This is a genomic window from Streptomyces sp. NPDC031554, from assembly GCF_055580685.1.
In genome coordinates, this window is the sequence record NZ_JBVIKX010000003.1 from 212,076 (window position 1) to 268,047 (window position 55,972).

Consider the following 55,972-nt stretch of genomic DNA (forward strand, 5'->3'; position numbering starts at 1 on the left):
GGAGGGACTCGCCTCGGAACCGCCGGACCCGGAGACGTGCAGCAGGGCGGGGACGGCGGTGCCGACGAAGAGGGCCGCGGCGGCCATCCCCACGGCGGCCTGGCGCTTGCGGGCCCGGCGGACGGGGACGGCCCGCCGGAGGTGCTCCAGCGTCCCGTCGCTCGGCGCCATCTCCTGGACCGCCTGGTGCAGCATGCGGCGCAGTGCCAGCTCGTCCGAGTCGAGCCCGTCGGGACCCTGGTCGTCGAGGTGGTGGTTCACGGTTCCGTTCCCAGCGTGCGATTGCTTCGGCTCTTGCTTGTGCGGCGGTGCCATCGGCCCGTGCCACGCGTACGGCTCGCGCCGTTCGTGCGCGTCCCCGCCGCCGGGTTCCCCGCCGTCGGGTTTCTCGCCCCGCGCGCTCACGCCGCCGCCCCCATGGCGACGCGCAGGGCGGCGATGCCGCGCGAGCCGTAGGCCTTGACCGAGCCGAGCGAGATGCCGAGGGTCTCGGCGACCTGGGCCTCGGTCATGTCGGCGAAGTAGCGCAGGACGAGGACCTCGCGCTGGCGGCGCTGGAGGCCCTTCATCGCCTTGATGAGGGAGTCGCGCTCCAGCTGGTCGTAGGCGCCCTCCTCCGCGCTGGCCATGTCCGGCATCGGCTTGGAGAGCAGCTTCAGGCCGAGGATGCGGCGGCGCAGGGCGGAGCGGGAGAGGTTGACGACCGTCTGGCGCAGGTAGGCGAGGGTCTTCTCCGGGTCGCGGACGCGTTTGCGCGCGGAGTGGACGCGGATGAAGGCCTCCTGGACGACGTCCTCGCAGGAGGCGGTGTCGTCGAGGAGGAGGGCTGCGAGACCGAGCAGCGAGCGGTAGTGGGCCCGGTAGGTCTCGGTGAGGTGGTCGACGGTGGTGCCGGCGGCCACCTCGTCGGTGTCACGCTGGCTGGGTACGCGGGCGGGCCGCGCTGCGGGCATGGGCGCGATCACCGGCATGCCGCCGGGCGCGCCGGGCATGCGGGGTCGGAGGGCGCCACGGGGCGGCCGCAGGGCCGTGCCACGGGTCGCCGGGAAGTCGAGAACCTCTGCCACGCCTGTTGGACACGTTTCCCCCCGCCGGGGTTGTACGGGCCGGACGCGAGTTTCGCGCCGGACGCCGCCGCACCCGCGCGCGCCCCTGCCCCGGATGCCCCGCGCGCATCCGCCGGCAGCCGCACGGGCGGTGCCTGCCATGCCCTCATCTGCCCCGCTCTTCTCCTGTATGCCATGTGTACGGGCGTCCCCACGCCCCGATCCCGGCGTCCCCATGCGCCGGGATCACCTCTGCGCGCACCCCACAGGGCGAGCGCAAAGACGCTCCCCGCGCTCCGCGTGGTTGCGGAGGGCGGGGAGGAAAATCTTCGAACGCCACAGGTGTCCGATACAAGTGGTGCCGGTCGTCGACCGGCTCACATCGCCGTGCGACAGATCCTACAAAGGTCGAGGCCGCCGACCAGGGAATTTCCGGACAGCCTCCCCCGTCCCCTCAAGCGTTGCGGCCGCCGCGAACGTCACCCGTGTGCTCCGCCGCCACCAGTTCGGCGATCTGCGCGGTGTTCAGGGCGGCCCCCTTGCGCAGGTTGTCCCCGCACACGAAGAGTTCGAGCGCCGTGGGGTCGTCGAGCGCCCGGCGCACCCGGCCGACCCAGGTGGGGTCGGTGCCGACGACGTCGGCGGGCGTGGGGAACTCCCCGGCGGCCGGGTTGTCGAAGAGGACGACGCCGGGTGCGGTGGCGAGGATCTCGCGGGCGCCGCCGACGGTGACCTCGTCCTGGAAGCGGGCGTGGACGGTGAGGGAGTGCACGGTGATCACCGGCACGCGCACGCAGGTCACGGCGACGGGCAGCTTCGGCAGTCCGAGGATCTTGCGGGACTCGTCCCGCACCTTCATCTCCTCCGACGACCAGCCGTCCTCGCGCGGCGACCCGGCCCACGGCACGACGTTCAGCGCGACCGGCTCCGGGAAGGGGCCCGTCCGGTCGCCGACGGCCCGCCGTACGTCACCGGGGCTGGTCCCCAGTTCCGTGCCGGCGACCATGGACAGTTGCCGGCGCAGCGTCTCCACGCCGGCCCGGCCCGCCCCGCTGACCGCCTGGTACGACGACACCACCAGCTCGCGCAGGCCGTACTCGGCGTGCAGCGCGCCCAGCGCGACGATCATCGACAGGGTGGTGCAGTTCGGGTTGGCGACGATGCCTCGCGGCCTGTTGCGCACGGCGTGGGCGTTGACCTCGGGGACGACCAGGGGCACGTCGGGGTCCATCCGGAAGGCGCCCGAGTTGTCCACGACCACCGCGCCCCTGGCGGCGGCGAGCGGCGCCCACCGCTCGGCGACCTCGTCCGGCACGTCGAACATCGCGATGTCGACGCCGTCGAAGGCCTCCTCGGTGAGCGCCACCACCTCGACCTCCTCGCCGCGCACGGCCAGCTTGCGGCCGGCCGAGCGCGGCGAGGCGATCAGTCGGATCTCGCCCCAGACGTCGGCGCGCTGGGACAGGATCTTCAGCATGACCGTGCCGACCGCTCCGGTCGCTCCCACGACCGCGAGCGTCGGTCGTCGGGTCATCGCCCGGTGCCCCCGTAGACGACGGCCTCGTCGCTGTCGGAGTCGAGGCCGAAGGCGGTGTGCACGGCCCGCACGGCCTCCGGCACGTCGTCGGCGCGGGTGACGACCGAGATGCGGATCTCGGAGGTCGAGATCAGCTCGATGTTGACGCCCGCGTCGGAGAGCGCCTTGAAGAAGTCGGCGGTGACGCCCGGGTTGGTCTTCATGCCGGCGCCGACGAGGGAGATCTTGCCGATCTGGTCGTCGTAGCGCAGCGAGTCGAAGCCGATGCCGCTCTTGTTCTTCTCCAGGGCGTCGATCGCCTTGCGGCCCTCGGACTTCGGCAGCGTGAAGGAGATGTCCGTGAGGCCGGTGGAGGCCGCGGACACGTTCTGCACGATCATGTCGAGGTTGATCTGCGCGTCGGCGACCGTGCGGAAGATCGTGGCCGCCTCACCCGGCTTGTCCGGCACGCCGACGACCGTGATCTTGGCCTCGGAGGTGTCGTGCGCGACACCGGAGATGATGGCCTGCTCCACCTGCTTGTCCCCTTGCTCGATCGGCTCGCTGCTGACCCAGGTGCCCGGAAGTCCGCTGAAGGACGAACGGACGTGGATCGGGATGTTGTACCGGCGGGCGTACTCCACGCAGCGGTGGAGCAGCACCTTCGACCCGGAGGAGGCCAGTTCGAGCATGTCCTCGAAGGAGATCCAGTCGATCTTCCGGGCCTTCTTCACCACGCGCGGGTCGGCGGTGAACACGCCGTCGACGTCGGTGTAGATCTCGCACACCTCGGCGTCGAGGGCGGCCGCGAGGGCCACGGCGGTGGTGTCGGACCCGCCGCGCCCCAGTGTGGTGATGTCCTTGGTGTCCTGGCTGACGCCCTGGAACCCGGCGACGATGGCGATGTTGCCCTCGTCGAGCGAGTCACGGATCCGGCCCGGCGTGACATCGATGATCCGGGCTTTGTTGTGGACCGAGTCGGTGATGACACCTGCCTGGCTGCCGGTGAAGCTCTGGGCGGAGTGGCCCAGGTTCTTGATCGCCATCGCCAGCAGGGCCATGGAGATCCGCTCTCCGGCGGTCAGCAGCATGTCGAGCTCGCGCCCGGCAGGGATCGGGGAAACCTGCTCCGCGAGATCGATCAGCTCGTCCGTCGTGTCGCCCATCGCGGAAACCACGGCGACCACCTGGTGGCCGTCCTTCTTGGCTTCCACGATCCGCTTGGCGACGCGCTTGATGCCCTCGGCATCGGCTACGGAGGAGCCTCCGTACTTCTGCACGACAAGGCCCACGTGCGCTCCTCGCTCAGTTTGTCTTTTTCCGCACATACGCCCTTGTACTGCGGGTCGGCTCAGTCTAACGAGCGCCCGGGGACGGCCCCCGGGATACCGCATGGTGAGACTCCCGGGAGGCGTCCGGGCGGGTCGTCCAGGACAGTCCCTGCCCACTGGCACCGAAGTGATAGCTGTGCATTAAGTTTCAAGCACCATCGGAGCACCGTGACGGGCACCGTCGGAGCATCACGGCGGGCACGGCCGGAGCGGGGAGCGGCCGGTGGCTACCTGAGCGCTCCCGGTCCCAGCGGGCCGCCGATCTCCTGGGCCATCACCCGGCCCGCCTCGAACTCCAGGGTCTCGTCGCCGTCGCCCTGGTCGGTGTCCAGGCCGTCCAGCTCCTGCAGGGGCTGGTCGAGGCGGACGTGGGCCAGGACCGAGTGGAGGGCGCGCAGGGTCGCCGAGGCCGTGGCGCCCCAGTTGGAGAAGTAGGAGAACTGCCACCACCACAGGGCCTCCGTGGTGCGGCCGGCCCGGTAGTGGACCATGCCGTGCCGGAGGTCGGCGATGACGTCGGCGAGGTCGTCGGAGATACGGGCGGGGACGGGCGCCTTGCGGGGCTCGTAGGGGTCGAAGACCTCGGAGTAGACGTCGACCGGGTCCAGGAGACGGGCGAGGTTCTCGCGCAGTTCGTCCACGTCGGGCTCGAATCCGGGATCGGGCTCGTAGCGCTCGTCGGGGACGATGTCCTCGTGGGCGCCGAGGCGGCCGCCGGCCAGCAGGAGCTGGGAGACCTCCAGCAGGAGGAAGGGCACGGCCGAGTCCGGCTCGTCACCCTTGGCGACCTCGGAGACCGCGACCAGGAAACTCTCGATCTGATCGGCGACCTGGACGACGAAATCGTCCGGGTTCCGGCCGGTCGCGTGCAGCGTGGCGTCAGACATCTAGCAGTCGTCTCCCCTCGAAGGCGCGGCCGAGCGTGACCTCGTCCGCGTACTCCAGGTCGCCACCCACCGGGAGGCCGCTGGCCAGGCGGGTGACCTTCAGGCCCATGGGCTTGATCATGCGGGCGAGGTACGTGGCCGTCGCCTCGCCCTCGAGATTCGGGTCGGTGGCGAGGATCAGCTCGGTGACGGCGCCGTCGGCGAGGCGGGCCAGCAGTTCCCTGATGCGCAGGTCGTCGGGGCCGACGCCCTCGATCGGGCTGATCGCCCCGCCCAGCACGTGGTACTTGCCCCGGAACTCGCGGGTGCGCTCGACGGCGACCACGTCCTTCGGCTCCTCGACCACGCAGATGACGGAGAGGTCGCGGCGGGGGTCGCGGCAGATGTTGCACAGCTCTTCCTGCGCCACGTTGCCGCAGGTCGCGCAGAAGCGGACCTTCGCCTTGACCTCCATCAGGCACTGCGCGAGACGCCGTACGTCCGTCGGTTCCGCCTGGAGGATGTGGAAGGCGATCCGCTGCGCGCTCTTGGGACCGACGCCGGGGAGCCGCCCCAGTTCGTCGATGAGGTCCTGGACCACGCCTTCGTACAACGGACTGCCGTCCTTCCTGGGTTCCTTGCAGTACGTACGGTAGTTGGCCGCCGCCCGTCCTAGGAAGGCGGTGTGGGCGTCGCGTGGGCGACGGACATCGCGACGGCCGGCCCCGGGGAGACGGGGAGAGGGGTCAGAAGGGCAGGCCGGGGATGCCGCCGCCGCCGAGCCCCTGGGCCAGCGGGCCGAGCTTCTGCTGCTGGAGGTTCTGCGCGTTCTCGTTGGCCGCCTGGACGGCCGCGACGACGAGGTCGGCGAGGGTCTCGGTGTCCTCGGGGTCCACCGCCCCGGGGTCGATCTTCAGGGCGCGCAGCTCACCGGCGCCCGTCACGGTGGCCCGCACCAGGCCGCCGCCGGACTGGCCGTCGACCTCCGTGTTCGCCAGCTCCTCCTGGGCGCGGGCCAGGTCCTGCTGCATCTTCTGGGCCTGCTGGAGCAGCTGCTGCATGTTGGGCTGGCCACCACCGGGAATCACGATCAGCTCCTCTTCCGGGCCTCGGTCGGTACGGGATTTTCCCGCTGGGCACGAGCCTACGTGGTCTGTGCGGGTGCCGCCCCAGCACTCTTTCGAGTGAGTCTCGCGTGTGGCCCATACCTGATCAAGGCCCACTTGCGGGCGGAAAAGAGGTGAAACCTTCCTCTTCGCCACCCATTGGGAGGTAGGAAGGGGTCCGGCGCATCGGCCCCGGGAGTCCCGGTGGCATCGGGTGGCGCCGGGCGTCGCGCAAGCGGTATCGGTCGGACAGTAGGGAGTGCCGGGTGGGGCAGCAGCCGGAGAGGCAGCCCGAGGGTCCGTCCCAGGACGGGCGGGGCGGGGGCGCGGCGGGGCTGCGGCCGGGCGACCTGACCGGGCGGGCCTTTCCGCTCGGGGACTGGGGCGAGCCGGCCGAGCGGCTCGACGAGCTGTACCGGTGGGTCGAGCGGGGCGCCCTGGACACGGCCGCCTGGTACCTCGCCGACCGGGTGTGGAAGCGGCGGGTGGCGCGGGTCCTGCGGGGCGGGGCCGCGGCGGGGGCGGTGACGGGGGCGGTGCTGCCGCTGCTCGATGTCGCCGGGGCGACGGGCGGGGTGGCGCCCTGGGGGTATCTGGCGCTGCTGGGGGCGGCGGCGTGCCTGGCCTTCGACCGGTTCTTCGGGATGACGGCCGGGTGGATGAGGGACATGGCCACGGCGCAGGCGGTACAGCGGAGGCTGCAGGTGCTGCAGTTCGAGTGGGCGTCGGAGAGCGTGCGGGAGGTGCTGGGGCCGGCGGAGGGGACGGCCGGCGAGGCCGCCGAGCGGTGCCTGGGGGTGCTGCGGCGGTTCTCGGAGGACGTGACCGAGCTGGTGCGGGTGGAGACGGCGGACTGGATGGTGTCGTTCCGTACGGGGGCGGCGCCGATGGGGTTGCAGGGGACGGGTGTCTCCGGAGGCGGGGTGCGGGACGCCGGTGCGGCCCCCGGGCGGATCCCGCTGCCGCCCGGCGGCGCGGGGCGGCCCCACATGCCCCGGCAGCGTCCGCCCGAGCCGCGGTGACCTGCCGGGGGGCGGGCCGGTGGCGGGCCGGACCCACGGCGGCCGGGCCGGTGGTTTCCTGGCCCCCGCCGCCCCTTCCCGTCCCGGTCCCGGCAGCTGTGTCCCCGGACCCCCTCGTGCGGCCTGAACCGGCCTCAGCCTCGGTCGCCGGACGGGCCGGCACGCCCCGCGCGTCGCCGCGCCCCACACGTCGCCTCTCAGCCGCGTCAGCTCCGGTCGTACGTCAGCTTTTCGCCGGTCGTGGGGTTGAGCCGCTCCAGGCGGCCGTCCGACAGGAGCGTCACCTCCGTGGCCGCGCCCGGGGAGCAGGAGGAGAGGGGCTCGCCCGTGGTGACGTCGGAAGGCCCCAGGGACAGGGGCGACCGCGCGGTCGGGGGCCGGCTCAGGCCGGCCGCGAACTCGCAGTGGTAGGACGCGCCGTCGGCCACCAGGCGCAGGACCGTGTCGCCCACCTCGCCCTGGGCGAGGGTCAGGCGGCGGGTGTCGGTGCCGTTGATCGTGGTGGTCCAGGTGCCCAGGTAGTCCTCGGGGATCCCGCCCTCCCGCGGTGAGGGCGACGGGGAGGAGGAGCCCGACGGGGACGGGGACGGGGTCACGGGTCCGGTCGGCATCGCGGGGGCCGACGTCGTGGGGGCCGGGAGCGCGCCGGACGTGCCGTCGTCGCCGTTCATGACGGCGTACACCGTGCCGCCGGCGGCCAGCGCGACCACGGCGGCGACCGCCCCGAGCAGCACCGTGGAGCGGCCGCGGCGGCGGGGCGGGTCCTGGAGGTCGTCGGGGTGGTCGGGGTGGCCGAAGTGGTCGGCGCGGGAGGCGCCGTACGCCGTCGTGTCGGCCGCGTAGGGGTTGTGCGGGACCGGCGCCTGCGCCGGCATCGGCATCGGTGTCCGCGCCGGCATCGGCTGCGGGGCCGGGTACGGCTGGGGGTGGCCGTACGCCGGGTGGGGCGCGGCCGGGGTGGGGACGTGGTCGGGCGGGCCCGCGAGGGTGCCGCGGGGGCCGGAGCGGTGCGAAGCGGCCTCCGTGAGGGCCCCCTGGGGGTCCTCCGTCTCCAGGAGCCGCACGGCGTGCCGGCCCAGCTGGGCGACGAGGGCGCCGGGCAGCCACGGGTCGCGGGAGCGGCCGTCGGCGACGGTGTCCCCGGCGCCGCTGCGTTCCAGGATCCACTCCAGCGTGGGCCGGGTCGCCGGGTCCTTGCGCAGGCAGGCGCGGACCAGGTCGGCGACGCCCTCGGGGACGTGCGTGAGGTCGGGTTCCTCCTCGGCTATGCGGAACAGCAGCGCGTGGACGCCCTGCCGGTCGGCGGAGCCGAAGGGGAGGACGCCGGTGGCGGCGTAGGCGAGGACGGAGCCCAGGCAGAAGACGTCGCAGGCGGGCGTGATCCGGTCGCCGCGCACCTGCTCGGGGGCCATGAAGCCGGGCGAGCCGATCACCGCGCCGGTCCGGGTGAGGCCGCCGTCGCCGAGCTGGGTCGGAACGCCGTCGCCGGACACCGTCTCCAGGGCCCGCGCGACGCCGAAGTCGATGACGCGGGGACCCTCGATGGTGACCATCACGTTGGACGGCTTCAGGTCGCGGTGGACGATCCCGGCGGCGTGGATGTTGGTGAGGGCGTGCGCGAGGCCGGCGGCCAGGATGCGCACCGACCGCTCGGGCAGCGGGCCGTGGTCGTGGTCCACCACCTGCTGGAGGCTGGGTCCGGCGACGTAGCCGGTGGCGACCCAGGGCACGGCGGCCTCGGTGTCGGCGTCGAGGACGGGAGCGGTCCAGAACCCGCCGACGCGCTGGGCGTTGCGCACCTCCTGGCGGAACCGCGCCCGGAACTCCTCGCGCTCGGCCAGTTCCGGCCGGACCAGCTTCACGGCGACGGTCCGCCCGCGGTCCGAGCGGGCCAGGAAGACCTGCCCCATCCCGCCCGACCCCAGCCGCCCGAGCAGCCGGTAGCCGCCGATCCGCTGCGGATCCCCCGGTCCCAGCTTCTCCATGGCAGCTCCGCCTTTCCCCCACAGATGTGATCCCGCCGAGAATAAACCGGCCGTTCGGGGAGTCGAGCGGTGTGGTGTCTACGGTTCCATAACGGGCGCTCCGGGCCGCGGTCTCCCGGCCGCCGTCACGGGCCGGCTCATGACGGGACCTCGCCGCGGGCGCCCCGGCGGGGCTCGGAGCGGGACTCAGGACCGGGCTCAAGGCCGGGCTCAGGACCGGGCGGGTCCAGTTCCTCCAGCACCCGGGAGAGCCGTTCCAGCACGCGGACGGCCTCGGCCAGCTCCGCCTCGCCGTACGCCTCGGCCAGCCGGTCGGCGAAGGCCGCGTGGCCGGGGTCGACGCGGGCGATCGCGGCGCGCCCGCGCGCGGTGGGCGCCAGCAGTTTGGCGCGCCGGTGCGCCGGGTTGGGCCGGTACTCCGCGAGCCCCCTGCCGACCAGCAGGTCGGACACGCGCTGCACGCTCTGCCGCGTGATGCCCATGGCGCGGGCGATGCCGGACACCGGGAGGGGCTCGGCGAGGACCGCGCCGAGCACCTGCCACCACGCGGCGGTGAGGCCCGAGGGGCGGGCCAGTTCCTCCGCGACGCCGAGGAACCGGCCGTTGAGCCGGAAGACACCGAGCGCGCTCCGGCTGAGCAGGTCCTGCCGCTCGCGGCTCACCGCGCGTCCGCCTTCTGCAGGACGGCGTAGGCCTCCGGGTCGGAGTCGTGGAACAGCCGGTACCAGGCGTCCAGCGCCTCGCCGTCGTACACGCCGAGGAGGCGCAGGACCTCGCGGGCGAAGGCGACGGGCTCGGTGGGTCCGGCGGTGATCAGTCCCCCGTCGGTGACGGCGTCGGCGTCGACGTAGCGGCCGCCGCCCGCGTATCCGGTGGCGGCGAGGTAGAAGGAGACGGCACTGGTGTGGGCACGGTCGTCGAGCAGGCCGGCGCGGGCGAGGCCGGCGGTGGCGCCGCAGATCGCGGCGACGGGGGTGCCCGCGGCCAGGAACTCCCCCGCCGCACGGGCGAAGGGCGCGAGGTCGTCGGAGGTGTCCCACAGGTCGGCGCCCGGCAGGATCAGCAGCGCGCCGTCCTCGGGGCGTACGTCCGCCAGCGCGAGGTCGGGCCGGACGCGGAGTCCGCCGAGGCTGGTCACGGGGTGCGTCGAGGGGCCGACCGTGCGGATCCCGTACCCGCCCCGGGCGAGGTGGGCGGTCGCGTGGCCGGTCTCCCAGTCAGCGAAGGTGTCGTAGACGGCCAGGTACACGGGCTTGCGGGGGGCGGAGCTGGTGCTCATGGCTTCTCCTCTGCCGGTTCTGCCGGTCGAGCCTTATGACAGCATGCTGCCTTTTCTGCAGCATGCTGTCAATGAAGGTGTGCCGACGTGGCCCGGTCCGGCCGTTCACGCCCGACAACCTGTCGCGGAATCCGCTCGCCCACGGAACAGGACGCCGATACCGCTTCCGCATCGCGGACATTTACGCTCGCCCGCATGACCCCTCAGACCGACCCCCGGGCCGGCGCCGCCGTGAAGGCCGCCGACCGCGCGCACGTCTTCCACTCCTGGTCCGCGCAGGAACTCATCGACCCGCTCGCCGTGGCCGGCGCCGAGGGGTCGTACTTCTGGGACTACGACGGCAAGCGCTACCTCGACCTCACCAGCGGGCTCGTCTACACGAACATCGGCTACCAGCACCCCAAGGTCGTCGCCGCGATCCAGGAGCAGGCCGCGCACCTGACCACCTTCGCGCCCGCCTTCGCCGTCGAGGCCCGCTCGGAGGCGGCCCGGCTGATCGCCGAGCGCACCCCCGGCGACCTCGACAAGATCTTCTTCACCAACGGCGGCGCCGACGCCGTGGAGCACGCCGTGCGCATGGCACGCCTGCACACCGGGCGGACCAAGGTGCTGTCGGCGTACCGCTCCTACCACGGCGGCACCCAGCAGGCCGTGAACATCACCGGTGACCCGCGCCGCTGGGCCTCCGACTCGGCCGCGGCCGGGGTCGTGCACTTCTGGGCGCCGTTCCTGTACCGCTCCCGCTTCTACGCGGAGACGGAGGAGCAGGAGTGCGCGCGGGCGCTGGAGCACCTGGAGACGACGATCGCCTTCGAGGGGCCCGCGACGATCGCCGCGATCGTCCTGGAGACCGTCCCCGGCACCGCCGGGATCATGGTGCCGCCGCCCGGTTACCTGGCCGGGGTCCGCGAGCTGTGCGACACGTACGGGATCGTCTTCGTCCTGGACGAGGTCATGGCCGGGTTCGGGCGCACCGGCGAGTGGTTCGCTGCCGACCTGTCGGGGGTCGTGCCCGACCTGATGACCTTCGCCAAGGGCGTGAACAGCGGGTACGTGCCGCTGGGCGGCGTCGCCCTCTCCGGGGCGATCGCGGACACCTTCGGCAAGCGGCCCTACCCCGGTGGCCTCACCTACTCCGGGCACCCGCTGGCCTGTGCCGCCGCCGTCGCCACGATCAACGTGATGGCGGAGGAGGGCGTCGTGGAGAACGCGAGGAACCTCGGCGCCTCCGTCGTCGGGCCGGGGCTGCGGGAGCTGGCCGAGCGCCACCCCAGCGTCGGCGAGGTGCGCGGTGTCGGCATGTTCTGGGCGCTGGAGCTGGTGAGGGACCGCGAGACGCGCGAGCCGCTGGTGCCGTACAACGCCACCGGTGAGGCGAACGCGCCGATGGCCGCGTTCGGGGCCGCCGCGAAGAAGGCCGGGGTGTGGCCCTTCGTCAACATGAACCGCACCCACTTCGTGCCGCCGTGCAACGCGAGCGAGGCGGAGCTGAAGGAGGGGCTCGCGGCGCTGGACACGGCGCTGTCGGTGGCCGACGAGTACACCGTCTGACCCTCGGACGGACCGCCGTCCGGCCACCGGACCGGCCGGACGGTGACCGGACCGGCCGGACGGTGACCGGACCGGCCGGACGGTGACCGGACCGGCCGGACGGTGACCGGACCGGCCGGACGGTGACCGGACCGGCCGCCACCGGGCGTACCGGCCGGCCGTCGGGCGCGCCGGACGACCGTCGGGCGCGCCGGACGACCGTCGGGCGCGCCGGACGACCGTCGGGCGCGCCGGACGACCGTCGGGCGTGCGGACGAGCCGCGGAGAAGGTCCTGAATTCGTCGAACGCGTAAGGTGGCGTGCTCGTACATACCGGTGAGCACGCCATCGGCCGATGGCGCTCACGCCGTCGAGCGGCGTACGCGACGAGCCCGAGGGAGACGCCCCGACCATGCCCGGCAGCAGCGGCAAGGGCGCCGTGACCCGCAGCACACTGCGGCAGCAGATCGTCGACGCCCTTCGCGACGAGGTGCTGGCGGGACGGCTCCAGCCGGGCCAGGAGTTCACGGTGAAGGAGATCGCCGACCAGTACGGCGTCTCCGCGACCCCCGTCCGCGAGGCACTGGTCGACCTGTCGGCGCAGGGGCTCCTGGACGCCGACCACCACCGGGGCTTCCGGGTGCACGAGTACTCCCTGGCCGACTTCCGGAGCATGATCGAGGCGCGCGGCCTGGTCATCGAGGGCATGTTCCTCGCCCTGGAGGAGGGCGGACAGCTCTTCCAGGACCTGGACGACCCGCGGATCACGGCGGCCGCCGCGGGGGTGCGCCGGCGCGGCGAGGAGGCGCAGCGGGCCGCGGCGGCCGGCGACCTGACCGTGCTCATCGGCTACGACCTGCGGTTCTGGCGCGAGTTGAGCGCCCTGTTCGGCAATCCCTACCTCGCCGACTTCCTGAACCGGCTGCGCCTGCAGACCTGGGTGTGCCTGGTGCAGCACCTGCGCCGGCTGACCGACCTGCGCGGCCACCTGTGGTCCGGCCACACCGAGCTGGTCGACGCCCTCCAGCACCGCGACACCGCGACGGCCCGCACGATCGTCGAGGCGTACCACACGCACTCCCTCGCGCTGATCGAGCGGCTGGCGGCCGGGTGAGCGGGACGGACACCGCCGAGGAGTCCCCCGGCACCCCGGAGTCCCGAGAAGCCCCCGGCCCCGGCCCCGGCCCCGCACCCCACCGGGTCGTCCCCGGCCCCCACGACGACCCCGCGTCCCGTCGGCCGCCCGCCCTCTCCGTCGTGATCCCCGCCTACAACGAGGAGCACCGGCTGGGTCCCACCCTCGACGCGCTCACCCGGCAGCTCGCCGCCGCCGGGGACCGGTGGGGAAGCTGGGAGGTCGTGGTCGCCGACGACGGCTCCACCGACGCCACCCGCGAGCTCGTCACCCGGCGCCGCGACCCCCGGCTGCGGCTGGTCACCAGCCCCCGCAACCGCGGCAAGGGCCACGCCCTGCGGCTCGGCGTGGGCGCCAGCCGGGGGCGCCGGGTGCTGATCACCGACGCCGATCTCGCCGTCTCCGCGGGCGAGTTGGAGCGGCTCGACGAGGCGCTCGCCGAGGGCGGCGCGGCGGTCGGCTCCCGTGCCGTGCCCGGGGCGACGCTCGGCGCGCGCCGGCACCCGGTGCGCCGGTTGCTCGGCAGCGCGGGCAACCTGATCGTCCGCGGGACGGCCGTGCGCGGGATACGCGACACCCAGTGCGGGTTCAAGCTGTTCGACGGCGAGAGGGCCCGTGCCGCGTTCGCGGCGTCCCGGCTGGACGGCTGGGCCATCGACGTGGAGGTGCTGCGCCACTTCCAGCGGGCGGGCTGGCCGGTCGCCGAGGTCCCCGTGCACTGGTCGCACCGGACCGGTTCCAAGATCCGCCCGCTGGACTACCCGCGCTTCCTGCGCGACCTGCTCCGCCTGTGCCTGCCGGTCCCCCGGGGCGCCGACGTCCTCGCCGGCGCCCTGTTCCTCGTCATGGCCGTCGTGCTCCACTCCGGCCGGTTCCTCGACCCCTCCCACCGCTACCTCACCGACTCCCTCCAGGACCAGAACCAGTGGGAGTGGTTCTTCGCGGTGACCGCCGACAGCGTCGCGCACCTGCGGAACCCCCTGTTCAGCGACCTCCAGGGGTTCCCCGACGGCGTGAACCTGATGGCGAACACCACCATGCCCGGCCTCTCGGTCCCGCTCGCCCCGGTCACGCTCCTGTGGGGTCCGGCCGTCGCCCTCAGCCTGGCGATGACGCTGGGGCTCGCGGCCACCGCCGCGGCCTGGTACCGGCTGATCCTGCGCCGGCTCGTGCGGCGGCGCGCGGCGGCCTTCACCGGGGCCGCGCTGGCCGCCTTCGCGCCGCCGATGGTCAGCCACGCCAACGCCCACCCCAACTTCGTCGTCCTGTTCATGATCCCGCTGATCGTCGAACGGGCCCTGCGGCTGTGCGCGGGCACCCGCGTCACCCGCGACGCGGTGGCCCTCGGCCTGATGACGGCCTATCAGGTGTTCCTCGGCGAGGAGGCCCTGCTGCTGGCCGCGCTGGGCATGCTCCTGTTCGCCGCCGGCCACGCGGCCGCTCGCCCCGCCGCGGCCCGCGCCGCCGCGCGTCCCCTGCTGCGCGGTCTGGCGATCGCCGCGGCGGTCTGCCTGACCCTGGTCGTCTATCCGCTGGCCTGGCAGTTCTCCGGCCCGCAGAGCTACACCCACCTCGACCACGGGCCCGGCGCCGCCAACCCGGTGCGCGCCCTGTTCACCTTCGCCGAGCGGTCCCTCCTCGCCGGCGACGCCGAACGGTCGGACGCCCTCTCCCTCAACCGGACCGAGCAGAACGCCTTCTACGGCTGGCCCCTGCTCCTCCTCACCCTCGCGGTCACCACCGCCCTGTGGCGCCGGCCCGTCGTCAGGGCGCTGGCGTTCACCGCGGCCGGCGCGGCCCTGCTCTCCCTGGGCCCGCGCGTCCGCGTCCCGCCGACCGGCACCGAGGTCCCCGGCCCCTGGGCGCCGCTGGCACACCTGCCGCTGCTGGAATCGGTCATCGTCGGCCGCGTGGCGCTGATCTGCGCGCCCGTCCTCGGCATGCTGCTCGCCCTCGCCCTCGACCGGTCGGCGGACTCCCGCTCCCCGGCCCCGCGCCACGCCGTCCCGCTGGCCGTCTGCCTGGCCCTGCTCCCCCTGGTCCCGGCGCCGCTGCGGTCCGAGCCGCGCGCCGCGGTGCCCGTCTTCTTCACCGGCGGCGCCTGGAAGGGGTACGTCCGCCCCGGCGAGTCCCTCGTGCCGGTGCCGCTGCCCGACCCCACCGCCGCCGAGGCCCTGCACTGGCAGACCGCCACCGGCCTCGGCTTCCGGATGCCGGGCGGCTACTTCAACCGGCCCTACGGCGACGGCGACCGCAGCGGCGTCTACGGCGTGCCGCTGAACTGGACGGCGGCCCTGCTGCGGGACGTGCGGGAGACGGGCGTCGCCCAGCTGATCGACGACCGGGCGCGGGAGCGGGCCCGGGCGGACCTCTCGTACTGGAGGGCGGGCGCGCTGGTGCTCGCGCCGCAGCCGCACGACGAACCGCTGCGGGCCACCGTGGACGAGCTCGTGGGCCGGCCCGGTAGGTGGGTGGCCGGAGTGTGGGTATGGGACCTGCACGGAGGGGACTGACGCAGGACGCACCGACTACCCTTCCCAGTCCGGGCAGCAATGACCGCGCGACACCTTGAGTGAGGAGTTCTCCTTGGCCTGTGACCTGTGGCTGGTGCCGCTCGTCGACGTGTTGTGCCACACCCCCGACAACCCCTTCGCCGAGGAACTCGCGCAGTACGACAAGGCGCTCGCCGAGTCGGGACTGCCTCCCGTGCCGGTGTACCAGTACATGCCGGGCCTGTCCGGTGACGTCGCCCCCGTGGCCGGCTTCGACTACGACGCCCTGCACTTCCTGCGGCGGGCCTACCTGCTCCAGGTGTGCGGGCTGCCGGTGACCCCGGTCGACGCCCTGGGCGGCGACTACGAGCAGCTCCTGGAGATGTTCGAGTCGACGGCCCAGCAGTCCCACCTGGTCTGGCACTACGACCACGCCGGCGCCTACGTGCCGGTGGACTTCCCGCAGCCCTTGTCCAACGACGAACTGCTCGCCGGCGGCGGCCCGCTCGGTTCCGCCCAGGCCCTGCTGCGGGAGCTGGAGTACGTCGCCCCCTCGATCGGCATCGACCCCGCCAACCCGCCGGCCGCGCCGCGGCCCCCGGCCGCCCCGACGGAGCTGGAGGAGCCGGCCGTCGCGCCGCCGTACGACCCGAGCCCGTTCGCCCGCGAACGGCACGTGTGGCTCGGGCTGCACGCGGCGGCCACCAGGAGTCTGGCGCAGGGGTCGATGATCGTGTTCAGCTGAGCCGGACCGCCCCGGCCCCGGGACCCGACGGGCCGGCCGGGCGCGGCCCTTGCGCACGTCGTCCGTGATCGTCACCGGCGTGCGGGCGATCTCCGCGCCGGGGCGGAGGAAGAACGGCTCGCCGATCACCGGCGTCCGGGAGCCGTCCTGCCTGTCGAAGACCGGCCGGCCCGTCCGACCGCCCTGGCCGGACGTGAAGCAGGCCGCCTCGGACCCGAGCTGTTCCACGACCTCCTGCATCGTCTTCGCCGGGGTGCCGTGCCGGACGGCCTCGCCGGCCTTCCCCGCGTCCGTCCGTGCCTTGAGCAGGACGCGCATCGCACTCACCGTTCTTCTCGCCGACGCGCGAGGGGATCCCTTTCGGCGTATGCCCGTTCGCCCCGTGTCCCCGTGTCCCCGTGTCCCCGTGTCCCCCGGCGGGACCGGCGCCGCCGCCGGACGCGCCGACGGCCACCTCCCGCATGAGCGGAAGGCGGCCGTCGGCCGGTCCCCGGCGGTTCTCCGGGTGCCCCGAACACCCCAGGTGCCTCAGGTGCCTCAGGTGCTTCAAGTGCCTCAGATGAACGAGTTGATCTCGATCGTCTCGTCCCGGCCCGGGCCCACGCCGATCGCGGAGATCGGGGCGCCGGACATCTCCTCCAGCGCCTTGACGTAGTTCTGGGCGTTCTTCGGCAGGTCCTCGAAGGTCTTGGCCTTCGTGATGTCCTCGGACCAGCCCGGGAGGGTCTCGTAGATCGGCTTCGCGTGGTGGAAGTCGCTCTGCGAGTACGGGAGTTCCTCGACGCGCTTGCCGTCGATCTCGTACGCCACGCAGACCGGGATCTGCTCCCAGCCGGTCAGGACGTCGAGCTTGGTGAGGAAGAAGTCGGTCAGGCCGTTCACGCGGGTCGCGTAGCGGGCGATGACCGCGTCGAACCAGCCGCAGCGGCGGTCGCGGCCGGTGGTGACGCCCCGCTCGCCGCCGATGCGGCGCAGCGCCGCGCCGTCCTCGTCGAACAGCTCCGTCGGGAACGGGCCGGCGCCGACGCGGGTCGTGTACGCCTTGAGGATGCCGATGACCCGGCTGATCTTCGTCGGGCCCACGCCGGCGCCGGTGCAGGCGCCGCCCGCGGTCGGGTTCGACGAGGTGACGAAGGGGTACGTGCCGTGGTCGATGTCCAGGAGCGTGCCCTGGCCGCCCTCGAACAGGACCACCTTGTCGTCCTCGAGGGCCTGGTTGAGGACCAGGACCGTGTCGGCGACGTAGGGGCGCAGCTTCTCCGCGTAGCCCAGCAGTTCCTCGACGACCTGCTCGACCGCGATGGCGCGGCGGTTGTAGAGCTTGGTCAGCAGCTGGTTCTTGACGTCGAGCGCCGCCTCGACCTTCTGCTCCAGGATCGACTCGTCGTACAGGTCCTGCACGCGGATGCCGACCCGGTTGATCTTGTCGGCGTAGGTCGGGCCGATGCCCCGTCCCGTGGTGCCGATCTTCCGCTTTCCGAGGAAGCGTTCCGTCACCTTGTCGACAGTCACGTTGTAGGGCGTGATGATGTGCGCGTTGCCGCTGATGAGCAGCTTCGACGTGTCGACGCCTCGCTCGTTCAGACCGCTCAGCTCGGAGAGCAGGACCGACGGATCGACGACGACTCCGTTTCCGATGACGGGCGTACATCCGGGCGACAGGATTCCGGAAGGGAGGAGGTGCAATGCGTACTTCTGGTCGCCCACGACGACCGTGTGGCCGGCGTTGTTGCCGCCCTGGTAGCGCACTACATAGTCCACCGAGCCGCCGAGCAGGTCGGTGGCCTTTCCCTTGCCCTCGTCACCCCACTGAGCACCGAGCAGCACAAGTGCGGGCACGCGCGTACACCCCTTCCGGGTGGGGCATGTCCAGGGTCAGGGGCGTACGCGACGGCTCTCACCACCGCGTGCACCACGACCTTCGTCGGTCGCGGCACCGCGACCGTCATCGGCCGCCACGCGACCGTCTTCGGTCGCACACCGTCGGACCCGGATGCCCCGGAATAGACGAAGCCCCTGGCGCAATAGCGCAAGGGGCTCTTGCACAAAGATGCTACCCGAGGAAGCGAGGCAGGACCGAGGTGGCGACTTTCGCGACGCCGGAGCAGTTGCTGGTGATCATCGATCCGGTCGCCCGAAGGACGGACGGAGAGTCCGTCCGGATCGCGAAAGACGTGCTCAGCGCGGGTGCGGCGGCGAAAGTGTGCCTCCCGGAGGACGCGGAGGAATTTGCCCGCGTCCTCGCGCGCCGGGGTGCGCGGCGGCCGGTGGTGATCGGGGACGACCGCGCGCTGATGCGGGCGGTGGCCCTGCTGCACCGGCGGCGGGAGCTGGACGGATGCGTGCTGTCGATGGTGCCCGTGGGCGGCTCCCTGAGCGTCGCGCACGCCCTGGGGGTGCCCCTGGGCACGGTCGCGGCGGCGCGGGCCGTCCTGGACGGCGCCGAGCGGCGGCTGGACCTGCTCGTCGACGACAGCGACGGGGTCGTCCTGGGCGCGCTGCGGATCCCGCCGCTGTCCGACCCGGACGCGCGGCCGGACGGGGACGGCGGCCGGCCGTGGCTGCGGACCTGCCGGTCCCTGGTGCGCACGCTGGCGCCGTCCCGGCCGGCCCCGGCCCCGCCGGCGCCCGGGCCCGCCCGGCTGCGGGTCGAGGTCGACGGGGTGACGCTGGTCGACCTGGACCGGCCGGTGGAGGCGGTGTCGGTGACCCCGGACGCCTCCGGCACGGTGGCGGTGCAGGTCCGGCCGGTGCAGGTGGGCGCGGAGGCGTCCCCGCTGGAGGCCCGCGGCCGCACCGTCACGGTCTCCGGGGCCGACTTCCGCTACCGGGCCGACGCGACGGTGGCGGGCCCCGTACGGCGGCGGACGTGGAGGGTCCGCGAGGGCGCGCTGGGCCTGGTGCTGCCGGGGCGGTGAGGGGGCGGGGCGCGTTCACGGATCTGTGGCGGGGGCGGACGGCCCGCGGCGAGGGCGGGGCGGACGGCCGTTCGCGGAGGCGGGCGGTGAACGGCTCGGAGTGAGCGGCCGCGGGTCTGGGGTCTTTCGTTTGGATCGGGCCGGATCGGGGAGCGGGGTCCGGTGCCGTGCCTCGCGAGGCGGAGGAGGGAGTCGGGGCGGAGCCCTGGCGACCGACGACGACGCGGCGGGGTGCGGTGCCGGGGCCCGCGAGCCCGGCCTGATCCAGACGAGAGACCCTAGTTCTCGCCGAAGTTCTGCTCGCGGTGCGCGCGCCAGCGCTCCATCATGGCCGTGATCTCGCCCTCGACGAACTCGAAGAAGGCGAGCGTCTCGGCCATCCGGGCGCCCGCAGGGGTGTCGGCGCCGAGGCTGGCGACGCCGTCGCGCAGGGCGCCCTCCCACCGCTTGATGACGGCCTCGCGGCTGGTGAGGGCCTCGTACCACTGGTCGCTGTGCACCCGGTAGCGCTCCCGGCGGGAACCGGGCTCGCGCTCGCGCGCCACCATGTGCTGCTGGGACAGGTACCGGACGGCGCCGGACACCGCCGCGGGGCTGATCCGCAGCTGCTCGCCGAGTTCGGCCGAGGTGAGCGCGCCGGAGTCGGAGGCCAGGAGGGCGGCGAAGACCCGCGCGGGCATGCGCTGCATGCCCGCCTCGACGAGCTGCGCGGCGAAGGACTCGACGAACCTCGACACGGACTCCGCGTCCCGCCCGCCCTCGTCGCTGACCTCGGCACCGGCTGCTTCGCTCATGCCCCCATCCTATCGACCGTTTTCACGCTTCCTTATCTTCACAAATTTCTGAATCAAGCGTACGTTCGGACGCATGACGAAGGCCATCACGGTGTCCGGACTGCACAAGTCCTTCGGCCGCACCCATGCGCTCGACGGCCTCGACCTGGAGGTCGCGACGGGCGAGGTGCACGGCTTCCTCGGCCCCAACGGCTCCGGCAAGTCCACCACCCTCCGCGTCCTGCTGGGGCTGCTGCGCGCCGATTCCGGCACCGCGCGGGTCCTCGGCCGCGACCCCTGGCGGGACGCGGTGGAGGTGCACCGCCGCATCGCCTACGTCCCCGGCGACGTGGCCCTGTGGCGGAACCTGTCCGGCGGCGAGGTCATCGACCTCCTCGGCCGGCTGCGTGACGGGGGCCGCGCGAAGCGCGTCGGGCAGGGTGGCGGTGGGCGACGGGCGGGCGGCCTGGACGCACGGCGCCGCGCGGAACTGGTGGAACGCTTCGAGCTGGACCCCACCAGGAAGGGCCGCACCTACTCCAAGGGCAACCGGCAGAAGGTCGCCCTGGTCGCCGCGTTCGCCTCGGACGTCGACCTGCTGATCCTGGACGAGCCGACCTCCGGCCTCGACCCGCTGATGGAGGAGGTCTTCCGGCGGTGCGTGGCCGAGGAGCGCGAGCGGGGCCGTACCGTCCTGCTGTCCTCGCACATCCTCAGCGAGGTCGAGGAACTCTGCGACCGGGTCAGCATCATCCGCCGGGGCCGCACGGTCGAGACCGGTTCGCTGGCCGACCTGCGCCACCTCGCCCGCACCACCGTCACCGCGGAACTCGCCGGTGAGCCCGACGGGCTGGCCCGGCTGCCCGGCGTCCACGGCCTCGACGTCCGGGGCCGCCGGGTGCGGCTCCAGGTCGACGCCGACGGGCTGGACGCCGTGCTGCGGTCGCTGAGCGCGGCGGGCGTGCGGTCGCTGACGTCGACGCCGCCGACGCTGGAGGAACTGTTCCTGCGCCATTACCGGACCGACACCGCCGACGCCGTCGAGGCGGCGGACCGGTGAGCGCCCTGGCGTCCCGGCTCTCGGGCACCGGCACGCTGCTGCGGTTCGCGCTGCGCCGCGACCGGGTGACGATCCCCCTGTGGGTGGGTGTCAACGCCCTGATGGTCCTCTCCATGCCGAACGCCCTGAAGGGCCTGTACGGCACCGCCGCCGAACGCGCCTCACTGAGGGAGCAGGTGGCCGCCGACTCCTCGCTGCGCGCTCTCGTCGGCCCGGTCTTCGACGACTCCACGGGCGCCCTCACCGCCTGGCGGGTCGGCGTCTATGCCGCCGTCCTCGCGGCCGTCACCAGCCTCCTGATCGTCGTACGGCACACCCGTGAGGAGGAGGAGAGCGGCCGTCAGGAGCTGATCGCCTCCGGCGCGGTGGGGCGGCGTGCCTCGCTGACGTCGGCGCTGCTGGCGGCGGGGGTCGCCGACGCGGCCCTGGCCCTGCTGGTGACCGCCGGACTGGCGGGGCAGGGGCCGGCCGGGGCGCTGGCCCTCGGGCTGGGGCTCGCGGCCGTGGGGATGCTCTTCGCGACCATGGCGGCGATCGTCGCGCAGCTCACCGAGAGCGCGCGGCTGGCCCGGGGGCTGGTCTCGGGGGTGCTGGGCGCCGCGTTCGTGCTGCGCGCGGCGGGCGACTCGGCGGCGGACGACGGTTCCTCCGTGCCGACCTGGCTCTCCCCGCTCGGCTGGCTGGAGAACCTGCGGCCCTTCGCGGACGAACGCTGGTGGGTGCTGGCGCTGTTCGCGGCGGCGATCGCCGCGCAGGGCGCGACGGCCTACGCCCTGGCGGGCCGCCGGGACCTCGGCATGAGCTTCCTGCCGGCCCGGCCGGGCCGGGCCGTCGGCCGGCTGCGCACGGCGGGGGCGCTGGCCCGGCGGCTGCAACGCGGCGGCGTCCTCGGCTGGAGCGCGGGCTTCCTCCTCGCCGGGGTCGTCTACGGCGGGCTGGCGGAGGGTGCGGCCGACCTGGTCGGCGACAACGAGCGGGCCCGCGAGATCTTCGAGCGGATGGGCGGCCGGTCGGCGCTCACGGACTCCTTCCTCGCCGCGATGAGCGGCATGCTGGGTCTGGTCGCGGCCCTGTTCGTCGTCGCCTCGGTCCTGCGGCTGCACGCCGAGGAGACCTCCGGCCGGGCGGAGGCGGTCCTCACGGGCGCGGTCGGCCGGCTGCGCTGGGCCGCCGGCCACCTGGTGATCGCCTTCGGCGGGGCCGCCCTGATCATGGTGCTGGCGGGCCTCGGCCTCGCCGTGGGCCACGGCCGGGACGCGGGCCCGATCCTGGCCGGCTGCCTGGTCCAGCTCCCCGCCGTGTGGGTCGTCGGCGGCATCGCCGTCCTCCTGTACGGCCTCGCGCCGCAGCCGGCCCCGGCCGCGTGGGGGGTGGCCGGGGCGGTCCTGGTCATCGGCTGGATCGGCCCCGTGCTGGACGTCCCGCAGACGGTGCTGGACCTCTCCCCCTTCGGCCACCTGCCCAAGCTGCCGGGCGGCGGCATGGAGTGGGGCCCCGTCCTGATGCTCACCGCGCTGGCGGCGGCCCTGGTCGCGGCCGGCGCCGCGGGACTGCGCCGACGGGACATGACCACGTGACGCGACCTCACGGGGCGGGGGCCGGGCGCCCCGGCCCCGGTGGTCCAGCGGCCGGGTGGCCCGGTGGCCCGGTGGCCCGGTGGCCCGGTGGCCGGGTGGCCCGGTGGTTCAGGCGATCTCCACGTCGAGTCCCCGCAGGCCCCTGATCACGAAGTTCGGTGTGCGCACGGGTTCCGCCGTCAGGCTCAGGGTAGGGGCCTTCTCCAGGAGGGCTCGCATCGAGGCGGCCAGTTCCATGCGGGCGAGGGGGGCGCCGATGCAGTAGTGGATGCCCGCGCTGAAGGAGATGTGCGGGTTCTCCGCGCGGGTCAGGTCCAGACGGTCCGGGTCGGCGAAGACCGCCGGGTCGTGGTTGGCGGAGCCGAAGAGCATCGCGATCTCCGCGCCCCGCGGGACCACCGTGCCGTCGATCTCGATGTCGTCGAGGACCCAGCGTTCGAAGAGCTGGAGCGGGGTGTCGTGGCGCATCAGCTCCTCCACGGCGGAGGGGACCAGCGCGTGGTCGGCGCGCAGGGCCGCCAGCTGGCCGGGGTTGCGGAACAGCGCCCACCAGCCGTTGACCGTGGCGTTCACCGTCGCCTCGTGGCCCGCGTTCAGCAGGAGCACGGCCGTCGAGATCATCTCCTGCTCGGTGAGCCGGTCGCCCTCGTCGTGGGCGGCGATCAGCCCGGAGATCAGGTCGTCGCCGGGCTCCTCGCGGCGGGCCGCGATCAGCTCCCGCAGATACGCGGAGAACTCCTCCGACGCCCGCACCGCCCGGCGGGCCGTCTCCTGCGACGGACTCAGCTCGTACATCCCGCAGATGTCCGCCGACCACGGCCTGAGCGGGGCCCGCTCGGACGCCGGGATCCCCAGCATCTCGGCGATCACCGCCACCGGCAGCGGTTCCGCGACGTCCGTCAGCAGGTCGCCGCCGCCGGCCGCCACCAGCTTGTCGACCAGCTCGCCGGCCAGCCGCTCCACGTACGGCTTGAGCCGCTCGACCGTGCGCGGTGTGAACGCCTTCGACACCAGCCGCCGGATCCGGGTGTGGTCCGGTGGTTCCAGATCCAGCATCCCGTGGTCGTTGAGGGTGTGGAACGGCTCGTGCTCCGCCGGGGGCGCCGTCCGCCCGAAGTCCTCGTGCGTGAAACGGTGCCGGTAGGTACGCCCGAGCCGCCGGTCCCGCAGCAGTGCCGAGACGTCCGCGTGGTGCGGCACCAGCCACTGGTCGGTGCGCTCGTACCGGATCACCCGGCCCCGCTCCCGCAACTCGGCGTAGGCCGGGTACGGGTCGGCCACGAACGCCGGGTCCCAAGGGTCGAAGCGAAGGTCGTCGACTGCTGCCATGACCGGACGCTAGCCCGTCGACCCCGCCGCTGACCAGGGGTGTCTCACCCCGGTCTGACCAGCCGCGCCTCGTAGGCGAACACCGCCGCCTGGGTGCGGTCCCGCAGGCCCAGCTTCACCAGGATCCTGCTGACGTGCGTCTTGATCGTGGACTCCGCCACCACCAGCCGTCCGGCGATCTCCGCGTTGGACAGGCCCTGCGCGATGAGGACCAGGACCTCCGTCTCGCGCTCGGTCAGGTCGCCGAAGGACACCTGGGCGGCACGGGGCAGCCGGGGTCCGTCGGACAGCCGGGAGAACTCGGTGATCAGACGCCGGGTGACGGACGGGGCGAGCAGCGCCTCCCCGGCGGCCACGATCCGCACCCCGTCGGCGAGCTGTCGGGCCGAGGCGTCCTTCAGCAGGAAGCCGGAGGCTCCGGCGCGCAACGCCTGGTAGACGTACTCGTCGAGGTCGAAGGTGGTGAGGACCAGCACCTTCGCCGTGCCGTCCGCGGCCACGATCTCCCGCGTCGCCTCGATGCCGTTCATCTCGGGCATCCGGATGTCCATCAGGACGACGTCGGGCGCCAGTTCACGCACGCGGTCCACCGCCTCGCGGCCGTTGACCGCCTCGCCGACGACCTCGATGCCCGGCATCGCGTTCAGCAGGACGGAGAAGCCCTCGCGGACCATCATCTGGTCGTCCGCGACCAGTACCCGGATGGTCATGCCGCACCGTCGTCCGCCGTGGCCGTCGGCACCGGGAGGAACACCGTCACCTCGTAACCGCCGTCCTGCGTCGGGTCCGCCGTCATCTCTCCGTTCAGCATGGTCACCCGCTCCCACATGCCCGTGATGCCGTGCCCGGCTCCCGGTGAGGGCTTCACCAGGGCGGGGTCGGTCGGCGGGCCGTTGACGACGCGCAGGCCCAGACCGCCGAGCACGTAGCCGATCTCCACGCGGGCGCTCGCGCCGGGCGCGTGCCGCAGGGTGTTGCTCAGCGCCTCCTGCACGATCCGGTACGCCGACAGCTCCACGCCCTGCGGCAGTTCGCGCACCGCGCCGGTCACCACCTTCTCGACCGGCAGGCCGGCCTCCCGCACGTTGGCCAGCAGGGCGTCCAGTTCGGCGAGGGTGGGCTGCGGGGCGTCGGGGGCCTCGTAGTCCTCGGCGCGGACCACGCCCAGGACCCGGCGCAGCTCGGTGAGGGCCGCGACCGCGTTCTCCCGGATCGTCGCGAACGCCTTCTCCAGCTCGGGCGGCGGGTTCTCCACCCGGTAGGGGGCGGCCTCCGCCTGGATCGCGACGACCGACATGTGGTGGGCGACCACGTCGTGCAGCTCGCGGGCGATCGTCGTGCGCTCCTCCAGCAGCGTGCGCCGGGAGCGCTCGTGCGCCGTCACCGTCTGCTGGGCGGTGACCTCCTCCTCGGCCTGCCGCCGGATGTGCCAGACGGTGACGGCGAGCAGGACGAGCGCCGAGACGACCAGCATCGGCGTGACGTTGGTGTAGTAGTGGTTCCCGCCGAACGCGGCCTCGGCACCGAGGCCGTAGGCGAGGGTCAGCAGCCACATCCAGGCCGCCGTGCGCGGCCGGGTGCGTATCGCCACGACCGTCAGCACGACGAGGTGGGAGACGAAGGTGCCCGGCAGCCACGGCCAGTCGCTCCACGCCGAGCCGAAGGCGGCGACGAGCGTGGTCGACACCAGCGACAGCCAGAACGCCCCCACCGGGCGGACCAGGGTCAGCAGCACCGGGGTCAGCGCCAGCAGCCCGCACACCAGGCCCACCAGGCCCCCGTCCTCGGCGAGGGAGGCCAGGAGGGCGAACGCGCCGACCGCCCCGACCAGCACGTGCCGGACCCAGGTCACGTACACCCGCCTGCGGCCGGTCAGCCGGCGGGTGAGGCGGCCGTCCGGATCGCGGCGGGGCAGCGGGCGGTAGGCGAAGGCGTCCTCGAACAGGTCCTCCCGCAGCCCCCGCAGCGCGCTCAGGGCCGCCCTGAGCTCCGGGCTGCGCGGCCGGTGGGCCGTGTACGGGTCGTCCTGCGGCATGGTCCGCATCTGGGTCGTCTGGGTCGTCTCGGTCACATCAGAACCGTAGGCGGAGGCGGGGGCGGCGGTCGTCACCAGTGAGAGGGGTTCCACCGGGTCCCCCTCAAGTACTACGGGTCGGGCGGAGGGGGCGCCGGGCGGTCAGTACCCGGAGGGTCGCACCAGCCCCGACTCGTAGGCGAACACCGCCGCCTGGGTACGGTCCCGCAGACCCAGCTTCACCAGGATGCGGCCCACGTGCGTCTTCACGGTCTGCTCCGCGACCACCAGCCGACGGGCGATCTCCGCGTTGGACAGACCCTGCGCGATGAGCGCCAGCACCTCCGTCTCGCGCTCGGTGAGGTCGCCGACGCGTTCCTTCAGCGGGACGCGGGGCGTGCCGCCCAGACGGGAGAACTCGGCGATCAGCCTGCGGGTGATGCCGGGCGCAAGCAGGGCGTCACCGGCCGCCACGACCCGCACCGCCTCCGCGAGCTGGTCGGCCGAGGCGTCCTTGAGCAGGAACCCGGACGCCCCGGCGCGCAGTGCCTCGTACACGTACTCGTCGAGGTCGAAGGTGGTCAGCACCAGGACCTTGATGCCGGGAGTGGCGGCGGTGATGCGGCGGGTGGCCTCGATGCCGCCCAGCTCGGGCATGCGGATGTCCATCAGGACGACGTCCGGGGACAGTTCCGCGACCTGTGCCACGGCGTCGAGTCCGTCGACCGCCTGCCCGACCACCTCGATGTCCGGCCGGGTGTCGAGCAGCACGGTGAAGCCCTGCCGGACCATCTGCTGGTCGTCGGCGATCAGTACGCGGATGGTGCCGCTCGTCATCGGCTCTCGTCTCCTGTCAGCGGTCCTGTCAGCGGTCCTGCCGGTGGGCCTGCCGTGGGCCCCGGCGCCGGCCCGGCCGCCGGCGGTTCCGGGCGGGGCTCGGGGAAGGTCAGTTCGAGGCCGGCGATCGGGGCGGTGCCCTCGTCGGCGGGGAGGGGGACGCCGTCCTTCGGAAGGAACGCCGAGACCATGAAACCGCCGTGCAGCGTCGGATGCGCGGCGACGTGACCGCCCAGCATCACGGCCCGCTCCCGCATGCCGAGCAGCCCGTGACCCGCGCCGGGCGAGGCCCGGAGCGGCCCCCGCGGGCGGGAGTTGACGACCTCCAGGGACAGACCCCTCGGATCGTGGACGACGCCGACCCGTACCCGGGAACCGGGCGCGTGCCGCAGCGCGTTGCTCAACGCCTCCTGCACGATCCGGTACGCCGACAGCTGCACGCCCGGCGGATACGCCCGTGCCTCGCCCCGCACCTCGGTCACGACCTCCAGTCCCGCCGCACGGGTGTTGTCGATGAGGGCGCCGAGCCGGTCGAGGGTGGGCTGCGGGGCGTCCGGGGCGGCTCCGAGGCCGTAGGGGTCCTCGGGGTTCTCGGAGCGCAGCACGCCGAGGACCCTGCGCAGTTCGGTGAGCGCCTCCAGGGCGTTCTGCCGGATGCCTTCGAGGTTCTGGCGCAGTTCCTCGGACGGGTCGTCCACGAGGTGCGGGGCCACCTGTGCCTGGATCGAGATCACCGACATGTGATGGGCCACCACGTCGTGCAGCTCGCGCGCGATGCGGTTGCGCTCCTCCAGCAAGGTGCGGCGGGCCCGCTCCTCGGCGGTGATGCCCGCCTGCTCGACGAGCTGGTGCCGGGCCTCGCGGCGACCGCGCAGGGCGCCGCCGAGGAGGACGACGACGGCGAACAGGGTCACCGCCACCATGCCGGACGGCCCGTAGCCGGCACCGCCGATCACCCCTTGGACGACATAGGTGGCCAGGGCGGTCAGCGCGAGCGCCTCGGCCGCCACCCGGGTGGGCACCCGCAGCGACAGCAGCAACAGGACCACGCAGTGCGCGGTCAGGCCGGGTGGCCCCCACGGCCAGCTGGGGTCGCTCGAGTGCGGATCGTGGAACAGACGGTCCCGGGCGAGCAGGGCGACGAGCACCGTGACCGTCATCGACAGCCACCACGCCGGCATCGGACGCCACAGAGCCAGCACCACCGCCACACCTTGGACCACCGAGCAGAGCACGCCGATCTGCGTGCCGAGCAGATAACGGTCGGCCAGGAACTCGGCGTCGGCGACCGTGGTGCCGAACGCGATCAGCCAGACCAGGCCGTGCGGCAGCCGACGCAGCCACACCGAGGGCGGCAGCGGCGCGGCGCGCGTCGTCCACAGATCGTCGCGCAGCACCCTCAGGACACGGGTCAGCCGCTCCTCCACCCCGTTCATCCGCCCCACCTTAGGCACGGCCGGCCTTCCGCGGTTCCGGGGTTCGGGGCGGCCGGCCGGCCCGGACGACCCGCGACGGGAGAGGAACGGTCCGCGGACACCGCCCGCGGCGGCTCTCGAAGCCGTGGAACGCCGCCCGGCACACCGCCAGCACCGCGGTGAAGACCGGCAGCCAGAGCAGCCGGGCCGCGACCCAGTCCAGGCCGTCGGGCACGGTGTGCAGGCCGGGCAGGCGCCCCGCCAGGAGCCCGGTGGCGGTGGTCGCCATCAGGGCCGTCTGGTGCCAGAGGAACACCGTCATCGCGGAGAGGTTCACCACGGCCACCACCGCCCAGGCCACCGGCCGGTGCATGGCGCGCCGCAGCCGGTCACGCAGCAGCAGGGCCGCGCCGCACTGGGCGAGACCGAAGGTGACGGCCGCCAGGGTCGGCGGGTTGAGGTTGGAGACCGCCGCGCCGGGAACGCCGACCATCGACGCCGGATAACCCGCCCAGGCCACCAGGACCGCCGTCGCCACAGCGCCCCCGGCGCACAGGAGCCGACCCGCGCGCCGGCGCTCCAGCTCCCCGCGCGTCCAGGCCGCTCCCAGGGTGTACGGCACGAGCCAGCCCGCCGCCACGTTGACCCAGCCGAGCCAGGCCGGGCCGCCGAGGCCGAAGCGGATCAGGTCCACGTGCAGGACGACGGCCAGCGGCCACAGCGGGCTGAGCCGGGCCAGCAGCGGGGTCGCCGCCGTGAGCGCCGCGAACACCAGCAGGAACCACAGGGGCGACAGCGCCAGCTTCACCACCGTGTGCACGGTGGTGAAGGACGCGCCGCCCAGCAGCAGACACCCCGCGGACACCCCCCACATGCCCGCCATGGCCGCCACCGGCACGAACAGCCGGGTCAGCCGGATCCGCAGCCAACCGCCGTACGTCACGCCCCCGGCGCGGGCCGAGGCGTGACTCCTCGTGGCGACATGGCCGCCCACCATGAAGAACACCGCGAGTGTCTGGAACGTCCAGGACACCGGGGCCAGCCACGGCATGGAGCCCAGCGGGCTCGCGGCGCGCAGGGTGCCGCTGTCGGAGACGAGTGCGGTCACCAGCCAGTGGCCGAGCACGACGCCGAGGATCGCCAGGGCGCGCAGGGCGTCCACCGCCCGGTCCCGTTCGGGCGGGGTGCCCGCGTCGAGCCGGCCGGCCGCCCGCCGTATCCCGGTACGGGTCGTGAGGGCGCGCCGCCTCCGGGGGCGGACCGTGTCCGTCTCACGCACGGGTGGCCTCCGGGGTCTCACCGAGGACGATCCGGGCGAGGTTGGCGAGGCAGACGGAGCCCTGCCGGAAGTAGTCGCTGTGGCCGCCGTCCCCGGCGGAGAACACGCGGGCGCCGAAGGCCCGCGACACCGGGTCCGCGCCGAATCCGACCGTCGTGCCGAAGAGCTCGACGTCGGCGTGCGGGACCTCCGCCACCCAGTCGTCGCCGCCACGGGCCGCCCACACGCCGGCGCGGGTGCGCAGGTCCGCCGTCGAGTCGACGCCCGTGCCCGGACTGCCGAGGAGGACCAGGTCGTCCACGTCCAGGCCGTGGGCGGCCCGCCCGCACACCACCGAGCCGTACGAATGGCACAGGAGGGTGAGCCGGGGGGCCGGACCGGTGACGCCGCGGAGCATCCTCACGAAGTCCCGCAGGTCCGGGGCGGCTTCATCGGCCCGGCCCGGAGTGATGACGGTGGTGCTGACCGTCGCCGGAGTGGTGTAGCCGAGCCAGGCGACCACCGCGGTGCCGGCGCCGGCCGGTGACTGCCGGGTGAGCTGTCGGTGCAGCGCGGTCGCAGCCGTGCGGAAGCGCTCGTAGGTGTCCAGCGAGGTGTCCGACCCGGGCACCAGGACGGCGACGCGGCCGGCGTGTGCCAGGTCGCCGAAGATCTCGGTCACCCGGCCGGGACCGCGGCCGTCGAAGGCGAGGAGTCTGCGGGAGGGTGCCGCGAGCGCGCGGTCGGCGGCGGCACGGTGCCGGTCCCCGTGACCGGCCGCCATCCGGGCCGCCAGCACGGCGTTGGCCCGGTTGGCCGTGTACGCCCCCTCCAGCGTCGACGCCGTCACCGGGGCGAGGTCGGCGGGAGCCGGGGCGGGTACGTCCGGCCGGACGGCGGCCGTGAGAGGGACCACGACAGCGGCGGTGACGAGCACGGCGAGAAGGCCGCGCGAACGGCGCCGACCACGGACCACCGCACCGTCATGGCCGACCGCACCGTCACGGACCACCGCACCGTCACGGACCACCGCACCGTCACGGACCACCGCACCGTCACGGACCACCGAACTGTCACGGACCACCGGACTGTCACGAACCGGCACACGCCCACGGACCGTCCCGTCGCCTGCCGCGGAAGCCGGCCCGTCGCCCACCGCCCGGCCCGATGCCTCGCCCGCCGCACGGCCCGGTCCGCCGTCCACCGCGGCGCCACCCGGTCCGCTCCCACCGAGCCACCGTCCGGCGAACCACCCCGCCCGGATCCCCATCGCCCCGTCCCTCCCCGACCGGTCCGCCCGGCCATCGGGCTTCCCTGGTGGGGAAGTTACGGATCAGCGGTCGTCGCTCGCGTCCCGCCGAGGAGCTGTCCTGGGAGGTAGTTCTCAAGTACTAGGGGTATGACAGGGCCGTCCGACCGCGCGGCCGCCGACCCCTTCGGCGCAGGGCCGCCGGCCCCTCACCGCGGCCCTGCCGCCACCCCCCCTTGACTGCGGCCCCGCGCCCCTACCACCGCCCCCTCACCAGGCCAGTTGCGCGATCTCCTCCGCCACCACCGCGCACGCGTCCGCCGCCGGGTCGATCAGCGGGAAGTGGCCGACGTCCTCCAGCAGCGTCAGGCCCACCACCTCACCCGCCTTCGCCGCCGCGTCCGCGTACGACTCGGCGACGGCCTCCGGGACGGTCAGGTCGGTGCGGCCCTGGACCAGGGTCGTGGCGATGCCGGTCGGCAGCAGCAGCGCGGGGTCGGCGTACGGCCGCCGCTCACCGGCGTGCGCCTCGCCGCCGAGGAGCTGGCGCACCGCGCCGCCGCACACGTCGAGTTTCTCCGCGACCTCGAAGTCGGCGATCGGCGCGAGGGCGACCACGCCGCGCAGCGGGGGCGGCCCGTCGAGGCGCCAGGGCGCGCCGGCCGGCAGGACGTGCCGAGCCGCGGCCCACAGCGCGAGGTGGCCGCCCGCGGAGTGGCCGGTGAGCACCGTGCGGCGGGTGTCCGCCTGCGGCAGGGCCTCCCGGACGAGGGCGGGCAGCGCGTCCAGCGCGGCGGCGACGTCGTCGAAGGTCTCGGGCCAGCGGCCCGCCACCGCCGCGTCCGGCCCCGCGGCGGCCCCGCTCCCGGAGACCGCCGCGCCCCGGCGGTACTCCACGTTGGCCACGGCGAAGCCCCGCCGCGCCAGGAAGCCGGCGAACGGCGTGACGTGCCGGCGGTCGTACGGCGCGCGCCACGCCCCTCCGTGCAGGACCACCACCAGCGGTACGGGGCCGGTGGCACCGCGCGGGGCGTAGAAGTCGACCAGCTGGTCGGGATGGTCGCCGTAGGCGGCGGTGGCGTCGGGCTCGACCGCCGGGTGCGAGAAGGCCGACTCCTCCTCAGCGGCGGCCCGGGCTGCGACGGCGTCGTCCGGCATGCTCCAACCTCTCAGCGGCAAAACGGAATTGGGCGGAACGGCTCTGGCGGTCCCGGTGGGGATCCGGCCGTTGGCGGGGACGGTACCAGGCCCGTGACGTGCGCGGACACGCGGATGTCACGCTCGGTGAGGGGTAAACGGTCCTACGGTTTCGTTACGCTGGCGTCCCGTGCGGGATGCCGCCCGTACGCGCACCGAGGAGGCCGCCATGTCCGCCGAGCCCGGCACCGTACGTCCCGGGGGGCGTACCGCGCGGGTGCGTGCCGCGGTGCTGCGGGCGGCCGGGGACGTCCTGGCCGAGGAGGGGTTCGGCCGGCTCGACCTCGCGGAGGTCGCGCGGCGCGCGGAGGTCGGCAGGACGACCGTGTACCGGCGGTGGGGGACCGTGACGGGGCTGGTCGCCGATCTCCTCGCCGAGACGGCGGAGACGTCGTCGCCCCGGGCGCGGACCGGGGCGGTGCTGACCGACCTGCTGGCCAACGCGGCCCTCGTGCAGCGGACGCTGGCCGACGTCCGGCAGGGGGCGCTGTTCCGGGCGGTGATCGCGGCGGCGGCCTGTGACGCGCGGACGGCGCAGGCGTTGCGGCGCTTCTACGCGGTGCGGGTCGCCGAATGGGTGCCGTGCGTGGAACAGGGGGTCGCACGCGGGGAGTTGCCCGCGGGAACCGACGCGGGGGCGGTGGTACGGGCGGTTTCGGCGCCGCTGTACTACGAGTGGCTGACGGCGGGGGTGGTGCCGGACGCCCCTGCCGCGGAGCGGGCGGCGCGGGCCGCGCACGCGGCTGCCGCGGCAGGGGTGTACGTCCGCACCGGGTGACCGGGCCGGCGTGGGAGGAAGAGCCAGGGTCTTTCGTCTGGATCGGGCCGGATCGGGGAGCGGGGTCCGGTGCCGTGCCTCGCGAGGCGGAGGAGGGAGTCGGGGCGGAGCCCTGGCGACCGACGACGACGCGGCGGGGTGCGGCACCGGACCCCGCGAGCCCGGCCTGATCCCAACGAGAGGCCCTAGCCTCCCAGCACCTCCCCCAGGACCCGCGCCGCCCGCTCCACGTCCTCGAATCCCACGTACAGCGGGGTGAAACCGAAGCGCAGTACGTCCGGCCGGCGGAAGTCGCCGACCACCGCGCGCTCGATCAGGCGGCGCATGACGTCGTCCGCCCCGTCGCAGCGCAGGGCGATCTGGCTGCCCCGCCGCTCGTGCGGGCGGGGCGTGAGGCACTCCACGGTGCCGTCGGGGACGTACGCCTCGACGCACTCCAGGAAGAAGTCCGTCAGGGCGAGGGATTTGGCGCGGACCGTGTCGACGGACACGTCCTCCCAGACCTCCAGCGCCGCCTCCAGGGCGAGCATGGACAGGATGTCCGGGGTGCCGACGCGCCCGCGCAGGGCCCCCGGGGCGGGTTCGTAGTCGGACCGCATGCCGAACGGTTCGGCGTGCGAGTTCCAGCCCGGCAGCGGGGAGTCGAAGCGGCCCTGGTGTTCCCGCCGCACGTACAGGTACGCCGGGGCGCCGGGGCCGCCGTTGAGGTACTTGTAGGTGCAGCCGACCGCGAGGTCCACGCCGTGCTCGTCGAGGCCGACCGGCAGCGCGCCCGCGCTGTGGCACAGGTCCCAGACGGCGAGCGCGCCCGCCGCGTGCGCGGCGGCGGTGAGGGCGGGCAGGTCGTGCAGCCGCCCGGTGCGGTAGTCGACGTGGTTGAGCAGCACCGCGGCCGTACGGTCCGACAGGGCCGCCGGCACCTCGGCCGGGGCCACCGGCCGCAGCGTGCGGCCGGTCAGCCGGGCCGCCGACTGCGCGATGTAACCGTCGGTGGGGAAGGTGGTCGCGTCGACGAGGATCTCGTCGCGCTCCTCGCCCGCCAGCCGCACCGCGCCCACCAGCGCCTTGAGGACGTTGACGCTGGTGGAGTCGCCCACCACGACCTGCCCGGCGGCCGCGCCCACCAGCGGGGCGATCCGGTCGCCGATCCGCTCGGGCGCGGTCCACCAGCCGCTCTCGTCCCAGGAGCGGATGCGCAGCTCGCCCCACTGGCGGCGGACGACGTCGTCCAGCCGCCCGGGGACGGACACGGGCAGCGCGCCCAGCGAGTTGCCGTCGAGGTAGACGACCTCGTCGAGGACGAACTCCTTGCGTTTGTAGGCCAGTTCGTCGGTGGAGTCCAGTTCGCGGGCCCTGCGGGAGAGGTCAGACATGGGAGCGCGCCGTCCACAGCTCGGGGAAGACGTTGTTCCGCGCGCGCTTCTCCAGCCAGGCCACGCCGGCCGAACCGCCCGTGCCCGTCTTGGCGCCCATCGCGCGCCGGGTGGCGACGAGGTGGTCGTTGCGCCAGCGCCACACCAGTTCGGCGACGTCGGTCAACGCCTCGCCCAGACGCGCGAGTTCGTCGGACTCGTCACCCGCGTAGAGGGCGGTCCACACCGCCTCCACCTCCGGCGACGGTTCGTAGCGCCGGGAGACGTCACGGGTGAGCACGGTCTCCGGGACGGCGTGCCCGCGCCGGGCGAGCAGCCGCAGGACCTCGTCGTAGAGGCTCGGCTCGTGCAGCGCCTTCTCCAGCTCGGCGTGGACGCGCGGGGCGCCGCGGTGCGGGACCAGCATCGACGCGGACTTGTCGCCGAGCAGGAACTCCATGCGGCGGTACATCGCGGACTGGAAGCCGGAGCCCTCGCCGAGCGCGCTGCGGTAGGAGTTGAACTGGGCCGGCGTGAGCTGTCCGAGCGGCCGCCAGGAGGCGTTCAGCGCCTCCAGCTCGCGCACGGAACGCTTCAGCGCGGCGACGGCGGTCGGCACGTCGTCCCGGCGCAGGGCGCCGGCCGCGGTCTCCCACTCGTGGACGATCACCGTGAACCACAGCTCCATCACCTGGGTCGTGACCAGGAAGACCATCTCTCCGGGATCGTCGGAGAGGGTGTGCTGGAGGTGGGTGAGCACGTCCGCCTTGACGTAGTCCTCGTACGGCGTCGTGCCCGCGAAGTCGAGATGCGGGGTCTCGGGCTCGTGAGCCTCGTGGGACATCGCTGTCTCCTGATATGTACTCCGGGTAGCGGTCCGCCCCTGCCGTTACCGACACGGGGGCCCCGGTCCCCAGGGGGCATCCTCCGCAATCGTCACCCGAAAGTGCAAGGCCCGCCCGATCACACCGGGCGGGCCCGTACCCCGAAAGGGCGGCCGGGGACCGGCCCGGGACCGGTCCGGTACCGATCCGGACTGGTCCGGTACCGCTCCGTACCGCTCCGTACTGGTCCGGTCCTGGTCCGGGGCCGGCCGAGGGTCAGCCCAGCGTCTGGGCCGCCGTCGGCGAGGAGTCCTTCAGGAACTGCGTGCAGCGCTCGTGCTCCTCCTGCTCGCCGATCGACCCGGCGGCGCGGGCGAGGGCGTGCAGGGCGCGCAGGAAGCCGCGGTTCGGCTCGTGCTCCCAGGGCACCGGTCCGTGCCCCTTCCAACCGCTGCGGCGCAGGCTGTCCAGGCCGCGGTGGTAGCCGGTGCGGGCGTAGGCGTAGGACTCCACCACGCTGCCGCGTTCGAACGCGTCGTCGGCGAGCCGGGCCCAGGCCAGGGAGGACGTGGGGTACTTCGCGGCGACGTCGGCGGGGGCCGTGCCCGCCGCGAGCAGCTCGCGGGGGGCGGGGTCGTCGGGCAGGTGGGTCGGGGGCGGTCCCCCGAGCAGGTTTTCGTGAATGGACATGGGTCCAGTCTGGAGGACCCGCCGGGGTGCGCGCCGACGGGGTCGCGGCCCTCCCCTCCGGCCCCTTCAGCCCTCCGGTCCCGCGGGCCCCGCCGGCAGCCGTGCCGCCACCCGCTCCCCCTCCAGCGGGGGTGCCAGTACGGCCCCGTGGGTCCTGCACTCGGGGCGGCGGCAGTCCGGGGCCGGGCGGCGCACGGTCGTGAAGGCGACCAGCGAGGCGACGGCCAGCGCCCCCGCGCACCACAGCATGGCCTGCCCGAACGCGTCGTCGAAGGCGTCGGCCGAGCGGTACGCCTCCGCGCCCATCCCGGTCAGCAGGGGCAGCGCGGCCACCGCGAAGAGGCCCGCCGCGCGCGCCGCCGCGTTGTTGATGCCGCTGGCCAGGCCCGCGCGGGAGACGTCGACCGAGGCCAGGACGGTCGCGGTCAGGGGGGCGACCAGGGTGACCAGGCCGAGTCCCAGCACCAGGACGGCGGGCAGGACGTCGGCGGCGTAGGAGGCGCCGGGGCCGACCCGGAGCATCAGCAGCATCCCGGCCGCGGCCAGCAGCGGGCCGGCGGTGAGCGGGACGCGCGGGCCGATCCGCTCGGCGAGCTGGCCGGAACGGGCGGAGAACAGCAGCATCAGCACGGTCGTCGGCAGCAGGGCCGTGCCCGCGCCGAGGGCGGAGTAGCCGGCCACCACCTGGAGCTGGACGGCGGACAGGAAGAAGAAGCCGCCCAGGGCCGCGTACACGCACAGGGTGACCAGGTTGACGGCCGTGAACGGGCGGGAGGCGAAGATGCCGGGCGGCATCATCGGGTCGGGGCGGTGCCGCTCGACGTGCACGAAGGCCACCGCGGCGGCGAGGCCGGCCACCGCCGTCACCGCCACGGCCGCGGACCCCCCGCCCGCCTCGGTCAGCGCGTACGTCACGAGCGCGAGGGCGGCGGCGCCCAGCACCGCGCCCAGGACGTCGAAGCGGCCGTGCGCCCTGCCGTCGCCCGACTCGGGGACGTGCCGCAGGGCGACCGGCACGCACAGCACGGCGAGCGGCACGTTGAGCAGGAACACCCAGCGCCAGCCGGGGCCGTCCACCAGCCAGCCGCCCAGGAAGGGACCCACGGCCGCGCCGACGCCCCCGAAGCCGGACCACAGGCCCACGGCCCGGCCGCGGTCGTCGCGGTGGAAGGAGGCCTGGATGAGGGCGAGGGAGCCGGGGGTCAGGAGGGCGCCGCCGACGCCCTGGAGGGCGCGGGCGGCGATCAGCACGCCGGCGTTCGGGGCGAGCCCGCACAGCAGGGAGGCCGCGGCGAACCAGACCACGCCCACCACGAAGACCTTGCGCCGGCCGTAGCGGTCGCCCAGGGAGCCGCCCAGCAGGATCAGCCCGGCCAGCGTGACCAGGTAGGCGTTGGAGGTCCACTGCAGGGCGGCGAGGTCGGCGTCGAGGTCGCGGCCGATGCGGGGCAGGGCGATGTTGACGACGGTCGAGTCCAGCATGGCCATGGTGGAGCCGAGCACCGTGGTCAGCAGGATCCATCTGCCTCGGGGTGAGGCCAGCCGGACGTCGGGCATGGTCCCAGGTATACCGCGAGCCCGGCGCCGGGGCACCGGGCTCGCGGGATGCGGAGCCGTACGCCGGGAGAGTTCCCGGCCCGCGGACCGCTACTTGATCTTCGTGCCCGCCGAGCGCAGGTGCTGCGTGGCCTCGAGGACGCGCGCGGCCATGCCCGCCTCGGCCAGCTTGCCCCAGGTCCGCGGGTCGTAGGTCTTCTTGGAGCCGACCTCGCCGTCGACCTTGAGGACGCCGTCGTAGTTCTTGAACATGTGGTCGGCGACCGGACGCGTGAAGGCGTACTGCGTGTCGGTGTCGAGGTTCATCTTGACGACGCCGTTCTCCAGCGCGGTCGCGATCTCCTCGGCGGAGGAGCCGGAGCCGCCGTGGAAGACGAAGTCGAACGGCTTGCTGCCGGCCGGCCGGCCGTACTGGGCCGCGACGCCGTCGTTCAGCTCCTTCAGCAGGTCGGGGCGGAGGACGACGTTGCCCGGCTTGTACACGCCGTGCACGTTGCCGAAGGACGCGGCGAGCAGGTAGCGGCCCTTCTCGCCCAGACCGAGGGCCTCGGCGGTGCGGAGCGCGTCGTCGACCGTCGTGTAGAGGGAGTCGTTGATCTCGTGCGAGACGCCGTCCTCCTCGCCGCCGGTCGGGGTGATCTCGACCTCGAGGACGATGTTCGCGGCGCGGGCCTTCTCCAGCAGCTCCTGGGCGATGGAGAGGTTGTCGGCGAGGGTCTCGGCCGAGCCGTCCCACATGTGGGACTGGAACAGCGGGCCGAGGCCGGCCTCGACGCGCTTGCGGGAGATCTCCAGCAGCGGACGCACGTACCCGTCGAGCTTGTCCTTCGGGCAGTGGTCGGTGTGCAGGGCGACCGTGACCGGGTACTTCTCGGCGACGATGTGCGCGAACTCCGCGAGCGCGACGGCGCCGGTCACCATGTCCTTGCTGTACTGGCCGCCCAGGAACTCGGCGCCGCCGGTCGAGATCTGGATGATGCCGTCGCTCTCCGCCTCCGCGAAGCCGCGCAGAGCCGCGTGCAGGGTCTGGGTCGAGGTGACGTTGATGGCCGGGTAGGCGAACTTGCCTGCCTTCGCCCGGTCGAGCATCTCGTTGTAGACCTCGGGGGTTGCGATGGGCATTCGTCCGCTCCTTGGGTGTGCGGGTTGGCGTTCTGAAGTCCTACGGCCCTGACCTAGACCTTGGGGTTCGACGTCGTCGTCGCGCCCATCTTTCCAGACCTGCGCGGCCGGTCCGTGCGCCGGTCAAGTCCAGGTCATACCGGCTCGTCAGTCCAGCCCCAGTTCATCCTTCGAGAAGGCGAACAGGTACGGCACGCCCGCGCCCGCCTCGATCTTCTCCGCGGCGCCGGTCGCCCGGTCCACGATGGTCGCCACGGCCACCACCTCGGCGCCCGCCTCCCGCACGGCCTCCACGGCGGCCAGCGGGGACCCGCCGGTGGTGGAGGTGTCCTCGACGACCAGGACCCGGCGGCCCTTGATGTCGGGGCCCTCGACGCGCCGCTGCATCCCGTGCGCCTTGGCCTCCTTGCGCACGACGAAGGCGTCCAGCCCGCGGCCCCGCGCGGCGGCCGCGTGCAGCATCGCGCCGGCGACGGGGTCGGCGCCCATGGTCAGGCCGCCCACCGCGTCGAAGTCCAGCTCGGCGGTCAGGTCGAGCAGCACCTGACCGACCAGCGGGGCGGCCTCACCGTCGAGGGTGACGCGGCGCAGGTCGACGTAGTAGTCGGCCTCCAGACCCGAGGAGAGGGTCACCTTGCCGTGCACCACGGCCTTGTCCTTGATCTGCTGCAGCAGCGCGCCGCGTACGTCGTCCGTCATGCCCCTCAGCTTAGAGGCGGGTCCAGGACCAGGTGGTCGTGGCCTCCAGCGGCTCCAGGGGCGTGACCAGGCGCGGGAGGGTGTTCAGGCCGTCGGGCGGGCCGGTCTGCGGTTCCACGCACACGGCGGCCTCCTGCTCGTCGTAGACGACGACCCACTTCTCGGGGCTCGTCACCTCCAGCCGGAGCCGGCCCGGCCAGGTGAGGGCGACCGAGACGCCGTCGGGCATGCCGAAGCAGTCGTCCCAGGGGCCGGGTCGCGGCTCGATCCGGTTGCCGGTCGGCAGGTGGTCCTCGCCGCGCTCCTCCTGCCAGGCGGGCCGGAAGGCGACCCGCACGTCCTCGCCGGACCCGGCGGACCCGCCGCTCTCGGCGCTCTCGGCGCTCTCGGCGCTCTCGGCGTCGAGGTTCCGGTTGAACCAGGGGTGCCAGCCGATCTGCGCCGGGAACGACGAGCCGTACGTCTCCACCGCCATGGACAGCGTCAGCGCGTCCTCGGTCAGCGCGATGACCTGCGTGACCCGGCCGGGCCAGGGCCAGGGGTCGACCAGGTCGTACGTCAGGACCGCCTCGTCCGCCGACCTGCGGGCCACCTTCCAGGCGCCGTCGCGGACGGTGCCGTGGATGGCGTGCGGCGGGGCGTTGAGCGGCATGTGGTGCACGGCCGCGCCGTCCCGGAAGCGGCCCTCCCTGATCCGCCCGCACCAGGGCACCATCGGGAAGCAGCCGAAGCGGTCGCCCTGCCGCAGCAGCTCCGTCCCGCCGACGCGCAGTCCTCCGACCCGCCCGCCGTTGCCGGGCCGGACGGTCACCTCCGCGTCTCCCGCGGTCAGCGTGAAGTCTTCGTCACTCACGGGACGACCCTACCCAGGTGATCAAGAGGGCGCCGGGTGCGACCGAGGCGTTCAGGACACCTGGCCGCGGCGTCCTGGGCGGCGGCACGGCGTCCGGGTCACCGGCGGCGTCGCAGCGCCCGGCCGACCACGATCGCCGACGCCACCGCCAGCGCGGCCGCGGGGGCCGCCCAGCGCAGGGCGTTGTCCCGGACGAGGGTCTGCGGCGCCGGGACCGGGGCGTACCGGCCGCGCGGCGGGGCGTGGTCCACCTCCTCCGCGCTGCGCCCGATCATCGTGCGGCGCGCGTGCGCGGCCTCGGCCGGGGGGACGCCGAGGTCCGGGAACCCGGCGACGGCGTCCACCGCGTCCGCCGGTCCCACGTCGAGCACGTCCTCGACGTCGTCCTCGTCCTCGTCCTCCCCGTAGTCGGCGTCGTCGAGGCCGTCGACGTCCTCGAGGTAGTCGACGTCGTCCGTGTCCTCGGCGTCCTCGGCGTCCTCGGCGTCCTCGATGTCGTCCGCGTCGGCCGTCCCGTTCACGGAGTCCAGGACGGCGGGGTGCGGCGGGGGGATCTCGGCCCCGGTGGCGGCGGCCGCGGCGGGGGGTTCCCCGGCCCCGGCCGCCGTGCCGAGGTTCTCCGCCCACCGGTCCAGCAGGCGTACGGCCGCCGCGTCCACGGCGTCCGCGGGGAGCTGCGCGATCCGGCCGTCCGCCGTCGCCGTGCCCGCGAAGCGGAGCGTGGTGGCCCCGTCGGTCTCCCGCAGGTCCAGGGTGAGCGCGAGTTCGACCGTTCCGGAGCCGCGGGCCTCGACGGCGTCGCCCTCGACGGCGTACCCGCCGTCCTCGCGGGCGGTGACGCGCAGGGCGCCGTGGTAGGTGATGGTGCGGCCGCCGACGCGCAGTTTCAGCCGGCCGGCGACGGGCTCGGTGCCCGCGTCCTGCTGGAAGCCGGGGAGGGCCCGGGCCACCCGCGCGGGGTCGGCGAGGGCCGCCCGCAGTCGCCCTGCCGGAACCGGAACGAACACCTCATGCTCCATAAGGGCGGAGCCTACCCAGCACGTCCGGGAATGCACCCGCCGAAATCTGGATCGGCACCCCCGCGCACCGGCCGGGCGTACCCCGCGCGCGCTCAGTGGCGCGGGTGGGTGAGGGTGGAGGCCCGCAGGCCGCCCGGTCCCGTCCGCAGCGCCCGCTCGCCGGGGCCGAGCCGCAGGTCGGGGCGGGTCCCGGCCGCGGCCAGGACGAAGCCCCGGCCGCCCTCGGCCCGGTAGGGGGCGGTGCGCAGACCGGCCGCGCGCATCGTCGCCTCGACCGTCCAGAAGGCGTACGGCCGGGCGTCGACGGGGCCGGCGTGGACCGCGAGCCGGCCGCCCGGGCGCAGCGCGCGGCGGGTGAGGCCGTAGAACTCCTGGGAGTACAGCTTCGTGGCGGCGGTCATGCCGGGGTCGGGCAGGTCGGCGATCACCACGTCGTACGTGCCCGGCGGGGTCTCGCGCAGCCGGTGGAAGGCGTCGTCGACGGTGACGCGCACGCGCGGGTCGTCGAGGGCGTGGCCGTTGAGGCGGGAGAGTCCGGGGTCGGCGCGGGCCAGCCGGATCAGGCCGGGGTCGAGGTCGACGACGTCGACGCGGCGGGTGCCGGGGCGGGCGAGGACCTCGCGGGCGGCCAGTCCGTCGCCGCCGCCGAGGACGAGGACGCGCGCGTGGGGGCCGGCCGTCGCGGGGCGGACCAGGGGCCGGTGGTGGCGGAGCCGGTCGTGGCCGCCGCGGAGCCGTCCGTCGAGGTAGAGGCCGAGAGGACGGCCGCCGGTGCCGCCGGTGCCGCCGGTGAGGACGATCTCCTGGACGCCGGTGTGCAGGGCGACCCGGACGTCGTCGCCGTAGACCGCGTGACGGGCCGCCTGTTCGAAGTCGTCGACGAGGGCGGCGGCACAGGCGAGGACGGCGAGGACGGTGACGTCGGCGACGAGGAGGAGCCGACGGGTGCGGCGGGTGAGGTCGCGGCGGAACAGGCCGAGGACGAGGGCGCCCCCGGCGATCACGTTGACCGCGCCGGTCAGCAGGGAGCTGGTCAGCTGGCCCAGGAAGGGCAGCAGCAGGAACGGGAAGGCCAGGCCGCCGACCAGGGCGCCCACGTAGTCCGCGGCGAACAGGTCGGCGACCGCGCCGCCCGCGTCCTGGCGGCGGACGCGCTGGATCAGCTCCATCAGCAGCGGCACCTCGGCACCGATGAGCAGTCCGATGGTGAGGCAGAAGGCGACGAGCAGGACGCGCGGACCGTTCCCCCACAGGCCGCCCCAGCCGCCCGTCCAGGCGAAGACGGCGTACAGGGCCATGGCGCTGCAGCCGCCGACGAGGGCGAGGACCACCTCGACGGCGGCGAACCCGGCGGCGGCGAGGCGGCGCAGCCGTTTGGCCGCGAGGGAGCCGATGCCCATCGCGAACACCACGACGGACAGCACGACGGAGGCCTGAGTGACCGAGTCGCCCATCAGGTACGAGGCGAGGGCGACCAGTTCGAGTTCGTACACCAGACCGCAGGCCGCGCAGACGAACACGCACGCGAGCACCAGGAACCGTCCGGTGCCCGGCCGGACGGGCAACCGCGCGGAACCGCGCCGGGGCGGGACGCCGGGTGGGGCGCCGGGCAGGACACCGGGCAGGGCACCGGGCAGGGCACCGGCCGGTCCACCGGGCGTCGCGCCGGGTGCGGCCGGTGCGTGCGGTTCGATCACGACTGCGACGTTACGTGACGATTGCGACACCCTTTGTCACCCACGCGTGTGAAATTCACGGTCGATCAGGTGTCCTGCGTTTGGGACGCGGTTCAGTACGCCGGCACTCTCGCGCTCACCCGCGTCCGCGTCGCCACCAGTTGCCCGTCCTGCGGGTAGGCGTGCCAGGTCCGCCAGCGCACCTGCCCGTCGTGGCGCTGCGCGAGCAGGGCGGTGAAGGCGTGCGGGCTGCCCGGGAAGACGCCCGCGAGGCCGTGCGGGTGATCGGAGACCAGGGCCAGCAGTTCCTGGGCCCGGCTCGCGAACCGGTCCGGCGTCAGCGTCTCGACCCGGGCCGCGAACTCGTACTCCCAGTCCCCCACCCGCTCGGCCACGCCGTGCGGGAGGGGGGTGCTGCTGCCGGAGAGACAGGCGACCGTCTCGGAGCAGAAGCCCCCGTCCTCCTCCAGAAGCACCTGGTGCGAGGCGCCGAGCAGCCTCAACTGGATTATGGCCCCGGACAGTTCGAGGTCGAGTGTGGCCAGGGCGGGCAGCGGTTCACGCCCCAGGGCCCAGGCCAGGTCGGCCGCGCACGTGTCGGTGTAGGAGGTGTTCAGGGTCGTGAGCATGACTCGGCTCCGCTAGAACGCACAGAAAAGGAAAGGTCCGGCGCACCCCGGTGACTCCGGGGAAGTCGGCCCCGGCCGGCCCGGCGTGGGGAGGGCGTCCGCGCGGGACGTCCGAGGGGTCCGAGGGGCTGCGTTGGTGTTTTAGAGGGAATCATGAACTGTGGCGGCACCACAGCGTTTTTACCCAACTTCGTGGGGTTTCCATCCCTCAGAGGGCCCCTCAGCTCAACTGTTCAACCCCGGCGTGCGCGGTGCGGCCGGGAACGACCCCCACGCGCCCCGCGCGCCGGACATGGTGCGACCGCGGGGCGCCCTCGGTGAGGGACGGCCCCGCGGCCCGGACGCTGCTCCCCGCGGGGGAAGCTCAGCTGCCCCGTGTCAGCTGCCTCCGCCGCATCCGCCGCCTCCTCCCCCGCAGGAGGAGCCGCCCCCGCAGGACGACGAGGATCCGCCGCCGCAGGAGTGACCGCCGCCCGAGTGAGATCCGCCGGAGTCGCCGCCCGAGTCGCTTCCCGAGGAGGAGCTGCACGTCACGGCGGCCCCGCCGGCCACCCACCAGCTGCTGCCGCTGTCCCCGCTGCTGCTGCCGCCGCCTCCCCCGCGTGAACGGGAGCCGGGCCGGGACGGTCCCCGGTGTCCGGCGGTGCTCCTGCGGACGGCCGTGACGATGACGACCACCAGCAGGACGACGACTGCGAGTACCGCCAGGATGATGCCGACTGCCATGGCTCCACCCTCCTTCCGAATCCCCCGAAGCGGCCCCCCGTGGGCGCCTCGCGCGACCGGTGCGACCGGCGCGTGCACGGGGGATGCCCGGCCGTCCCGGCCGCCAAAGCGCACTTGAGGAAGTCCAGAGCTTCGGCGCAGGATGACCGGCATGACCGCCACCGCACGCCCCTTCCTCAACCGCCGTCTCGCCGAGTTCGGGACGACGGTCTTCGCCGAGATGTCCGCGCTGGCCCTGCGGACCGGGTCCCTCAATCTCGGCCAGGGGTTCCCGGACACGGACGGGCCCGAGGAGATCCGCGAGGCGGCCGTGCGGGCGCTGCGGGACGGCCGCGGCAACCAGTACCCGCCGGGCCCCGGCATCCCCGAACTGCGCACGGCGATCGCCGGGCACCAGCGCCGCCGCTACGGCCTGACGTTCGACCCGGACACCGAGGTCCTGGTCACGGCGGGCGCCACCGAGGCGATCGCCGCCGCCCTGCTGGCCCTGCTGGAGCCGGGGGACGAGGTCGTCGCCCTGGAGCCGTACTACGACTCCTATGCGGCCTGCATCGCCATGGCGGGCGCCACGCGGGTGCCGGTGACGCTGCGGCCCGACCCCGCGGAGGCCCGCTTCCGCCTCGACCTCGACGAGCTGCGCGACGCCGTGACGGACCGCACGCGTCTCCTCCTGGTCAACACCCCGCACAACCCGACCGGCACGGTCCTCACCCGCGAGGAGCTGACCGCGATCGCCGAACTGGCCGTGGAACGCGACCTGCTGGTCGTCACCGACGAGGTGTACGAGCACCTGGTCTTCGACGGGTCCGAACACGTGCCCCTGGCCACCCTGCCGGGGATGCGGGACCGGACGGTGACGATCGGCAGCGCCGGCAAGACGTTCTCGTTCACGGGCTGGAAGGTCGGCTGGGCGACGGGGGCACCGGGCCTGGTGGCGGCCGTGCGCTCGGCGAAGCAGTACCTGACGTACGTCGCCTCCGGCCCCTTCCAGTACGCCGTCGCCGAGGCGCTCGCGCTGCCGGACACGTACTTCGAGGAGTTCCGCGCGGGCATGCAGGCGAAGCGCGATCTGCTCGCCGCCGGCCTCACGGAGGCGGGCCTCACGGTCTACCGCCCGGCGGGCACGTACTTCGTCACCGCCGACATCCGCCCCCTCGGCGAGACGGACGGCATCGCCTTCTGCCGCGCCCTCCCCGAACGCGCGAGAGTCGTCGCCATCCCCAACGCCGTCTTCTACGACCACCGCGAGGCAGGCGCCCCGTTCGTCCGCTTCGCCTTCTGTAAGCGCACCGAGGTGCTGACAGACGCGGCGGAACGACTCCGCACGGCGTTCGCGGGCTGACCGGTGCCCTGCTGACGGGGCTCGGGGTCGGGCACAGCGCCCTTTTCGCAACCGACCCGCGCCGCACACCAGCAGGTGCGCGAACACGGAGTGGGCTGAGTGACGGGGGCGCCGGGCCTGGTGGCGGCCGTGCGCTCGGCGAGACGGACGGCATCGCCTTCTGCCGAACCCTCCCCGAACGCGCGGGAGTCGTCGCCATCCCCGACGCAGTCTTCTACGACCACCGCGAGATGGGCGCCCCGTCCGTCCGCTTCGCCTTCTGCGAGAAGAAGCAGATCCTCACCGAGGCGACAGAACGCCTGCAGCACCCGGCGCCCTGAACCCACGCATTCCGCCCACTCCCCTTCGGACGCGGCGACACGGGAGGGGAACGGACTCAGTTCCCGCCGGTCGAGGCGTCGGAACCGGAGTGTCCGCATATTGTCCAGGATCACTCACCTGACCAGCCGTTCTTCTCTGAAGGCTAGAATTCCTGGTCAAGGTTGGTCTCCTTGGGGGCGCGAAAACATCCGGATGTAAGGTTGACCAGGATCTTCGGGTCTTTCTCCGCCCCTGCTTCAGGACTCGAAACCCACAGCTCGGCGTTCAAAGAGAAGGGCTCCGTCTTGGAGTCGGCCGTAATCTCCAGCGTCTTGCTCTTGCTGCTGTTGGGGCCGTACTCGACGATATCCCAGTTCTGGCCGGGGAGATCGTCCTTCAGGCGCTGAAATCCGTCCTTCAGTTCGCCTTCGGAGATGCCGTAGACGGACCAGGCGTGAACAGTGCTGTACAGGTGCTCAGGATCTTCTTCGCAGGGCGCGATGCCGGGTCCGGGCTCAGTCACCTTCCCTTCCTTGATGCCGATCATGTCGTAGATCTGGCTGGAAACAGCCTTCGTTCTCTCCCGAGCCTCTTCAACGTCGAGCGTGACGTCCTTGGAACTGGTGGGTTCATTTGCTGCAGATGTTTTTTCGCTGCGGTCCACTGTGCTCGAACATCCTGTTCCGGCGAGAGAAAGAACAGCGACCAAGAAGGCGACACCAAGACGGTGAGCCCGAAGGCGACGGTTGCGGTCGGGGGAAATCAATCGTCTTCCTCTACCTTGTCGTAGCGGCCGACAACCACCGCCGCCTGGTTCTTGAGGCTTTGCGAGCTTTCGTTCCAGTAGTCGCTGTGACCACTTGTGTCCACGTCCATGCGATGGGCGCCGAAGGCTTCGTCGGAGGGGATGACCTGAACGTACCCGGCGTTGAAGGGGATTCCGTTCCAGGTCTCTACGTCCCACTTCTCACCGCCGAGGCGGGCCACCTTGCCACCAGTCGGCACGGGGTCGCTGGTAGCGGCCTCGGACCACACGTGGTCCTTGCCCACGTCGAGATCGTTCGCATCGCCCACGAGCATGCCAGGGCTGCCGGCCACGACGATGTCGTCCGTCGACATGTCCCCTTCTGCCATGGATGCGGCGCCGACCGTCGTGGAACCGTAGCTGTGGCCGATGACGGTCGTGTGGCTGGCGTCCGGACCGCCTTGAGCCGTCTCGAGTCCGTCCAGGAATCTGTTGAGCTTCGGTGCTCCGTCGTACGCCCAGTCGTCATCCATCGCCTCCGGCGCGATGTTCTGCGGGGCGTCGTAGCCGATCCAGGTGATCGTGGAAACGGACTGGCTTGGATTCATTGCATGAGCTTCTGCCCACACCCTGGTCATTCGCCCGATGTCCCCACCGGCTCCTTCGAGGCGTGATGTCGTTCCCGGCACGTACACCGCCGTATGGTCCGCCGTGTCCGGGTTTCCGTTGGCGACAATCGCATGTCCGTCACCCTTGGTATCGAATCCAAGAAGATAAGCCGGAGGAAGTCCGTCCTTACCTGTGGCATCGAAGCGACTCTGGATCGCGTTCATTCCCTTGAGCGTCTTCTCCAGAGAAGCTTTTCTGTCGCTGTATTTTTCGTCCCACTCCTGCCACTCCTCGTTCAAGCGCGGATAGCCGCCGTGAGGGCCATAGATGTAGCGCTCAGGTTCGGGGGGAATGGAGTCCAGGTCCATCTGGTGTTTCGCCTGGGTTTCCGCCAGAACTGTGCGGTTGGCATCGTCACGGACGTCAGCAGGCAGGCCGTCGAGCGCGCCGACGGCAGCCGGTTGGAGGGTCAGGTAGGCCGTCTGCTGCTCTGCGGTGAGACTGCTCCACCAGTCGGCGTTGTCTTTTGGGCTGCCGCTCTTGGGTGGTTCCTTGATGCTGTCGAGATATTCTCCAGCCCCCTTGAGGACACCGCCGGTGTCCTTCTTCACATCCGCCCAGTCACGGTCGGAGACGGTCAGGTCGTCGTCGGACTTCAACGCCCGTAGCTTCGGAGCCCACTTCCCGTCGGCTTCCGTGGCCTCGCTGAGAGCGGTGGCGATCTGGTTGGCGTACTCCTGCGCCAGAAGACGGTGGGGATTGGGATCGACGTTGCCCGCCTGGCGACCGATCGCGGCAGCCGTCGGGTCCGTCAGGCCGGACACCGTGCCACCTTCGGGAAGTCTGCCGTCGGTCTCCTTCCCGCCCGACGGATAACTGATCGACCCGTCGGCGTTCACGGTGAACTTCTCCGCCTGCGCACCCGCGACTGCGATGTCCAGCCTCTTCTTGGCTGCTTCCAGGTCGTACGAGAAGCCGTTGAGTGCCGTGCTGATCAGACCGCACTCGACCTGGGTGTAGTGGAAGTTCTCGGCCGCTTCCTTGAGCTGGCCCAGTGCCGCGTCGGCGGCCGCGCCTTTCAAAGACTGACGCATGGCCGCGGCGATCTGGTTTTCGATGCGGTCCTTGGCGGCGCCGGCCATGTCACTCGTTGCGCGGTAACCGTCCGCGGCATCCGCGAACTCGGACGGCTTGAGGGCCTTGAGCGTCGTGTAGTCCATGGCGCCCGATCACCGACCCTCGGGCTTACCGCCGACAGCGGAAGTGTCCTCGTACTGGACCTTCAGCCCAGCGATCTCAGCCTTGATCGCCTCATCGGTCTTCAGCTGGTCGCTGCCCACCTTCTCGAACAGCTCGGCCAGTTTGCCGCACCGCTTGCTCACATCCTGGAGATAGCGCTTCCAGGAGCCGTAGACCTCCGACTGGGCCGCAGCGGTAAGGCACTCGGAATCCTTACCGAGTCCCGTCTGATCGTCTGCCATCCTCGCCAGCGCTTTGGTGATGGGCTCCCGCAGGCCCTCCACACTCGTCCCGGCTCTGGTCCACACCGTCTTGTCGGACCGCATCCCGTCGGAACCGCCGCCGCTGCCCCACGGTCCGCCGCCACCGCCGCCGCCCTGGTCGGCGGGCATCTGGTTGAGCTGCATCTGCGTGGTGTGCCGCTCGGTCGCCGCGGCCTTGAGCTGCTCCCACTCCTCCCACGCCATGCGTGGTGCCTCCCCGTGTTCTGCCGGTGCGCCGCCGGGCGGATCCGTTCGGTAACCGCATTCCGCGGTGACTGATACGCACCGTAATACCGCCACATCACGTGACCCATCCGTATCGGCCACACGGCGTCTGAGTACGCGTACTCAGACAGGCACTGCTGGATCTTCGAGGGCGCCACCGCCTCGTGGGCTTGCAGGCGTATCAGGGTGCGGTCCCGCCGCGACCGCGCCGGAATCCGCCGTCAGCGGGCGTCCGCCTCGGGCTCCGGAAGCGGGAGTTCGTCGAGGTCGAGGGTGAAGGTGCGGCCGTCGGCCAGGGGGATGGGGAGCTTGCCCGTGCCGTACTTGTGCGTGTGCGCCGCGATGTAGCCGGTGGCGGTCGGCTGAGTGTGGAGGACGACTTCCTGGGCGTAGGGGTCCACGACCAGGTAGGCGGGGATGCCGTACCGGCCGTACTTCGCGGTGCAGTCGTCGTAGTCCTTGCGCGCGGAGGAGGTCGAGACGACCTCGGAGATCAGCAGGACGTCCTCGAAGCTGTAGCGCTTGCCCTCCCGGAGGGCGTCCTCGCGCAGGATCACCAGATCCGGGGCGCTGTTCTCGTCGGCGGGGAAGTCGATGTAGACGTCGGAGGCGGTCTTCGCATGGCGCCCGAGGGACACGATCGTGTCGTACTGCATCGACTTGATCGTGCTGGAGTGCTCGAAGCTCTGCGGAGTCATGATCACCTTTCCGTCGGCTCCGAACAGGACCGTGTATCCCTTGGGGAACTCGGTGTGCACGATTGCGTCGACGCTCATGAACGGCTCCTTCCCGTGTGGTCAGGATACGGCGGACAGCGCCACGTCACCGGGTCTGGTGATACGGCTGCGGGTTCGGTCCGGACAGGTCCTGGGGCCGACCTGTCTCCGTCGTCTCGCGGGAGAACGTGGGCGCATGCAGGAAGGTCCCACGCTCAGCCCGCCGCGCGGAGTTCGTCCTCGGCGCGGCAGTCACGGCAGCGGACGTGTCCCGCCGTGCGCATCGGCCGCTCGCAGCCGTCGCAGTCCACCCGGGGTGCGACCGCCGGGCGTACGGGGGGCTCCGCGCTTCTGACCGGTAGCGGCAGGGGCGTCTCGCCGAGTCGGTAGGCGAGGATGCCGACGGGGCGGGCCAGCAGGGGGGACGGGAGCCCGGCGGTGAGGTGGGCCGTGATGTGGGTGGGCAGCAGGCCCGCCGCGAGCCACCGGCCGACGGCCGGGGCGAGGCGGGCCACCTCCCGCTCGGACAGGATGAGGCGGGGGTCGACACGGCGCAGGCCGGCGAGCACGTCGACGGCTCGGGGATCGGCTTCGGCGAGCGGGGTCGAGGTCGGGGTCTCGGCGGCGGCGAGCGAAGCGGTGGGCTCGGCGGCGGCGAGCGGGAGCGGAGTCTCGGGCTCGGCGGACACGGGCGGCTGCGTGGTTTCCCGCGCGGCTTCGTGCACGACCGCCGGCGTGGGCCGCTTCCGGGGCCGGGGCGGCCCGGAAGGCCCGCCCGGATCGGGGTCGCCGCCGGGGACGTCGTAGAAGTACGTCCGGGTGCGGACCTGGCCGGAGGGGGTTCGTTCGCGGCGGCGTTCCAGGTGTCCGGCGGCCTCCAGTTCCCGGAGAGCCCGCGAGATGAGGATCTCGCCCTCGTTGAAGTGCTCGCACAGGGCGGCGATGCTCACGGGGGAGCCGTCGGGCAGGGAGGCGATGTACGCCGCGACGCCGATCGTGACCGCGCTGCCGCGCCGCTGGGCGAGGGCGTTGGAGATCACCGTGAAGTCGGCCGTGAGGCGGGTGCGGACGTGGATCACGCCGGAGGTCGGTGTTCCGGCGTCGGCGCGCAGGCGCGCGTTAGACTGCGAGTCAGCCATCGGGAAGGTGTTCACTTCCTGATCGGTCAGGCCCTCGATCGGGATTGCCGTCCCGGCCGGGGGCCGTCGTCTGTGTGGGGTTGTGCGGCGAACGTAACCGCCCGCGTCCCGCCCCTGCAAGCCGGTCACCCGGACGGGTGACGCGGGCTGCGCGGCCGGGGAGGGTGGGTGGGCGGGTAGTTCTTTCCCCCGGTTCTTTCAGGAGGTCAGTGGCCGACCGGACCCTCGCGGACAAGGGCCCGGTGAGCCCGGAACACGGACGGCGACGGGGACCCGGCCGCCTCAGGGACGGTGCTGCCCGGCCTTCAAGTCGCCTATGAAGGCGGCCCAGGAGACGGCCTCGAAGCACAGCGCCGGCCCCTGCGGGACCTTGCTGTCACGGACCGGGACGACGACCCCCGGGAATCCGTCGGCCACCTCCACGCAGTCGCCCCCCTCCTGATTGCTGTAGCTGCTCCTGCGCCACGCGGCGCCGTTCAGATCGGGACGGGAGATTCGAGCCACGGTGATTGCCTTCTCCTCAGCGACGGCGCGGTCCGGCCTTCAACTCGCCTATGAAGGCGGCCCAGGAGACAGCCTCGAAGCACACCGCCGGACCCTGCGGGACCTTGCTGTCACGGACCGGGACGACGGCCCCCGGGAATCCGTCGGCCACCTCCACGCAGTCGCCCCCCGCCTGATTGCTGTAGCTGCTCCTGCGCCAGACGACGCCGTTCAGATCGGGACGGGAGATTCGAGCCACGGTAGTTGCCCTCCATCGTGGACCGGATCATGTCGAGTGACATGAGCGGGGGCAGGGCTGCCGCCCGCAGCCGATCGTAAATCACCTTGTAACGGCTGACGTTGACCGGTTCCTCGATGAGCTGGCCGTAGTCGGCTCCTTCCGTGTAGGCCACCTCGGAACCGTCAAGAAGGACGAGGACCGTCAGCGAGCCACCCATCGCCTCGTGTTCGCCTTGCTCGAACGGCAGCACCTGCACGGTGATATGACGTTCCGCAGCAGCGTCGAGCAGCCGTGCCAACTGCTTTCGCATCACGACATGGCCGCCGATAGGACGCCTCAGCACTGCCTCATCGAGGATGACGCACAGCTCCGGCCGGTCGGGCGAACTCAGCCGTTCCTGCCGTCCCATTCGGGCTGCCACGCGCTCCTCCAGCTGCTCTTCGCCGTCCAACAGTGCGTCCAGGCTCAGCACCGCCCACGCGTAGGCCTCCGTCTGCAACAGACCCGGCACCACGTGCGCCGCGTACTGCCGGACGGCCACCGCCCGCGCCGAGTACTCCATGAACTTCCTCGACCAGTCCGGGAACGCCTCCCGGTAGACGTACGGCCACAGGTCCACCAGCAGGTCGTCCGCGCCGAGGGCCGCGTCCAGGGCGCGGGCCAGTTCCAGGGTCGGCTTGGCTCCGGAGGCCCGCTCGATCTGGGTGATGCGCGTGCTCACCACGTGCGTCCTGTCGCCCAGTTCGGCCTGGGTCAGGCCGGCCGCCGTGCGGAGCCTGCGGACCCGCGCGCCGAAGAGGGCCGCCATGGACGTACTGGGGTCGATTCCGTTGGCCAAGGCGTCACTTCCGTTCCTTACGGGAGGAAAAGTAAGGCTGTGTCACCTGTCGAGCGTAGGGCGACCTGCCGATCCTTGGGTACGGAACGTGACGAAGCGTGTACGTCGAGGGAGTTCTCCCTCTTCACAGCGGACAAGGACGGACAAGCCGTGCTGACAGCAACGACCACTCCGGAGCAGGAACTGCCCTCATTCGCGGCGCGGTTCGCCTCCACGCCTCGCGGTGCGCGGCTCGCCCGGCGTCTCGCCGTGCGACGCATGGAGGAGTGGGGTCACCCGCCGGTGTCGGACGCCTCGTGCGCGGTCGCGCTCGTCGTCGGCGAGCTGGCGGCGAACGCCGTACGGCACGGCCGGGTCCCCGGGCACGACTTCGGGCTGCGGCTCCTCCTGGACGCGGCCGCGGGTCTGGTGCGCGTCGAGGTCGCGGACGCCGCCGCCGCGAAGCGGCCGCCCACGGCCCCGCCGTCGTCGTACCCGGAGGGCGAGTCGGGTCGGGGGCTGTTCCTGGTGGACGTCCTGGCCGTGCGCTGGGGGACGGAACCTCGTCTGCCGGTGGGCAAGACGGTGTGGGCGGAGGTGTCCACCGGGGCCGCGACCCAGCCGTGAGCGGCGGCTCGGTCGTGAGCGCGGGGGGATCCCCCGGAGCCCGGCCCGGGTGTCCACAGGCTGTGGACACCCGGACCGAGGCCCCGCACGGCGAGAGCCCGGCCCTGGCCCGCCACCCCGAGGGGTCGCGGCCCTGGCCGGGCTCTCGTGCGCCTGGGCGGGCGGCGGGTGCCGTTCGCCCGGGGCGGTCGGCTACGCGTCGTCGGACTTGCCGTCGTCCTCGGGCTTGTCCGTCTCGTCGACCGAGGACTCCAGGCCCAGCTGTTCCACGAGCCACTTGTCGAACTCGATGGAGGCGCGCACCCAGCTCACCGTCGAGGAGACGAAGAACTCGAGGTTGACGCCGGCGCCGATCAGCATCTGCGTCTCGCCGATGAGGCGGACGGTGCCGTCGTCGTGGGTGTGCGTGTAGACCTTGGGCCACAGGGTGCGGCGGTTCCAGTCGTCGATGGCCTCCAGGATCTGGGGCTTCTCGTCGATCTGGTGCGGACGGTCGAAGAACGTGCGCACCGAGTAGACCGCCTGGTCACCCTCGCCGCGGAACATGAAGTACGTGCGGAATTCCTCCCACGGCGCCGCGAGGTCTCCCTCGTCGTCGACGACGTACTTCAGCTCCATCTGGTCGAGGAGCTGCTTCACGAGATCCTGATCCGGAACGACGGGGCCCGCCGGTCCCTGGGGCTGCGGCTCGGGCTGGCCCCCGAAGTTCGGAATCGAGGACGGGTCGATGGTCACCGTGATTTTCCCTTCGTACGGATCTGGCCATCCTCTCCCATGCGGGGCGGGGGGTGGCAACCCCCGCCCCGAGGGTTCACCTCCGGTTGGCGGAATTCCGCTCAGGGCGTGTGTCCGGCCGGGCCGGGGCGCCGGTCAGAGGGTCTTTCCGGTCGGCGCGGGGCCCACGATCAGGCCGTCCTCGAAGGCGTCGACCCGGACCGTGTCGCCGTCCTTGACCTCGCCCGCGAGGATCTCCTTGGCGAGGCGGTCGCCGATGGCGGTCTGGACGAGGCGGCGCAGCGGCCGGGCGCCGTACGCCGGGTCGTTGCCCTCGTGGGCGAGCCAGGCGAGGGCCTCCTCGGTGACGTCCAGGGTGAGCCGCCGCTCGGCCAGCCGCTTGGCGAGCCGGTCGATCTGGAGCCGCGCGATCCGGGCCAGCTCCTCCTTGTGCAGCGCCGAGAAGACGACCAGGTCGTCGAGCCGGTTGAGGAACTCCGGCTTGAAGGACGCCCGGACCACCTCCAGGACCTGCTCCTTCTTCTCGGCCTCGGTGGAGAGCGGGTCGACCAGGTACTGGCTGCCCAGGTTCGAGGTCAGCACCAGGATGGTGTTGCGGAAGTCGACCGTGCGGCCCTGGCCGTCGGTGAGGCGCCCGTCGTCGAGGACCTGGAGCAGGATGTCGAAGACCTCCGGGTGCGCCTTCTCCACCTCGTCCAGCAGCACCACGCTGTACGGCCGGCGCCGCACGGCCTCGGTGAGCTGGCCGCCCTCCTCGTAGCCGACGTAGCCGGGCGGGGCGCCGACGAGCCGGGCCACGCTGTGCTTCTCGCCGTACTCCGACATGTCGATGCGGATCATGGCCCGCTCGTCGTCGAAGAGGAAGTCCGCGAGGGCCTTGGCCAGCTCGGTCTTGCCGACGCCGGTCGGGCCGAGGAAGAGGAAGGAGCCGGTCGGGCGGTCGGGGTCGGCGATGCCGGCCCGCGAACGGCGCACGGCGTCGGACACGGCCCGGACGGCCTCGCCCTGGCCGATGAGCCGCTTGCCCAGCTCGTCCTCCATGCGCAGCAGCTTCTGCGTCTCGCCCTCCAGGAGGCGGCCGGCCGGGATGCCGGTCCAGGAGGCGACGACGTCGGCGATGTCGTCGGAGCCGACCTCCTCCTTGACCATGGTGTCCTTGGCGGCCTCCTCCTCGGCCTCGGAGGCGGCCTCCAGGTCGCGCTCCAGGGTCGGGATCTCGCCGTACAGCAGCTTGCTGGCGGTGTCGAAGTCGCCGTCGCGCTGCGCCCGCTCGGCCTGGCCGCGCAGGTCGTCGAGCCTCTCCTTCAGCTCACCGACCCGGTTGAGGGACTGCTTCTCCTTCTCCCAGCGGGCGGTGAGGCCGCGCAGCTCCTCCTCCTTGTCGGCGAGGTCGCGGCGCAGCTTCTCCAGCCGCTCGCGGGAGGCGGGGTCGGTCTCCTTGTCGAGGGCGAGTTCCTCCATCTTCAGCCGGTCGACGGCGCGCTGGAGCTCGTCGATCTCGACGGGGGACGAGTCGATCTCCATGCGCAGCCGGGAGGCCGCCTCGTCGACGAGGTCGATGGCCTTGTCGGGCAGGAAGCGGGAGGTGATGTACCGGTCGGACAGGGTGGCCGCGGCCACCAGCGCGCTGTCGGCGATCTGGACCTTGTGGTGGGCCTCGTACCGCCCCTTGAGGCCGCGCAGGATGGCGATGGTGTCCTCGACGGACGGTTCGGCGACGAGGACCTGCTGGAAGCGCCGCTCCAGCGCCGCGTCCTTCTCGATCCGCTCGCGGTACTCGTCCAGGGTCGTGGCGCCGACCATGCGCAGCTCACCGCGGGCGAGCATCGGCTTGAGCATGTTGCCCGCGTCCATCGCGGAGTCGCCGCCCGCGCCGGCGCCCACGACGGTGTGCAGCTCGTCGATGAAGGTGATGATCTGCCCGTCGGAGTCCTTGATCTCGGCCAGGACGGTCTTCAGCCGCTCCTCGAACTCACCGCGGTACTTGGCCCCGGCGACCATGGCGCCGAGGTCGAGCGAGACGAGCCGCTTGTTCCTGAGGGACTCGGGCACGTCCCCCTTCACGATCCGCTGGGCGAGCCCCTCGACGACGGCGGTCTTGCCGACGCCGGGCTCGCCGATGAGGACGGGGTTGTTCTTCGTCCGGCGGGACAGCACCTGGACGACGCGCCGGATCTCGGTGTCCCGGCCGATGACCGGGTCGAGCCGGCCCTCGCGGGCGGCGGCGGTGAAGTCGGTGCCGAACTTCTCCAGCGCCTTGTACGACCCCTCGGGGTCGGCGCTGGTCACCCGGCGCCCGCCGCGGGCCTTGCGGAAGGCCTCCAGCAGCTTCTTCGCGGTGGCCCCCTGCCGGTCGAGCACCTCGCCGGCCCGGCCGCCCTTCGCGGCGGTCCCGATGAGCAGGTGCTCGGTGGAGAGGTACTCGTCGCCCAGTTCGCGCGCACGCTCCTGGGCGTCCGCGATCACGGCGAGCAGTTCGCGGTTGGGCTGCGGGGGCGCGACGGTGGACCCGGCCACGCTGGGCAGCGAGCCGAGCACCTGCTCGGCGCCCGCCCGCACGGCGGCCTGGTCCGCGCCGGCGGCGGCGAGCAGATCGACGATGTTCTCGTTCTCCTGCCCCTGGAGCAGCGCGAGGAGCAGGTGTGCCGGGGTGAGGTCGGGGTGTCCTGCGGACAGGGCCCGGTTGCCGGCGGTCTGGATGGCTTCTCGACTCCGGTTGGTCAGCTCTGCGTCCACGGTCGCTGTCTCCTCCTTGCGTGCCGGCCGTCGTCACTGACTCTGTCAGCGTACACAAACTTGAGTCTATTCCACTCAAGGTTGTGCCCGGGAGTCCCCCGGAAGCTAGGTTTCCGCCATGGCCGCATACCCCCAGGACCCGGGCGCCCC

Annotated in this window: 53 protein-coding genes and 1 pseudogene (2 of these 54 only partly in view); 13 read left to right on the forward strand and 41 right to left on the reverse strand. The window is 73.0% G+C overall.

Features of this window, described 5'->3' with window-relative positions:
- From ACZ5FU_RS09605 to ACZ5FU_RS09635, 7 genes are all read right to left on the reverse strand, one after another.
- On the reverse strand, positions 1-261 hold the start of the coding sequence (locus ACZ5FU_RS09605) for a hypothetical protein (protein WP_469045170.1). It extends 810 nt beyond the left edge of the window; 261 of the gene's 1,071 nt are visible here — the first part of the coding sequence; the start codon lies at positions 259-261; its stop codon lies off the left edge, out of view.
- Between the two features lie 140 nt (positions 262-401).
- Positions 402-992, reverse strand: a complete 591-nt coding sequence (locus ACZ5FU_RS09610) for a SigE family RNA polymerase sigma factor (RefSeq protein WP_451529482.1) — start codon at positions 990-992, stop codon at positions 402-404.
- Between the two features lie 508 nt (positions 993-1,500).
- On the reverse strand, positions 1,501-2,580 hold the full coding sequence (locus ACZ5FU_RS09615) for an aspartate-semialdehyde dehydrogenase (RefSeq protein WP_451529483.1): 1,080 nt from the start codon (positions 2,578-2,580) through the stop codon (positions 1,501-1,503).
- Positions 2,577-3,854 (reverse strand): aspartate kinase, encoded by a 1,278-nt coding sequence (locus tag ACZ5FU_RS09620; RefSeq protein WP_366058468.1) that lies wholly within the window; start codon positions 3,852-3,854, stop codon positions 2,577-2,579. The genes ACZ5FU_RS09615 and ACZ5FU_RS09620 overlap by 4 nt, the downstream gene beginning before the upstream one ends.
- 266 nt (positions 3,855-4,120) lie before the next feature.
- On the reverse strand, positions 4,121-4,780 hold the full coding sequence (locus ACZ5FU_RS09625) for a DUF5063 domain-containing protein (RefSeq protein WP_451529484.1): 660 nt from the start codon (positions 4,778-4,780) through the stop codon (positions 4,121-4,123).
- Positions 4,773-5,372, reverse strand: a complete 600-nt coding sequence (gene recR / locus ACZ5FU_RS09630; RefSeq protein WP_107018120.1) for a recombination mediator RecR — start codon at positions 5,370-5,372, stop codon at positions 4,773-4,775. The genes ACZ5FU_RS09625 and recR overlap by 8 nt, the downstream gene beginning before the upstream one ends.
- 133 nt (positions 5,373-5,505) lie before the next feature.
- The gene (locus tag ACZ5FU_RS09635) at positions 5,506-5,847 is read right to left on the reverse strand and encodes a YbaB/EbfC family nucleoid-associated protein (RefSeq protein WP_451529485.1); all 342 of its coding nucleotides are present in this window, start codon (positions 5,845-5,847) and stop codon (positions 5,506-5,508) included.
- A 284-nt stretch (positions 5,848-6,131) separates the two neighbouring features.
- Here ACZ5FU_RS09635 and ACZ5FU_RS09640 point away from each other — a divergent pair, with 284 nt between their 5' ends.
- The gene (locus ACZ5FU_RS09640) at positions 6,132-6,887 is read left to right on the forward strand and encodes an SLATT domain-containing protein (RefSeq protein WP_451529486.1); all 756 of its coding nucleotides are present in this window, start codon (positions 6,132-6,134) and stop codon (positions 6,885-6,887) included.
- 206 nt (positions 6,888-7,093) lie between these two features.
- Here the strand turns inward: ACZ5FU_RS09640 and ACZ5FU_RS09645 are convergent, their stop codons facing one another.
- From ACZ5FU_RS09645 to ACZ5FU_RS09655, 3 genes are all read right to left on the reverse strand, one after another.
- Positions 7,094-8,872: a serine/threonine-protein kinase gene (locus ACZ5FU_RS09645; RefSeq protein WP_468839954.1), complete on the reverse strand. Its 1,779-nt coding sequence runs from the start codon at positions 8,870-8,872 to the stop codon at positions 7,094-7,096.
- 137 nt (positions 8,873-9,009) lie between these two features.
- Positions 9,010-9,534: a MarR family winged helix-turn-helix transcriptional regulator gene (locus ACZ5FU_RS09650; protein WP_451781653.1), complete on the reverse strand. Its 525-nt coding sequence runs from the start codon at positions 9,532-9,534 to the stop codon at positions 9,010-9,012.
- On the reverse strand, positions 9,531-10,151 hold the full coding sequence (locus tag ACZ5FU_RS09655) for a type 1 glutamine amidotransferase family protein (RefSeq protein WP_451529489.1): 621 nt from the start codon (positions 10,149-10,151) through the stop codon (positions 9,531-9,533). Before ACZ5FU_RS09655 ends, ACZ5FU_RS09650 begins: the two co-directional genes overlap by 4 nt.
- Before the next feature lie 195 nt (positions 10,152-10,346).
- On the opposite strand from ACZ5FU_RS09655, the gene ACZ5FU_RS09660 reads away from it, so the two are divergent.
- The 4 genes from ACZ5FU_RS09660 to ACZ5FU_RS09675 all read left to right on the forward strand — a co-directional run bounded on the left by ACZ5FU_RS09660 (position 10,347) and on the right by ACZ5FU_RS09675 (position 16,053).
- Positions 10,347-11,702, forward strand: a complete 1,356-nt coding sequence (locus tag ACZ5FU_RS09660) for an aspartate aminotransferase family protein (protein ID WP_451529490.1) — start codon at positions 10,347-10,349, stop codon at positions 11,700-11,702.
- A 391-nt stretch (positions 11,703-12,093) separates the two neighbouring features.
- Complete coding sequence (locus ACZ5FU_RS09665; RefSeq protein WP_451529491.1) at positions 12,094-12,795, forward strand: GntR family transcriptional regulator; 702 nt, start codon at positions 12,094-12,096, stop codon at positions 12,793-12,795.
- Positions 12,796-12,938: 143 nt separating this feature from the next.
- Positions 12,939-15,329, forward strand: coding sequence for a glycosyltransferase (locus ACZ5FU_RS09670; RefSeq protein ID WP_451781671.1), 2,391 nt, complete (start codon positions 12,939-12,941; stop codon positions 15,327-15,329).
- A gap of 73 nt (positions 15,330-15,402) precedes the next feature.
- Entirely contained in the window at positions 15,403-16,053 is a 651-nt protein-coding gene (locus ACZ5FU_RS09675; protein WP_451529492.1) for a hypothetical protein, read from the forward strand.
- Between the two features lie 555 nt (positions 16,054-16,608).
- Here ACZ5FU_RS09675 and ACZ5FU_RS09680 read toward each other — a convergent pair.
- Entirely contained in the window at positions 16,609-17,892 is a 1,284-nt protein-coding gene (locus ACZ5FU_RS09680; RefSeq protein WP_366059034.1) for an adenylosuccinate synthase, read from the reverse strand.
- A 242-nt stretch (positions 17,893-18,134) separates the two neighbouring features.
- On the opposite strand from ACZ5FU_RS09680, the gene ACZ5FU_RS09685 reads away from it, so the two are divergent.
- On the forward strand, positions 18,135-18,971 hold the full coding sequence (locus ACZ5FU_RS09685; RefSeq protein WP_468642476.1) for a diacylglycerol kinase family protein: 837 nt from the start codon (positions 18,135-18,137) through the stop codon (positions 18,969-18,971).
- A gap of 278 nt (positions 18,972-19,249) precedes the next feature.
- On the opposite strand, the gene ACZ5FU_RS09690 is transcribed toward ACZ5FU_RS09685, so the two are convergent.
- On the reverse strand, positions 19,250-19,765 hold the full coding sequence (locus tag ACZ5FU_RS09690) for a GbsR/MarR family transcriptional regulator (protein WP_469045171.1): 516 nt from the start codon (positions 19,763-19,765) through the stop codon (positions 19,250-19,252).
- A gap of 73 nt (positions 19,766-19,838) precedes the next feature.
- Here ACZ5FU_RS09690 and ACZ5FU_RS09695 point away from each other — a divergent pair, with 73 nt between their 5' ends.
- Positions 19,839-20,804 (forward strand): ABC transporter ATP-binding protein, encoded by a 966-nt coding sequence (locus tag ACZ5FU_RS09695; RefSeq protein ID WP_451527739.1) that lies wholly within the window; start codon positions 19,839-19,841, stop codon positions 20,802-20,804.
- On the forward strand, positions 20,801-22,381 hold the full coding sequence (locus ACZ5FU_RS09700; protein WP_469045172.1) for an ABC transporter permease: 1,581 nt from the start codon (positions 20,801-20,803) through the stop codon (positions 22,379-22,381). Before ACZ5FU_RS09695 ends, ACZ5FU_RS09700 begins: the two co-directional genes overlap by 4 nt.
- A 108-nt stretch (positions 22,382-22,489) precedes the next feature.
- Here ACZ5FU_RS09700 and ACZ5FU_RS09705 read toward each other — a convergent pair whose 3' ends face one another.
- From ACZ5FU_RS09705 to ACZ5FU_RS09740, 8 genes are all read right to left on the reverse strand, one after another.
- Complete coding sequence (locus tag ACZ5FU_RS09705) at positions 22,490-23,710, reverse strand: cytochrome P450 (protein ID WP_451781659.1); 1,221 nt, start codon at positions 23,708-23,710, stop codon at positions 22,490-22,492.
- Positions 23,711-23,754: 44 nt separating this feature from the next.
- Positions 23,755-24,420, reverse strand: coding sequence for a response regulator (locus ACZ5FU_RS09710; RefSeq protein WP_451781661.1), 666 nt, complete (start codon positions 24,418-24,420; stop codon positions 23,755-23,757).
- Entirely contained in the window at positions 24,417-25,781 is a 1,365-nt protein-coding gene (locus ACZ5FU_RS09715) for a sensor histidine kinase (protein ID WP_469045173.1), read from the reverse strand. Before ACZ5FU_RS09715 ends, ACZ5FU_RS09710 begins: the two co-directional genes overlap by 4 nt.
- Before the next feature lie 105 nt (positions 25,782-25,886).
- Complete coding sequence (locus ACZ5FU_RS09720; protein ID WP_451527744.1) at positions 25,887-26,561, reverse strand: response regulator; 675 nt, start codon at positions 26,559-26,561, stop codon at positions 25,887-25,889.
- Positions 26,558-27,997: a sensor histidine kinase gene (locus ACZ5FU_RS09725; protein ID WP_451527745.1), complete on the reverse strand. Its 1,440-nt coding sequence runs from the start codon at positions 27,995-27,997 to the stop codon at positions 26,558-26,560. Before ACZ5FU_RS09725 ends, ACZ5FU_RS09720 begins: the two co-directional genes overlap by 4 nt.
- A gap of 10 nt (positions 27,998-28,007) precedes the next feature.
- Positions 28,008-29,255: an acyltransferase family protein gene (locus tag ACZ5FU_RS09730; protein ID WP_468642463.1), complete on the reverse strand. Its 1,248-nt coding sequence runs from the start codon at positions 29,253-29,255 to the stop codon at positions 28,008-28,010.
- Positions 29,248-30,210 carry an alpha/beta hydrolase gene (locus tag ACZ5FU_RS09735; RefSeq protein ID WP_451781666.1) on the reverse strand — a complete coding sequence of 321 codons (963 nt, stop codon included), beginning with the start codon at positions 30,208-30,210 and terminating at the stop codon, positions 29,248-29,250. Before ACZ5FU_RS09735 ends, ACZ5FU_RS09730 begins: the two co-directional genes overlap by 8 nt.
- Before the next feature lie 543 nt (positions 30,211-30,753).
- A complete protein-coding gene (locus ACZ5FU_RS09740) occupies positions 30,754-31,641 on the reverse strand; it encodes an alpha/beta hydrolase (protein ID WP_468642461.1) in 888 nt (295 codons plus the stop codon).
- Between the two features lie 208 nt (positions 31,642-31,849).
- Here ACZ5FU_RS09740 and ACZ5FU_RS09745 point away from each other — a divergent pair, with 208 nt between their 5' ends.
- The gene (locus ACZ5FU_RS09745; RefSeq protein ID WP_468839926.1) at positions 31,850-32,458 is read left to right on the forward strand and encodes a TetR/AcrR family transcriptional regulator; all 609 of its coding nucleotides are present in this window, start codon (positions 31,850-31,852) and stop codon (positions 32,456-32,458) included.
- A 185-nt stretch (positions 32,459-32,643) separates the two neighbouring features.
- Here the strand turns inward: ACZ5FU_RS09745 and kynU are convergent, their stop codons facing one another.
- The 11 genes from kynU to ACZ5FU_RS09800 form a co-directional block, all read right to left on the reverse strand.
- Positions 32,644-33,831, reverse strand: a complete 1,188-nt coding sequence (gene kynU / locus ACZ5FU_RS09750; RefSeq protein ID WP_451527749.1) for a kynureninase — start codon at positions 33,829-33,831, stop codon at positions 32,644-32,646.
- Positions 33,824-34,654: a tryptophan 2,3-dioxygenase family protein gene (locus ACZ5FU_RS09755; protein WP_451527750.1), complete on the reverse strand. Its 831-nt coding sequence runs from the start codon at positions 34,652-34,654 to the stop codon at positions 33,824-33,826. The genes kynU and ACZ5FU_RS09755 overlap by 8 nt, the downstream gene beginning before the upstream one ends.
- Before the next feature lie 256 nt (positions 34,655-34,910).
- Positions 34,911-35,324 (reverse strand): DUF3151 domain-containing protein, encoded by a 414-nt coding sequence (locus tag ACZ5FU_RS09760; RefSeq protein WP_451527751.1) that lies wholly within the window; start codon positions 35,322-35,324, stop codon positions 34,911-34,913.
- Between the two features lie 66 nt (positions 35,325-35,390).
- A complete protein-coding gene (locus tag ACZ5FU_RS09765) occupies positions 35,391-36,881 on the reverse strand; it encodes an MFS transporter (RefSeq protein ID WP_468834245.1) in 1,491 nt (496 codons plus the stop codon).
- 90 nt (positions 36,882-36,971) lie between these two features.
- Positions 36,972-38,003 (reverse strand): class II fructose-bisphosphate aldolase, encoded by a 1,032-nt coding sequence (fbaA, locus tag ACZ5FU_RS09770; protein WP_451527753.1) that lies wholly within the window; start codon positions 38,001-38,003, stop codon positions 36,972-36,974.
- 147 nt (positions 38,004-38,150) lie between these two features.
- Entirely contained in the window at positions 38,151-38,702 is a 552-nt protein-coding gene (pyrE, locus tag ACZ5FU_RS09775; protein WP_451527754.1) for an orotate phosphoribosyltransferase, read from the reverse strand.
- Positions 38,703-38,712: 10 nt separating this feature from the next.
- The gene (locus ACZ5FU_RS09780; RefSeq protein ID WP_468642453.1) at positions 38,713-39,555 is read right to left on the reverse strand and encodes an aldose epimerase family protein; all 843 of its coding nucleotides are present in this window, start codon (positions 39,553-39,555) and stop codon (positions 38,713-38,715) included.
- A 98-nt stretch (positions 39,556-39,653) separates the two neighbouring features.
- Positions 39,654-40,574, reverse strand: coding sequence for an SRPBCC domain-containing protein (locus ACZ5FU_RS09785; RefSeq protein ID WP_469045174.1), 921 nt, complete (start codon positions 40,572-40,574; stop codon positions 39,654-39,656).
- 92 nt (positions 40,575-40,666) lie between these two features.
- Entirely contained in the window at positions 40,667-42,271 is a 1,605-nt protein-coding gene (locus ACZ5FU_RS09790; RefSeq protein ID WP_451527757.1) for a polyamine aminopropyltransferase, read from the reverse strand.
- A 92-nt stretch (positions 42,272-42,363) separates the two neighbouring features.
- The gene (locus ACZ5FU_RS09795; protein WP_451527758.1) at positions 42,364-42,879 is read right to left on the reverse strand and encodes a DUF2617 family protein; all 516 of its coding nucleotides are present in this window, start codon (positions 42,877-42,879) and stop codon (positions 42,364-42,366) included.
- A gap of 378 nt (positions 42,880-43,257) precedes the next feature.
- Positions 43,258-43,605: a hypothetical protein gene (locus tag ACZ5FU_RS09800; RefSeq protein ID WP_451527759.1), complete on the reverse strand. Its 348-nt coding sequence runs from the start codon at positions 43,603-43,605 to the stop codon at positions 43,258-43,260.
- A 142-nt stretch (positions 43,606-43,747) separates the two neighbouring features.
- Between ACZ5FU_RS09800 and ACZ5FU_RS09805 the strand changes: the two genes are divergently transcribed.
- Positions 43,748-44,947 carry a pyridoxal phosphate-dependent aminotransferase gene (locus ACZ5FU_RS09805; protein WP_469045175.1) on the forward strand — a complete coding sequence of 400 codons (1,200 nt, stop codon included), beginning with the start codon at positions 43,748-43,750 and terminating at the stop codon, positions 44,945-44,947.
- 128 nt (positions 44,948-45,075) lie between these two features.
- Positions 45,076-45,267, forward strand: a pseudogene (locus ACZ5FU_RS09810) (aminotransferase); the annotation flags it as partial.
- A gap of 143 nt (positions 45,268-45,410) precedes the next feature.
- On the opposite strand, the gene ACZ5FU_RS09815 reads toward ACZ5FU_RS09810, so the two are convergent.
- The 8 genes from ACZ5FU_RS09815 to ACZ5FU_RS09850 all read right to left on the reverse strand — a co-directional run bounded on the left by ACZ5FU_RS09815 (position 45,411) and on the right by ACZ5FU_RS09850 (position 51,715).
- Positions 45,411-45,911, reverse strand: a complete 501-nt coding sequence (locus ACZ5FU_RS09815; RefSeq protein ID WP_469045176.1) for a hypothetical protein — start codon at positions 45,909-45,911, stop codon at positions 45,411-45,413.
- Positions 45,912-46,009: 98 nt separating this feature from the next.
- Positions 46,010-47,821, reverse strand: coding sequence for an alpha/beta hydrolase (locus ACZ5FU_RS09820; RefSeq protein ID WP_468834232.1), 1,812 nt, complete (start codon positions 47,819-47,821; stop codon positions 46,010-46,012).
- A gap of 9 nt (positions 47,822-47,830) precedes the next feature.
- Positions 47,831-48,307 carry a hypothetical protein gene (locus ACZ5FU_RS09825; RefSeq protein ID WP_468834229.1) on the reverse strand — a complete coding sequence of 159 codons (477 nt, stop codon included), beginning with the start codon at positions 48,305-48,307 and terminating at the stop codon, positions 47,831-47,833.
- 242 nt (positions 48,308-48,549) lie between these two features.
- Positions 48,550-49,104, reverse strand: coding sequence for a Uma2 family endonuclease (locus tag ACZ5FU_RS09830; RefSeq protein WP_468834227.1), 555 nt, complete (start codon positions 49,102-49,104; stop codon positions 48,550-48,552).
- A gap of 155 nt (positions 49,105-49,259) precedes the next feature.
- Positions 49,260-50,183: a hypothetical protein gene (locus ACZ5FU_RS09835; protein ID WP_469045177.1), complete on the reverse strand. Its 924-nt coding sequence runs from the start codon at positions 50,181-50,183 to the stop codon at positions 49,260-49,262.
- Between the two features lie 282 nt (positions 50,184-50,465).
- A complete protein-coding gene (locus ACZ5FU_RS09840) occupies positions 50,466-50,687 on the reverse strand; it encodes a DUF397 domain-containing protein (RefSeq protein ID WP_469045178.1) in 222 nt (73 codons plus the stop codon).
- 16 nt (positions 50,688-50,703) lie between these two features.
- On the reverse strand, positions 50,704-50,844 hold the full coding sequence (locus tag ACZ5FU_RS09845; RefSeq protein ID WP_469045179.1) for a DUF397 domain-containing protein: 141 nt from the start codon (positions 50,842-50,844) through the stop codon (positions 50,704-50,706).
- Entirely contained in the window at positions 50,798-51,715 is a 918-nt protein-coding gene (locus ACZ5FU_RS09850; RefSeq protein ID WP_468834281.1) for a helix-turn-helix domain-containing protein, read from the reverse strand. The genes ACZ5FU_RS09845 and ACZ5FU_RS09850 overlap by 47 nt, the downstream gene beginning before the upstream one ends.
- Positions 51,716-51,895: 180 nt before the next feature.
- On the opposite strand from ACZ5FU_RS09850, the gene ACZ5FU_RS09855 reads away from it, so the two are divergent.
- Positions 51,896-52,351 carry an ATP-binding protein gene (locus ACZ5FU_RS09855; RefSeq protein WP_451781750.1) on the forward strand — a complete coding sequence of 152 codons (456 nt, stop codon included), beginning with the start codon at positions 51,896-51,898 and terminating at the stop codon, positions 52,349-52,351.
- 192 nt (positions 52,352-52,543) lie between these two features.
- Here the strand turns inward: ACZ5FU_RS09855 and ACZ5FU_RS09860 are convergent, their stop codons facing one another.
- Positions 52,544-53,086 (reverse strand): YbjN domain-containing protein, encoded by a 543-nt coding sequence (locus ACZ5FU_RS09860; RefSeq protein ID WP_451527772.1) that lies wholly within the window; start codon positions 53,084-53,086, stop codon positions 52,544-52,546.
- Between the two features lie 135 nt (positions 53,087-53,221).
- Complete coding sequence (clpB, locus tag ACZ5FU_RS09865; RefSeq protein ID WP_451527773.1) at positions 53,222-55,822, reverse strand: ATP-dependent chaperone ClpB; 2,601 nt, start codon at positions 55,820-55,822, stop codon at positions 53,222-53,224.
- A 118-nt stretch (positions 55,823-55,940) separates the two neighbouring features.
- Here clpB and ACZ5FU_RS09870 point away from each other — a divergent pair, with 118 nt between their 5' ends.
- Positions 55,941-55,972, forward strand: the 5' end (the start) of a protein-coding gene (locus ACZ5FU_RS09870) for a pyridoxamine 5'-phosphate oxidase family protein (protein WP_451527774.1). It continues 382 nt past the right edge of the window; 32 of the gene's 414 nt are visible here — the first part of the coding sequence; the start codon lies at positions 55,941-55,943; the stop codon falls past the right edge of the window.

Coding starts and splice junctions, on each gene's coding strand:
- ACZ5FU_RS09760 (WP_451527751.1), bottom strand. CDS start 35,324: ATGTCCATTCACGAAAACCTGCTCGGGGGACCGCCCCCGACCCACCTG.
- ACZ5FU_RS09850 (WP_468834281.1), bottom strand. CDS start 51,715: ATGGCGGCCCTCTTCGGCGCGCGGGTCCGCAGGCTCCGCACGGCGGCC.
- fbaA (WP_451527753.1), bottom strand. CDS start 38,003: ATGCCCATCGCAACCCCCGAGGTCTACAACGAGATGCTCGACCGGGCG.
- ACZ5FU_RS09655 (WP_451529489.1), bottom strand. CDS start 10,151: ATGAGCACCAGCTCCGCCCCCCGCAAGCCCGTGTACCTGGCCGTCTAC.
- ACZ5FU_RS09665 (WP_451529491.1), top strand. CDS start 12,094: ATGCCCGGCAGCAGCGGCAAGGGCGCCGTGACCCGCAGCACACTGCGG.
- pyrE (WP_451527754.1), bottom strand. CDS start 38,702: ATGACGGACGACGTACGCGGCGCGCTGCTGCAGCAGATCAAGGACAAG.
- ACZ5FU_RS09835 (WP_469045177.1), bottom strand. CDS start 50,183: ATGGCTGACTCGCAGTCTAACGCGCGCCTGCGCGCCGACGCCGGAACA.
- ACZ5FU_RS09785 (WP_469045174.1), bottom strand. CDS start 40,574: ATGGAGCATGAGGTGTTCGTTCCGGTTCCGGCAGGGCGACTGCGGGCG.
- ACZ5FU_RS09710 (WP_451781661.1), bottom strand. CDS start 24,420: ATGACCATCCGGGTACTGGTCGCGGACGACCAGATGATGGTCCGCGAG.
- ACZ5FU_RS09805 (WP_469045175.1), top strand. CDS start 43,748: ATGACCGGCATGACCGCCACCGCACGCCCCTTCCTCAACCGCCGTCTC.
- ACZ5FU_RS09740 (WP_468642461.1), bottom strand. CDS start 31,641: ATGCCGGACGACGCCGTCGCAGCCCGGGCCGCCGCTGAGGAGGAGTCG.
- kynU (WP_451527749.1), bottom strand. CDS start 33,831: ATGTCTGACCTCTCCCGCAGGGCCCGCGAACTGGACTCCACCGACGAA.
- ACZ5FU_RS09795 (WP_451527758.1), bottom strand. CDS start 42,879: ATGCTCACGACCCTGAACACCTCCTACACCGACACGTGCGCGGCCGAC.
- ACZ5FU_RS09800 (WP_451527759.1), bottom strand. CDS start 43,605: ATGGCAGTCGGCATCATCCTGGCGGTACTCGCAGTCGTCGTCCTGCTG.
- ACZ5FU_RS09610 (WP_451529482.1), bottom strand. CDS start 992: ATGCCCGGCGCGCCCGGCGGCATGCCGGTGATCGCGCCCATGCCCGCA.
- ACZ5FU_RS09615 (WP_451529483.1), bottom strand. CDS start 2,580: ATGACCCGACGACCGACGCTCGCGGTCGTGGGAGCGACCGGAGCGGTC.
- ACZ5FU_RS09690 (WP_469045171.1), bottom strand. CDS start 19,765: ATGAGCGAAGCAGCCGGTGCCGAGGTCAGCGACGAGGGCGGGCGGGAC.
- ACZ5FU_RS09720 (WP_451527744.1), bottom strand. CDS start 26,561: ATGACGAGCGGCACCATCCGCGTACTGATCGCCGACGACCAGCAGATG.
- ACZ5FU_RS09725 (WP_451527745.1), bottom strand. CDS start 27,997: ATGAACGGGGTGGAGGAGCGGCTGACCCGTGTCCTGAGGGTGCTGCGC.
- ACZ5FU_RS09745 (WP_468839926.1), top strand. CDS start 31,850: ATGTCCGCCGAGCCCGGCACCGTACGTCCCGGGGGGCGTACCGCGCGG.
- ACZ5FU_RS09695 (WP_451527739.1), top strand. CDS start 19,839: ATGACGAAGGCCATCACGGTGTCCGGACTGCACAAGTCCTTCGGCCGC.
- ACZ5FU_RS09660 (WP_451529490.1), top strand. CDS start 10,347: ATGACCCCTCAGACCGACCCCCGGGCCGGCGCCGCCGTGAAGGCCGCC.
- ACZ5FU_RS09830 (WP_468834227.1), bottom strand. CDS start 49,104: ATGAGCGTCGACGCAATCGTGCACACCGAGTTCCCCAAGGGATACACG.
- ACZ5FU_RS09765 (WP_468834245.1), bottom strand. CDS start 36,881: ATGCCCGACGTCCGGCTGGCCTCACCCCGAGGCAGATGGATCCTGCTG.
- ACZ5FU_RS09820 (WP_468834232.1), bottom strand. CDS start 47,821: ATGGACTACACGACGCTCAAGGCCCTCAAGCCGTCCGAGTTCGCGGAT.
- ACZ5FU_RS09705 (WP_451781659.1), bottom strand. CDS start 23,710: ATGGCAGCAGTCGACGACCTTCGCTTCGACCCTTGGGACCCGGCGTTC.
- ACZ5FU_RS09645 (WP_468839954.1), bottom strand. CDS start 8,872: ATGGAGAAGCTGGGACCGGGGGATCCGCAGCGGATCGGCGGCTACCGG.
- ACZ5FU_RS09755 (WP_451527750.1), bottom strand. CDS start 34,654: ATGTCCCACGAGGCTCACGAGCCCGAGACCCCGCATCTCGACTTCGCG.
- ACZ5FU_RS09625 (WP_451529484.1), bottom strand. CDS start 4,780: ATGTCTGACGCCACGCTGCACGCGACCGGCCGGAACCCGGACGATTTC.
- ACZ5FU_RS09825 (WP_468834229.1), bottom strand. CDS start 48,307: ATGGCGTGGGAGGAGTGGGAGCAGCTCAAGGCCGCGGCGACCGAGCGG.